The following is a 57,671-nucleotide window of genomic DNA, read 5'->3' on the forward strand; positions in this document are numbered from 1 at the left end:
ATGGAAAATATTTTGGATCTGTGGAATAAAGCACTTCAAAAAATAGAGACAAAATTGAGCAAACCCAGTTTTGAGACATGGATGAAATCGACAAAAGCCCATTCTCTTCAGGGAGATACGCTTACAATTACGGCACCTAATGAATTTGCTAGAGATTGGCTTGAGTCAAGATATCTTCACTTAATTGCTGATACCATCTATGAACTAACAGGTGAAGAGCTCAGCATTAAATTTATTATTCCTCAAAATCAGGACGAAGAGGAAGCCATGCCAAAGTCTCCTATCAAAAAAATGTCTAAAGAAGAGCCCGTTGACATTCCACAAAATATGCTGAATCCAAAATATACATTTGATACTTTTGTTATTGGTTCAGGCAACCGTTTTGCTCATGCCGCTTCACTTGCAGTCGCGGAAGCACCAGCAAAAGCATATAACCCGCTTTTTATTTATGGGGGCGTTGGTTTAGGAAAGACTCACTTGATGCATGCGATTGGTCATTACGTGATCGACCATAATCCATCGGCCAAAGTGGTCTATCTATCATCTGAAAAATTTACTAATGAATTTATCAACTCAATTCGAGATAACAAAGCTGTCGACTTCCGTAACCGCTATCGGAATGTAGATGTGCTTTTGATAGATGATATTCAATTTCTAGCAGGAAAAGAACAAACACAAGAAGAGTTTTTCCATACATTCAACACACTTCACGAAGAAAGTAAGCAAATCGTCATTTCTAGTGACCGGCCTCCGAAGGAAATTCCGACACTTGAAGACAGATTACGCTCTCGATTTGAATGGGGCTTAATTACAGACATTACCCCGCCAGATCTAGAAACGCGCATCGCAATTCTGCGCAAAAAAGCAAAGGCAGAAGGCTTGGACATTCCAAATGAAGTCATGCTGTACATTGCCAATCAAATCGACAGCAACATTCGTGAGCTGGAGGGTGCTTTGATTCGTGTTGTTGCTTATTCATCTTTAATTAATAAAGACATTAATGCAGATCTAGCAGCTGAGGCGCTAAAGGACATCATTCCTTCATCAAAGCCTAAGGTCATTACAATTAAAGATATTCAAAGAATTGTAGGGCAGCAATTTAATATTCGATTAGAGGATTTCAAAGCAAAGAAACGTACGAAGTCAGTTGCTTATCCAAGACAAATTGCCATGTACCTCTCTAGAGAAATGACCGATTCCTCTCTGCCTAAAATCGGAGAAGAATTTGGCGGTCGTGATCATACGACTGTCATTCATGCTCATGAGAAGATTTCGAAATTAATTGTTGAAGATGAACAGCTACAGCAGCATGTCAAAGAGATCAAAGAACAATTAAAATAACCAAGCTGATATAATGAGTACGGGAAAATGTGAATAACTAGAGCATAGTCATACACAGTCTGTCCACATGTGGATAGGCTGTCTTTCCTTTCTTTTTCATGACTTATCCACATATTCACAAGCCCTACTATTACTTCTACGATTTTTATTAATAAAATATATATACATGTCATTAAGAAAATTTAGGAGGACCACTATGAAATTCACGATTCAAAAAGATCGTCTTGTCCAAAGTGTCCAAGATGTATTAAAGGCTGTATCCTCTAGAACAACGATTCCTATTTTGACAGGGATTAAAATTGTTGCGTCTGATGAAGGGGTTTCTCTAACAGGAAGCGATTCTGATATCTCAATTGAATCTTTCATTCCTCAAAGAGATGGAGATTTAGAGGTTATCACCATTGATCGTCCGGGAAGTATTGTGCTTCAAGCCCGCTTCTTTAGTGAAATTGTAAAGAAACTGCCTATGTCTACTGTCGAAATTGAAGTAGAACAAAATCACCTGACGATCATCCGCTCTGGTTCAGCGGAATTTAACCTAAACGGCTTAGATGCTGAAGAATATCCGCATCTTCCACAAATTGAAGAGCATCATGCATTTCAAATTCCGACAGATCTGCTTAAAAACTTAATTCGTCAAACTGTTTTTGCAGTGTCCACCTCAGAAACACGACCTATCTTGACAGGTGTAAACTGGAAGGTGGAAAAAGGTGAATTAATATGCACGGCGACGGATAGCCACCGTCTTGCTTTAAGAAAAGCGAAGCTAGATATTAACGAGGAAAGTTCGTATAATGTCGTGATTCCAGGGAAGAGTTTAACAGAGCTAAGTAAAATTCTTGATGATGGACAAGATCTTGTGAGCATCGTCATTACAGAAACCCAAGTTCTTTTTAAAGCACAAAATGTGCTGTTCTTCTCAAGGTTGCTGGATGGAAATTATCCAGATACAGCTCGTCTGATCCCGCAAGAAAGTAAAACGGATGTCGTGGTCAACACGAAAGAGTTCCTTCAAGCCATTGATCGTGCATCACTTTTGGCAAGAGAAGGACGTAATAATGTCGTGAAACTGTCAGCTGATCCTGAACAAAGCCTTGAAATCTCTTCTAATTCACCTGAGATCGGTAAAGTGGTGGAGACGGTTCAAGCAGATGACATTAAAGGGGAAGATCTTAAAATCTCCTTCAGTCCAAAATATATGCTGGATGCGTTAAAAGTATTAGAGGGAACAGATATTCATGTAAGCTTCACTGGTGCAATGAGACCGTTCCTGCTGCGTACGCCGAATGATGATTCTATCTTGCAATTGATTCTTCCGGTAAGAACGTATTAATTCAAACTAAAATGGCTGCTGTGTGAGTGCATAGCAGCTTTTCTTCTCGTTTTCCATGCTTTCTTTCATCCCAGTTGGCTTTCCCCCTTTCCTTCTTGTCTTGTTTTTTAGTACAATTAGATATTAGTGATATTGAAAGAGGTCGATACAATGCCTAATCTTATAACCATTGAAACAGAAATGATTACATTAGGGCAGTTTTTGAAATTAGCCGAAGTCATCCAATCTGGCGGAATGGCAAAATGGTTTTTAAGTGAACATGAGGTGTTCATTAATCAAGAGCCAGATAATAGACGGGGACGCAAACTATACCCAGGAGATGTTGTCGAGATTGAAGGTTACGGCACATTTCAAGTTGTGAATTAGAAACGGGTGACAATACATGTACATTCAAAGTCTGGCGTTAACTTCATACCGAAACTATGAACACACCGAGCTTCAATTCGACAATAAGGTGAATGTTATGATCGGTGAGAATGCCCAAGGTAAAACGAACTTGATGGAAGCGATCTATGTATTGTCGATGGCAAAGTCTCATCGTACGTCAAATGATAAAGAACTTATCCGATGGGACCAAGACTATGCTAAAATAGAAGGTAGAGTCATTAAAAAAAATGGTCCACTCCCAATGCAGCTCGTGATCTCAAAAAAAGGGAAAAAGGGCAAGGTCAATCACATTGAACAACAGAAGCTCAGTCATTATGTTGGTGCATTAAACACCATCATGTTTGCGCCAGAGGACTTAAGTCTTGTGAAGGGCAGCCCGCAAATCCGCAGAAGATTCCTCGACATGGAGATTGGACAAGTTTCTGCTGTCTACTTGCATGATTTATCGCTCTATCAAAAAATCCTTTCTCAGCGGAATCATTACTTGAAACAATTGCAGACAAGAAAGCAATCGGATCAAGCGATGCTGGAGATTTTAACAGAGCAGTTGATTGATGCGGCAGCGAAAGTGGTCAAAAGACGACTGACTTTTACGAAACAGCTCGAAAAATGGGCGCAGCCGCTGCATTTTGGGATTTCTAGAGAGCTAGAAACACTCACGCTCCAATACCAGACGGCAATAGAGGTATCAGAAGCGTCAGACTTGTCGAAAATAAAGAATAGCTATGAAGAATCGTTTCAGAAACTAAGAGAGAGAGAAATAGACCGAGGGGTGACACTGTGGGGACCTCACAGAGATGACCTGCTTTTCTTTGTGAATGGCCGGGATGTTCAGACATATGGCTCTCAAGGGCAGCAAAGAACAACAGCTCTTTCACTAAAGCTGGCAGAAATTGATCTGATACATGAAGAAATCGGAGAATATCCTATTCTTCTACTTGATGATGTGTTATCTGAACTTGATGATTACAGACAGTCTCATTTGCTCCATACCATTCAGGGGCGAGTACAGACCTTCGTCACCACAACAAGTGTTGAAGGCATCGATCACGCCACCCTGAAAGAAGCGGAAATTTTCAGAGTAGCCAGTGGAAAAGTAATTGACTGATAAATGAGGTGTGAGTCTTGTATATTCATTTAGGTGATGATTGTGTTGTTTCTACACGAGAGATTGTCGCAATTGTTGATTACAAAATGAGGTCGTCTTCTGTTGTAGAAGAATTTCTACAAAAACAGGAGAAACATATCATTTCGTTATCACAAGGGACACCCAAATCCATTGTCGTCACAACTGAGTCTGTTTATTACTCTCCTCTTTCCTCAAGCACGCTCAAAAAACGTGCTTCGTTTGTGATTGAAATTGAAGTCTAAAAGCTCAATTCATATAAATATATCGTTTAAGAAAAGTGTAGGTGAATGTACGTGGCAATGGAACAGCAACATAATAGTTATGATGAAAATCAGATACAGGTGCTTGAAGGACTAGAAGCTGTTAGAAAACGTCCAGGAATGTACATTGGGTCAACCAATGCAAAAGGACTTCACCATCTTGTATGGGAAATTGTCGACAACAGTATTGATGAGGCATTAGCTGGTTATTGTACAGACATTACAGTGCAAATTGAAAAGGATAACAGCATTACAGTAAAAGATAATGGCCGCGGGATTCCTGTTGGAATTCATGAGAAAATGGGGCGTCCTGCCGTAGAGGTCATTATGACTGTTCTTCACGCTGGCGGTAAATTTGACGGCAGCGGTTATAAAGTATCTGGCGGTCTGCATGGTGTAGGGGCATCTGTTGTAAATGCATTATCTACTACCTTAGACGTGACCGTATACCGTGACGGAAAAATTCATTATCAGCAGTTCAAACGCGGTGTTCCAGTGGGAGATTTAGAGGTTATTGGTGAAACAGATGTAACCGGGACAACAACCCACTTTGTGCCAGATCCAGAAATTTTCACGGAAACCATTGAATTTGATTACGATACACTTGCTAACCGTGTTCGTGAGTTAGCTTTCTTAACAAAAGGTGTAAACATCATCATAGAAGACTTGCGTGAAGGCAAAGAGCGGAAAAATGAATACTGCTACGAAGGCGGTATTAAGAGCTATGTAGAACATTTAAACCGCTCAAAAGAAGTCGTTCATGAAGAACCTGTGTACATCGAAGGTGAGAAAGACGGAATTACGGTTGAAGTGGCATTACAATACAACGATTCCTATACAAGCAATATCTATTCCTTCGCCAACAACATCAACACGTATGAAGGCGGAACACACGAAGCTGGTTTTAAAACCGGTCTAACGCGTGTCATCAATGACTATGCTCGTAAAAATGGCGTATTCAAAGATGGGGATGCGAATTTAAGTGGTGAAGATGTGCGAGAAGGCTTAACAGCCATTATCTCCATCAAACATCCAGACCCTCAATTCGAAGGGCAAACGAAGACAAAGCTTGGGAACTCAGAAGCGAGAACCATCACAGACTCCCTTTTCTCAGAAGCACTTGAGAAATTCTTGCTTGAAAATCCTGATTCTGCGAAAAAAATTGTGGAAAAAGGACTGATGGCAGCTCGTGCAAGAATGGCTGCCAAAAAGGCTCGTGAGCTGACAAGACGTAAAAGTGCGCTGGAAGTCTCCAGCTTACCTGGGAAACTGGCGGACTGTTCTTCTAAAGATCCTTCCATCTCTGAGCTCTATATTGTAGAGGGAGATTCTGCGGGCGGATCTGCTAAGCAAGGCCGTGATCGTCACTTCCAAGCGATCTTACCGTTAAGAGGGAAGATCCTAAACGTAGAAAAAGCTCGTTTAGATAAAATTTTATCGAACAACGAGGTTCGTGCAATGATTACAGCGTTAGGAACTGGAATCGGAGAAGACTTCACTTTAGAGAAAGCACGCTATCACAAAGTTGTGATCATGACAGATGCCGATGTAGATGGAGCGCATATCCGAACGCTTCTCTTAACATTCTTCTATCGTTACATGCGTCAAATCATTGAAAACGGTTATGTGTATATTGCACAGCCGCCTTTATATAAAGTGCAGCAAGGAAAACGTGTGGAGTACGTGTATAACGATAAACAGCTGGATGAGCTGTTAAAATCGCTACCTCAAACACCAAAGCCTGGACTTCAGCGTTATAAAGGTCTTGGAGAGATGAATGCTACTCAGCTTTGGGAAACAACAATGGACCCTGATGCGAGAACACTTCTTCAAGTCACACTTGAGGATGCGATCGATGCTGATGAGACATTTGAAATGCTGATGGGAGATAAAGTAGAGCCGAGACGGAACTTTATCGAAGAAAATGCACAATACGTGAAAAACCTTGATATTTAGATGAATCCCTCCTGAGAACAACCTTATTTCTTGTTTGGAATAAGGTTGTTTTTCAAGAAACAGGGGTGTGAAACGAATGTCCTGGTTTTCCGTGTTTTCGTTGATTTTCTAGTAAATTAATGTGTATAAAGCCGAGATTATTGATATAATGAAGAATAGTCTTGTGAAGATAAATACATATTTTACTCCCACATAATTTATTTCATGTGATACGTAAAGGGAGGTTCTTATAGTGAGTGAACAACATACACCAAATGTACGCGAAGTGAATATTAGTCAAGAAATGCGTACGTCCTTTTTAGATTATGCAATGAGTGTTATTGTTTCGCGTGCATTACCAGATGTGCGAGATGGATTGAAGCCCGTGCATCGAAGAATTTTGTATGCGATGAATGACCTAGGTATGACAAGTGATAAACCATTTAAGAAATCTGCACGTATCGTTGGAGAAGTTATCGGTAAGTACCACCCTCACGGTGACAGCGCTGTATACGAAGCGATGGTTCGTATGGCGCAAGACTTCAACTATCGAAATATGCTGGTTGAAGGACACGGAAACTTTGGTTCTGTCGATGGAGACAGTGCAGCAGCAATGCGTTATACTGAGGCGCGTCTATCTAAAATTTCAATGGAAATCCTTCGTGATATCACCAAGGATACGATTGATTATCAAGATAACTACGATGGCAGTGAAAGAGAACCAATCGTCATGCCTGCTCGTTTCCCGAACTTATTAGTCAACGGGGCAACAGGTATCGCTGTAGGGATGGCAACCAACATTCCGCCTCACCAGCTAGGTGAAGTGATTGATGGTGTACTGGCAATTAGTCAAAGCCCAGAAATGACAACACAGGAATTAATGGAGATCATTCCAGGACCAGACTTCCCAACTGCGGGACAAATCATTGGCCGAAGCGGAATCCGTAAGGCATATGAAACAGGCCGGGGCTCTATTACATTACGTGCAAAGTCTATCATCGAAGAAACATCCAGCGGTAAGCAGCGGATTGTCATCAATGAAATTCCATATCAGGTCAACAAAGCCCGTTTGATCGAAAAAATCGCTGATCTTGTGCGCGATAAAAAGATCGATGGCATTACAGATCTGCGTGACGAGTCTGATCGTAATGGAATGCGGATTGTGATTGAACTGCGAAGAGACGCGAACGCCCACGTTCTATTAAACAATCTTTATAAACAAACGACACTTCAAACGTCATTTGGGATCAACTTATTGGCACTAGTTGATGGACAGCCGAAAGTCTTGTCCCTCAAACAATGTCTTGAATATTATTTAGAGCATCAAAAAGTGATTATTCGCAGAAGAACAGCATATGAACTTCGTAAAGCCGAAGCAAGAGCTCATATTCTAGAAGGTTTAAGAATTGCCCTTGACCACTTAGATGAAGTCATTGCATTAATTAGAAGCTCTCAAACTGCTGAAATCGCGAGAAATGGCTTAATGGAGAACTATAGCTTGTCCGAAAAACAAGCACAGGCCATTCTTGATATGCGTCTTCAGCGCTTAACTGGTTTGGAAAGAGAAAAGATAGAAGAAGAATACAAAGGGCTTGTTGATTTGATTGCTGAGTTGAAAGCCATTTTAGCAGACAATGAGAAAGTTCTTGAAATCATTAGAGAAGAATTAACAGAAATCAAAGAACGTTTCAATGATACGCGCCGTACTGAAATTGTGACAGCAGGTATTGAAACAATTGAAGACGAAGATTTGATTCCTGTTGAGAACATCGTGATTACGCTGACTCATAATGGTTATATCAAGCGTCTGCCTGCATCAACATACCGCAGTCAAAAAAGAGGCGGTAAAGGTGTTCAGGGAATGGGAACCAATGAGGATGATTTCGTAGAACAGCTGATTTCAACATCTACCCATGATACGATCCTCTTCTTCTCTAATAAAGGGAAGGTCTATCGTGCGAAGGGATATGAGATTCCTGAATTCGGACGGACAGCGAAAGGGATTCCGATTATTAACCTGCTTGAAGTAGAAAAGGGAGAGTGGATTAATGCCATTATTCCGGTAAGCGAATTTGATGAAGATTCGTATCTCTTCTTTACAACAAGACACGGTGTATCAAAACGAACCTCATTGTCTCAGTTTGCCAACATTCGAAACAATGGACTTATCGCATTAAGTCTTCGTGACGAAGATGAACTGATGGCTGTCCGTTTAACCAATGGAGAAAAACAAATCATCATTGGTACGAAAAAAGGTATGCTGATTCGTTTCGACGAGACAGATGTTCGTGAAATGGGGCGTACGGCAGCTGGCGTGAAAGGAATTACGCTTTCTGAAGATGACATCGTCGTTGGGATGGAAATCCTTGAGCCAGATGCAAACGTATTGATTGTCACCGAAAAAGGATATGGTAAGTTAACACCTGAAAAAGAATACCGTGTTCAAAGTCGGGGCGGTAAAGGTCTTAAAACATGTAAAATCACTGACAACAATGGTCCGCTTGTCGCAGTGAAGGCGACGAATGCTGAAGCTGAAGAGGACTTGATGATTATTACAGGAAGCGGTGTGATCATTCGTATGGCCGTTTCAGACATTTCAACAACAGGTCGAGTCACTCAAGGTGTCCGCCTGATCCGTCTAGGTGATGATGAACATGTCGCTACAGTGGCATTAGTTGAACAATCACAAGAAGATGATGAAGAGAATAGTGAAGAAAACGTAGAAACTATAGAGTCAGATCAAGAGCAATCTGAGTAAAAATAAAGCCGGTTTTTCACCGGCTTTATTTTTTTCTAAAAAAACATGAGTTTTTTTGAAATTTATAATGCTTTTTTCATAGATATGTGTTAATCTTTCAAAGGAGCAAAAAGAGGCTCTATTTTTTATCTCTTTTACAGTGGAAACTTCTTAAAAAAATAAAATGTTTTTCAAGAAAAATGTTGACTGTTGATAGAGATATATGATATATTTAAGTGGTCGCTTTAAGAGAGTGACAAACAAGTTCTTTGAAAACTAAACAAGACAAAACGTACCTGTTAATTCGAGTTTTTATAAAAAAATCCTATGAAATTTCATAGGTAGTCAGTCAAACTGGCGAAAAGCAAAACTTCGGTTTTGTACTTTTTCGGAGAGTTTGATCCTGGCTCAGGACGAACGCTGGCGGCGTGCCTAATACATGCAAGTCGAGCGGACAGAAGGGAGCTTGCTCCCGGATGTTAGCGGCGGACGGGTGAGTAACACGTGGGTAACCTGCCTGTAAGACTGGGATAACTCCGGGAAACCGGAGCTAATACCGGATAGTTCCTTGAACCGCATGGTTCAAGGATGAAAGACGGTTTCGGCTGTCACTTACAGATGGACCCGCGGCGCATTAGCTAGTTGGTGGGGTAATGGCTCACCAAGGCGACGATGCGTAGCCGACCTGAGAGGGTGATCGGCCACACTGGGACTGAGACACGGCCCAGACTCCTACGGGAGGCAGCAGTAGGGAATCTTCCGCAATGGACGAAAGTCTGACGGAGCAACGCCGCGTGAGTGATGAAGGTTTTCGGATCGTAAAGCTCTGTTGTTAGGGAAGAACAAGTGCGAGAGTAACTGCTCGCACCTTGACGGTACCTAACCAGAAAGCCACGGCTAACTACGTGCCAGCAGCCGCGGTAATACGTAGGTGGCAAGCGTTGTCCGGAATTATTGGGCGTAAAGGGCTCGCAGGCGGTTTCTTAAGTCTGATGTGAAAGCCCCCGGCTCAACCGGGGAGGGTCATTGGAAACTGGGAAACTTGAGTGCAGAAGAGGAGAGTGGAATTCCACGTGTAGCGGTGAAATGCGTAGAGATGTGGAGGAACACCAGTGGCGAAGGCGACTCTCTGGTCTGTAACTGACGCTGAGGAGCGAAAGCGTGGGGAGCGAACAGGATTAGATACCCTGGTAGTCCACGCCGTAAACGATGAGTGCTAAGTGTTAGGGGGTTTCCGCCCCTTAGTGCTGCAGCTAACGCATTAAGCACTCCGCCTGGGGAGTACGGTCGCAAGACTGAAACTCAAAGGAATTGACGGGGGCCCGCACAAGCGGTGGAGCATGTGGTTTAATTCGAAGCAACGCGAAGAACCTTACCAGGTCTTGACATCCTCTGACAACCCTAGAGATAGGGCTTTCCCTTCGGGGACAGAGTGACAGGTGGTGCATGGTTGTCGTCAGCTCGTGTCGTGAGATGTTGGGTTAAGTCCCGCAACGAGCGCAACCCTTGATCTTAGTTGCCAGCATTCAGTTGGGCACTCTAAGGTGACTGCCGGTGACAAACCGGAGGAAGGTGGGGATGACGTCAAATCATCATGCCCCTTATGACCTGGGCTACACACGTGCTACAATGGACAGAACAAAGGGCTGCAAGACCGCAAGGTTTAGCCAATCCCATAAATCTGTTCTCAGTTCGGATCGCAGTCTGCAACTCGACTGCGTGAAGCTGGAATCGCTAGTAATCGCGGATCAGCATGCCGCGGTGAATACGTTCCCGGGCCTTGTACACACCGCCCGTCACACCACGAGAGTTTGCAACACCCGAAGTCGGTGAGGTAACCTTTATGGAGCCAGCCGCCGAAGGTGGGGCAGATGATTGGGGTGAAGTCGTAACAAGGTAGCCGTATCGGAAGGTGCGGCTGGATCACCTCCTTTCTAAGGATATATGGAGCAGCGTACGTTTTCGTCTTGTTTAGTTTTGAAGGAACTTGCAAAAGATCCTACAACATCATATCTTCGATATGAAAGATGGGCCTGTAGCTCAGCTGGTTAGAGCGCACGCCTGATAAGCGTGAGGTCGGTGGTTCGAGTCCACTCAGGCCCACCATCTTCTATTAAATCGGGGCCTTAGCTCAGCTGGGAGAGCGCCTGCCTTGCACGCAGGAGGTCAGCGGTTCGATCCCGCTAGGCTCCACCAACGTGTTCTTTGAAAACTAGATAACAATAAGTAATACATTCACATTGAATGCAATGCAAAGTTCATCACACATAGTGATTCTTTCTAAAGTAAGAAATGGTTAAGTTAGAAAGGGCGCACGGTGGATGCCTTGGCACTAGGAGCCGATGAAGGACGGGACGAACACCGATATGCTTCGGGGAGCTGTAAGCAAGCTTTGATCCGGAGATTTCCGAATGGGGAAACCCACTGCTCGTAATGGAGTAGTATCCATACTTGAATACATAGAGTATGAGAAGGCATACCCGGGGAACTGAAACATCTAAGTACCCGGAGGAAGAGAAAGCAAATGCGATTCCCTGAGTAGCGGCGAGCGAAACGGGAACAGCCCAAACCAAGAGGCTTGCCTCTTGGGGTTGTAGGACACTCTATACGGAGTTACAAAGGAACGATATAAGCGAAGAGGTCTGGAAAGGCCCGCCAAAGAAGGTAACAGCCCTGTAACTGAAATGTCGTTCTCTCCAGAGTGGATCCTGAGTACGGCGGAACACGTGAAATTCCGTCGGAATCCGGGAGGACCATCTCCCAAGGCTAAATACTCCCTAGTGACCGATAGTGAACCAGTACCGTGAGGGAAAGGTGAAAAGCACCCCGGAAGGGGAGTGAAATAGATCCTGAAACCGTGTGCCTACAAGTAGTCAGAGCCCGTTAACGGGTGATGGCGTGCCTTTTGTAGAATGAACCGGCGAGTTACGATCCCGTGCAAGGTTAAGCAGAAGATGCGGAGCCGCAGCGAAAGCGAGTCTGAATAGGGCGCATGAGTACGTGGTCGTAGACCCGAAACCAGGTGATCTACCCATGTCCAGGGTGAAGTTCAGGTAACACTGAATGGAGGCCCGAACCCACGCACGTTGAAAAGTGCGGGGATGAGGTGTGGGTAGGGGTGAAATGCCAATCGAACCTGGAGATAGCTGGTTCTCTCCGAAATAGCTTTAGGGCTAGCCTCAAGGTAAGAGTCTCGGAGGTAGAGCACTGATTGGACTAGGGGCCCCTACCGGGTTACCGAATTCAGTCAAACTCCGAATGCCGATGACTTATCCTTGGGAGTCAGACTGCGAGTGATAAGATCCGTAGTCGAAAGGGAAACAGCCCAGACCGCCAGCTAAGGTCCCAAAGTATACGTTAAGTGGAAAAGGATGTGGAGTTGCTTAGACAACCAGGATGTTGGCTTAGAAGCAGCCACCATTTAAAGAGTGCGTAATAGCTCACTGGTCGAGTGACTCTGCGCCGAAAATGTACCGGGGCTAAACGTATCACCGAAGCTGCGGACTGTTCTTACGAACAGTGGTAGGAGAGCGTTCTAAGGGCTGTGAAGCCAGACCGGAAGGACTGGTGGAGCGCTTAGAAGTGAGAATGCCGGTATGAGTAGCGAAAGACGGGTGAGAATCCCGTCCACCGAATGCCTAAGGTTTCCTGAGGAAGGCTCGTCCGCTCAGGGTTAGTCGGGACCTAAGCCGAGGCCGAAAGGCGTAGGCGATGGACAACAGGTTGATATTCCTGTACCACCTCCTCACCATTTGAGCAATGGGGGGACGCAGGAGGATAGGGTAAGCGCGGTATTGGATATCCGCGTCCAAGCAGTTAGGCTGGGAAATAGGCAAATCCGTTTCCCGTAAAGGCTGAGCTGTGATGGCGAGCGAAATTTAGTAGCGAAGTTCCTGATTCCACACTGCCAAGAAAAGCCTCTAGCGAGGTGAGAGGTGCCCGTACCGCAAACCGACACAGGTAGGCGAGGAGAGAATCCTAAGGTGATCGAGAGAACTCTCGTTAAGGAACTCGGCAAAATGACCCCGTAACTTCGGGAGAAGGGGTGCTTCTTAGGGTGTTAAAGCCCCGAGAAGCCGCAGTGAATAGGCCCAGGCGACTGTTTAGCAAAAACACAGGTCTCTGCGAAGCCGTAAGGCGAAGTATAGGGGCTGACGCCTGCCCGGTGCTGGAAGGTTAAGAGGAGCGCTTAGCGTAAGCGAAGGTGCGAATTGAAGCCCCAGTAAACGGCGGCCGTAACTATAACGGTCCTAAGGTAGCGAAATTCCTTGTCGGGTAAGTTCCGACCCGCACGAAAGGCGCAACGATCTGGGCACTGTCTCAACGAGAGACTCGGTGAAATTATAGTACCTGTGAAGATGCAGGTTACCCGCGACAGGACGGAAAGACCCCGTGGAGCTTTACTGCAGCCTGATATTGAATGTTGGTACAGCTTGTACAGGATAGGTAGGAGCCTTGGAAACCGGAGCGCTAGCTTCGGTGGAGGCATCGGTGGGATACTACCCTGGCTGTATTGACCTTCTAACCCGCTGCCCTTATCGGGCAGGGAGACAGTGTCAGGTGGGCAGTTTGACTGGGGCGGTCGCCTCCTAAAATGTAACGGAGGCGCCCAAAGGTTCCCTCAGAATGGTTGGAAATCATTCGCAGAGTGTAAAGGCACAAGGGAGCTTGACTGCGAGACCTACAAGTCGAGCAGGGACGAAAGTCGGGCTTAGTGATCCGGTGGTTCCGCATGGAAGGGCCATCGCTCAACGGATAAAAGCTACCCCGGGGATAACAGGCTTATCTCCCCCAAGAGTCCACATCGACGGGGAGGTTTGGCACCTCGATGTCGGCTCATCGCATCCTGGGGCTGTAGTCGGTCCCAAGGGTTGGGCTGTTCGCCCATTAAAGCGGTACGCGAGCTGGGTTCAGAACGTCGTGAGACAGTTCGGTCCCTATCCGTCGCGGGCGCAGGAAATTTGAGAGGAGCTGTCCTTAGTACGAGAGGACCGGGATGGACGCACCGCTGGTGTACCAGTTGTTCTGCCAAGGGCATCGCTGGGTAGCTATGTGCGGACGGGATAAGTGCTGAAAGCATCTAAGCATGAAGCCCCCCTCAAGATGAGATTTCCCATTCCGCAAGGAAGTAAGATCCCTGAAAGATGATCAGGTTGATAGGTCTGAGGTGGAAGCGTGGTGACACGTGGAGCTGACAGATACTAATAGATCGAGGACTTAACCTATATTCTAATGTGAAGCATGAACATTGTTATCTAGTTTTGAGAGAACATTCTCTCCATCAGGTTTGGTGGCGATAGCGAAGAGGTCACACCCGTTCCCATACCGAACACGGAAGTTAAGCTCTTCAGCGCCGATGGTAGTTGGGGGTTTCCCCCTGTGAGAGTAGGACGCCGCCAAGCTTCTATTAGGATCAGTTCCAGTCGGAACTGGTCTTTTTTGTGTTTTCTTCTAACAGCATCATGATGTATGCTGGGAACTTCTCTTCTGCAATCTCCATGTAGCGTTCAATCATGACGTAATCATCGCTAATGTATTGAGACAGCAGCTCGTACCACCATTCTGTTTCGTAGCGGGCAATCATACTAAGGTTATACATCAATAAGTAATGGCTGATGATTTCAGGAATCCCTAGAAAAGCATCTCGTGTTGAGGGTATAAACCATTGATCCATTTCTAAATCATAATGAAGATGAGTAGCAAGTGCTGGGTTTTCTTCAAGAAATACATCAAACGTCAGTTTTTTAGCCTCTCTCTGTTTGAGTTTCCAGCTTGTATGAAACTCAAAGTATTCAATAAAGCGTTCAGCAGACATGTTATAAAGTAATGGAATATGATCTTGAATCATCATTCCATTAGCCTTTTCTACTTTAACTAAAGTCGAGGGCTGCTTTTGAAACTCAAGAATATGACTCATTTCAGGTATTTTAGACAGGAGATGGATCATCGTAAATCGTTCATCTTCAAGACCATTTAATTGAAATAGATGCTTTAACACATGCATACATAGCCCATTTCTTTGGATTTTCACCTCATCTTCACTAAAACGGTAATGCTGTTTCTTTCTCTTTCTCGATGTTACGCCATGAGCTAAAACAGAGGTTTGAGAAGGATAATGGGGATCCACTGTCAGCAAACATGCTTTAAGCAGCTGTGCCATTCCATAAAACAATAAAATGGGTTTAAGTTCTAGAGGCGCGATCGCTGCCTGTTCATAGAACGTATGGCCATGTTTTAGAAAGTAAATAAATCGTTCACAGTTTTTATAGGCTTGCTGGTTTGCATCTTGAATGTTGCGTTTCTCATATTGTTGAAATAGAAACTTTTGGGAGGTTTCGAGCGAGTAAAAACGTTTTAAATCCTTCCATCCTGAACTTTTCATCTTCTTCCTCAACTCTCTTTATATTTTCTAAAAATTGCAACTGTTTGTTGCTTCCTTGACATGCTGTTTGCTAGTTGATAATCTACATATAATATTTTGCCGAAAAGAGGGGGATTTACTAATGTGGGAAAGTAAATTTTCAAAAGAAGGTTTGACGTTTGACGATGTTTTGCTTGTTCCAGCAAAGTCTGAAGTACTTCCGCGTGATGTCGATTTATCAGTGGAGCTAACAAGCACATTAAAGCTAAACATTCCAATTATCAGTGCGGGAATGGACACAGTGACGGAATCACAAATGGCGATTGCAATGGCACGTCAAGGTGGTCTTGGTATTATTCATAAGAACATGTCCATTGAACAGCAAGCAGAACAGGTGGATAAAGTAAAACGTTCAGAGCGCGGCGTTATTACAAATCCATTCTTCTTAACACCAGAGCATCAAGTATTTGATGCAGAGCATTTGATGGGTAAATACCGTATTTCAGGTGTGCCGATTGTCAACAACGAACAAGACCAAAAGCTTGTTGGTATTATTACGAACCGTGACCTTCGTTTTATTTCGGATTATTCAATGAAGATTAGCGACGTGATGACAAAAGAGGAACTTGTGACAGCTTCTGTTGGTACAACATTAGAAGAAGCTGAAAAAATCCTACAGCAGTACAAGATTGAAAAATTACCTCTTTTAGATGACGAAGGAACGTTAAAAGGTCTTATCACAATCAAAGATATTGAAAAAGTGATTGAATTCCCTAACTCCTCTAAAGATGCACATGGCCGTTTAATTGTTGGTGCCGCTGTTGGTGTCACTGGCGATACAATGACACGTGTGAAAAAATTAGTCGAAGCCAATGTAGATGTCATTGTCATTGATACAGCACACGGTCATTCTCAAGGTGTTCTAAACACTGTATCGAAAATCCGTGAAACGTATCCTTCTCTTAACATCATTGCTGGTAATGTTGCAACAGCTGAAGCAACAAAAGCATTGTTTGAAGCAGGAGCAGATATTGTGAAAGTCGGTATCGGACCAGGATCTATTTGTACAACACGTGTTGTTGCAGGTGTCGGTGTACCACAAATCACAGCGATCTATGACTGTGCAACAGAAGCAAGAAAACATGGTAAAGCTATTATTGCAGATGGTGGAATTAAATATTCAGGTGATATCGTGAAAGCATTAGCATCTGGCGGACATGCTGTTATGCTGGGAAGCCTTCTAGCTGGTACATCTGAAAGCCCAGGAGAAACAGAAATTTTCCAAGGTAGACGTTTCAAAGTTTATCGTGGTATGGGTTCTGTCGCTGCAATGGAAAAAGGAAGTAAAGATCGTTACTTCCAAGAAGATAATAAAAAATTCGTTCCTGAAGGTATCGAAGGCCGTACACCATACAAAGGGCCAGTCGTTGATACAGTGTATCAACTAGTTGGCGGTATTCGTTCTGGTATGGGCTATTGTGGAACGCAAGATTTACGCACTCTTAGAGAAGAAGCACAATTCATTCGTATGACGGGTGCAGGACTTCGTGAGAGTCATCCACATGATGTACAAATTACAAAAGAATCACCAAACTACACAATTTCTTGATAAATTGTGACAATCAAATTACATTTGACAGGGTCTATGACTCTGTCTATTTTTTTTGTCTTTATTGTGATAAAATTTATACTGTTGTGTTGAGATAAGCCCTTGTGGATTACATATATATGAAAAACGTCGAAAAAAGATGAATACGGAGGTATGACGATTGAACAGCAAGATGATGAAACAGCTTATGGTCTCTATCCTTGCATTGGCATTGATTGTTACAGCATTTACACCAATGTCCAAAGCAAAAGCTGCTGAAGATCCATTCAGTGTGAATGCGGAAGCAGCGATCCTTATTGAAGCTTCTACAGGTAAAATTCTTTATAGTAAAAACGCAGATCAAAGACTGCCTATTGCAAGTATGGCAAAAATGATGACAGAGTATCTATTACTAGAGGCAATTGCTGAAGGAAAAGTGAAATGGGATCAAAAGTATACGCCAGATGATTATGTATACGAAATTTCTCAGGACCGCAGCTTATCCAACGTTCCTTTGAGAAAAGATGGTTCGTATACAGTAAAAGAACTTTATCAAGCAACGGCTATTTATTCGGCAAATGCAGCAGCGATTGGTTTAGCAGAAGTGATCGCTGGATCAGAATCGAAGTTTGTTGAAAAAATGAACGCAAAAGCAAAAGAACTTGGTTTAACAAACTACAAATTTGTGAATGCAACTGGTCTGGAAAATAAAGACTTACATGGCCAACAGCCAAAAGGTACAGGTCCTGATGAAGAAAGTGAAGTATCTGCAAAAGATATGGCTTTGCTTGCACAGCATCTCATCAAAGACCATCCAGAAATTCTTGAAACAGCAAGTATTGCGAAAACAAAGTTCAGAGAAGGCACTGACGATGAAATGGACATGCCTAACTGGAACTTCATGCTTAAAGGACTTGTGAAGGAATATAAAGGTGTTGACGGTCTGAAAACGGGATCTACAGATTCAGCCGGTTCTAGCTTCACAGGTACAGCAAAACAAGGTGACATGCGTGTCATCGCAGTTATTTTGAATGCAAAAGGTAATCTTCATACAGCACGTTTCGACGTGGCAAAAAAACTGTTCGACTATGCGTTTAAAAACTTCACGATGAAAGAAATGTACAAAAAAGGTCAACAAATTAAAGGACATGAAAACATCGAAGTGGATAAAGGCAAAGATAAAGAAGTACCTGTTGTGACGAAAGAAGCATTTTCTGTGCCAGTAAAAAATGGTGACGAAAAGAGCTATAAAGCAAAAGTAAATATCGAGAAAAAGAAACTAGAAGCTCCTATTAAAAAAGGAACGAAGGTTGGCATGCTGACGACTTCTTATTCTGGTGATGAGAAGGACTACGGCTATTTAAATAAAGACCAATCAGGTGTTGAGCTTGTGACGAAAACAAGCGATGAAAAAGCAAACTGGTTCATCCTTGCAATGCGTGGTGTAGGTGGATTCTTCGCTGGCATTTGGGGTGGAATCGTTGACACAGTAAAAGGCTGGTTCTAATAAAAAAACTGCTCTCTATACATGAGAGCAGTTTTTTTATCGTTAAAAGAAGAGCGATTGCTTCTGATTTTGAGGAGTGGACAAGGCTTGCTGAAAAATACCACATAACTTTTCCACGCCCTCGGCCAGTGCTTTTTCATTCACATAAGAAAAGCTGAGGCGGATATAATTCTGTTTCGGCTCTCCAGGATAGCAGACAGAGCCAGGCAAAAAGGTAATTTGCTGCTTACGTGCTTCATGCAACAGTGCTCGTGTATCGACCCAGGAAGGAAAGCTGAGCCATAAATTGAGACCGCCCTGTGGAATTTGCCACGTTACATCTTTCGGTGCATGCTTCGTTAACACATCCATCATCAAATCGCGTCTCACTTTCAAGGCGGTTCTTAGCTTCTTCGTATGATCAATCATTTTCTTCGATGTCAGAAACGGTAATATGGCCTTTTGTGTGAGGAGAGGGCTGCCTAAGTCATTATTGGCCTTTGCAGCTAATAAACGGTTAAATATCGAGCCTGACGCTGTGATAATCCCTATTCTGCATCCTGGAGCCAGTGTTTTACTTAATCCTCGTAAATAAATGACATGTCCATCATGGTCCAAGCTTTTAATAGGTGCTGGCGGCTTCTTTTCAAAATAAAGCTCACGGTAAGGGTCATCTTCTACAATGAGACAATCAATGCTTTGAGCCAGTAGGAGAAGCTGTTTTCTACGCTTCATCGACATACTGGCCCCTGTTGGACTGTGGAAAGTAGGAATCGTATAGATGAACTTCGGTTTATATTTATCACAAATGCTTTGAAGCTGCTTCATGTTCATTCCTTCATGATCGACAGGGACGGTAATGATTCTTGCTCCTCTGCCCATAAAGACATCAATGGCCCCGGGATAGGTCGGTGCTTCCATGACAACTACATCATCCGGCCCAATAAACGTACGTGCCACCAAATCAAGCCCTTGCTGAGAACCACTTGTTACAAGGATATTTTCAGGTGTAGAGGGCACATCCAACTTTTCTAAAAAGGACTGAATGACTTGTCGCAGCTGAAGATCACCTTGTATTTCTCCATACTTCGACATGATTTGAGGATGTCTGGCTAGTACATGCTGCATTTCTTTTTCTAAATACCGGTTTGGCAAAAGCCCTGGATCGATCATAGAGGAAGAAAGGTTAATGGCTTCTTCGACATAGTGATACTGAGCGAATTGAGACCGTGGTAAATAATCTGGAATCGACAACTGCCAATCGAAAGAGGTAGATGATGGAACCGGGGTCTCTGTCTGCTCTTGCTGCTCATTCACAAAAGTTCCTTTACCTTGCACCGTCGTTAAGTATCCGTCGTCTTTTAATCGGGTGTATGCCTTAGCTGCCGTGACAAGACTCACATTGAGCTGTTTAGCTAAATCACGGACAGTTGGCAGCTTTTCTCCTTGCTGAAGCAAACCCGATTGAATGTGATCGATGATTGAAAAGTAAATTTGATTTGAAAGAGATGTATCAGAATGTCGATGGATATCAATATGCATGAAACCCCTCCATTGAATGCAAAATTGTTATACATAATTTTTAATTGTTATAGTTGCATTATAGCATGTAAATCTCACTTGATAGAGAAAATGACATGTATTTAGCTGAAAACCCTTTATATACAAGGATTTATTCTTTTTTATCGGCTGATTGAATTGTTATACTATTCTCTTTATTGTTATACTTCCTCGCTTGTATGATAAAGATGTTGAATGAATCGAATAGACAAATGGGAGGAAACTATTGTGAGCAATAAGGGAACTGAACGAGTGAAACGTGGAATGGCAGAAATGCAAAAGGGCGGCGTCATTATGGATGTCGTCAATGCGGAGCAGGCAAAAATTGCAGAAGAAGCAGGTGCAGTGGCAGTCATGGCACTAGAACGAGTACCAGCTGATATCCGTGCTGCAGGCGGTGTTGCCCGTATGGCAGACCCAAGAATCGTAGAGGAAGTACAAAATGCAGTAACGATTCCAGTCATGGCAAAAGCACGTATCGGCCACATCGTCGAGGCTCGTGTTCTTGAAGCACTTGGTGTTGATTATATCGATGAGAGTGAAGTGCTGACGCCCGCAGATGAGGAATTCCATTTAAATAAAAATGAATACACAGTACCTTTTGTCTGTGGATGCCGCGATTTAGGTGAGGCAACCCGCCGTATCGCAGAAGGCGCTTCTATGCTTCGCACAAAAGGAGAACCTGGGACAGGCAACATCGTAGAAGCTGTTCGTCATATGAGAAAGGTCAATGCTCAGATTCGTAAAGTATCGGCTATGAGTGAAGATGAACTGATGACAGAAGCCAAGAATCTTGGCGCGCCTTATGAATTATTGCTGCAAATCAAAAGAGACGGCAAGCTGCCAGTTGTGAACTTTGCAGCAGGAGGCGTTGCGACACCAGCAGATGCTGCATTAATGATGCAGCTTGGAGCAGACGGTGTATTTGTCGGATCTGGTATTTTCAAATCAGACAATCCAGCTAAATTTGCAAAAGCAATTGTTGAAGCAACGACTCATTACACTGATTACCGTCTCATTGCAGAACTTTCAAAAGAGCTTGGAACAGCTATGAAAGGAATTGAAATTTCAAATCTACTGCCAGAAGAACGTATGCAAGAGCGTGGCTGGTAATTAAGGGAGCGCAAACGAACATGCTGACAATTGGTGTACTAGGGCTTCAAGGAGCGGTGAGAGAGCATATTCAATCGATTGAAGCCTGCGGCGCAGAAGGAAAGATCATCAAACGCGTAGAAGAGCTAGAATCCGTTGACGGTTTGATTATTCCTGGTGGAGAAAGTACGACGATGAGGAGACTTATGGATACGTACCAATTCATTGAACCGATCAAGGCGTTCGCTGCTCAAGGGAAACCGATCTTCGGGACATGTGCCGGTTTGATTATGCTGGCAAAGCATATCGAAGATCGAGAAGATGCTCATCTTGGCTTGTTAAATGTATCTGTTGCACGGAACTCTTTTGGCAGACAGGTAGACAGTTTTGAAGCAGATTTAAAAGTAAAAGGACTGGATGCGCCGTTTACAGGGGTATTCATCCGTGCGCCTCATATCATCAGCGCAGATAATGACGTAGAAATCATGGCTGAATATGATGGCAGGATTGTGATGGCGAAAGAAAACAATATCTTAGGCTGCTCTTTTCATCCAGAGCTGACAGACGATCACCGGTTAACACAGCTGTTTGTAGACATGGTGAAGTCCTACAAAACGAAGCTTGCTGTATAAAACGGTTGAAAAGAGATAAAACTTATAGTACATTAAAATCACAATCAAAGATCGAAAAAGCGTTGACGGGAAATAGTAAGAAGCCCCTCTTTCTCAGAGAGCCGATGGTTGGTGAGAATCGGTGAAAGATGCATTCTGAATCCATCCTTGAGCGAAATGCTGAAACTAGAGAAGTAAGCATTTACGGTGATACCGTTACAGAGGAAAGAGGAAAGCATGCTTCTGCATGTTTTCAATCAGGGTGGCAACGCGAGAGCTCTCGTCCCTTTCATGGGATGAGGGCTCTTTTTATTTTTCGATAAAAAAAGGAGTGTTACACATGCTTGATATTAAACAACTGCGCACGGACTTTGATCAAATCAAAGAAAAATTAGCACACCGAGGCGAAGATTTAGCGGATTTTGATAAGTTTGGTGAGCTAGATCAAAAAAGAAGAGAATTAATCGGGAAAACAGAAGAATTAAAGAGCCGAAGAAATGAAGTATCACAGCAAGTGGCCGTTCTAAAAAGAGAAAAGAAAGACGCCGATCACATTATTCAAGAAATGCGTGAAGTAGGAGATGAGATCAAGAAGCTGGATGATGAGCTAAGAACAGTAGAAGAGAGCCTGCAGCACATCCTGTTCTCAATTCCAAATATCCCTCATGACTCTGTACCAGTTGGTGAAACAGAAGACGACAACGTGGAAGTGAGAAAATGGGGCGAACAGCCAGCCTTCTCATTTGAACCAAAACCACATTGGGACGTAGCTGATGAGCTAAAAATCCTTGATTTTGAACGTGCAGGAAAAGTGACAGGAAGCCGTTTCGTTTTTTATAAAGGGCTTGGCGCCCGCTTAGAGCGCGCATTGTATAACTTTATGCTTGATTTACATGTGGATGAGTTTGGTTTTACTGAAGTGCTTCCACCTTATATGGTCAACAGAGCGAGCATGACAGGAACTGGTCAGCTTCCAAAGTTCGAAGAGGATGCCTTTAAAATACGTGAAGAAGATTACTTCCTCATTCCAACAGCTGAAGTGCCAATTACGAACATGCATCGTGACGAAATTCTCGAAGGCGAACAGCTGCCAATCAACTATGCAGCATTCAGTGCTTGCTTTAGATCAGAAGCTGGATCTGCTGGAAGAGATACACGTGGACTCATCCGTCAGCATCAATTTAACAAGGTAGAGCTTGTGAAATTTGTCAGACCAGAAGATTCTTATGAAGAATTAGAGAAATTAACAAATCAAGCAGAAAAAGTTCTTCAGCTATTGAACCTGCCATACCGTGTCATGAGCATGTGTACGGGAGATTTAGGCTTCACAGCTGCGAAGAAATACGATATCGAAGTGTGGATTCCGAGCCAGAATACGTACCGTGAAATTTCTTCTTGCAGTAACTTCGAAGCATTCCAGGCAAGACGTGCAAACATTCGTTTCCGTCCAGAACCTAAAGCGAAGCCAGAACATGTCCACACATTAAATGGATCTGGATTAGCGGTAGGAAGAACCGTAGCGGCTATTTTAGAAAACTATCAACAAGAGGACGGCACAGTAATCATTCCTGAAGTACTGCGTCCTTATATGGGAAATAAAGAAGTGATGAAATAAGATGCCGTCAAGGCATCTTTTTCTTTTTACCAAAAGTCCTACAGTTTTCCTGAATTTAGCCGATAAAAAAATTAAAAGCTTCTAGGAAAGAAGGAATAACCGTGAATAGGCTTGACTATTATGTTGAAATGGCTCATTTACTTAGAAAGGTACTAGATGAAAGTATTCTTTTCGGCATCACAGATACAGAGAAGATACTTTGTTATTACCCGTCTAACACAATAGATTTTGGTATGAAAGTTGGAGACCCATTGAACCCAGAAGACCAAAATGTGGCGACGACATTAAGAGGACAAGAATATGACGGTCATTTACCAGAGCATTTATATGGTTATGAAATTGCTGTAAAAGGTTACCCGATTTTTGATGAAGATAGAAAAGTAATCGGCTCTTTTTTAGTGGCATTTTCACATCATCGCGAAAAGAAATTAAGCGGTTATATGGAGCAAATCAATAAAGTAGCGAAAGAACTCCAAGGTGGAATTGAGCAAATTGCTGCACATTCACAAGAACTGGCTGCCACAAGTTTAGAAATAAGCGAACAGGCAGGAAGAGCGGAAGAGAAATCTGCGAATATTGAAGAAGTCGTCAAAACCATTGGCGGAATTGCTAGACAAACAAATCTGCTTGGTTTAAATGCTGCAATTGAAGCCGCAAGAGCAGGTGAGAACGGAAAAGGGTTTGCTGTCGTTGCTGATGAAGTTCGCAAATTATCAGATGGCTCGAAGGAAGCGGCTGAAACCATTAATACATTTTTAAAAGAAATCCAAGACAGCATTGGCACTTTGTCTGAAAACATCTCACAAATCAGCAGCTCAACAAATGAACAAGCCAAACAAGTGACAGACTTTACGAAGATTATCGAGTCATTAAATGAGTTTAAAGTAGAGATGAATCAGTTTATTGAAGAAATTAGACAGGATACGAAATAGATCAAGAGCAGCCGTCAATGGCTGCTTTTTTATAGGCAAACATCATGCAAAAATCACATATTGAAATTTTTTTACGAAAAGGTGTTGACTTCAAATAAAATGATATGGTATATTAATTCTTGTCGATACGGAGGAATACCCAAGTCCGGCTGAAGGGATCGGTCTTGAAAACCGACAGGGGTGTCAAAGCCCGCGGGGGTTCGAATCCCTCTTCCTCCGCCATATTGATTTTTCACCTTAGTTGAATTGAACGCAAGCATAAAAATTGGAAATTGTCAAACCGCTGCATTTCGCGAATGCAGCGGTTTTTTTTATTTTGTTTTATTGCGATTTTTTTGAATAACAGAAGCTATTTCATGAAGAATGGGATCAAGTGAGCTTTCATCATGAAGTAAGTCGTAATCTTCAATATTAATTTTAATCACTGGGCATAAATCAAATTGTTCGATCCATTCCGTGTATCGAGTGTACATTTCTTCCCAATAAGCCCGGTCAGTTTGAGTTTCCATCTCTCTGCCGCGTTCCTCAATACGATGTAAAATATGATCTAAATCCCCGTGTAGATAGATGAGGACATCAGGGTGAGGGAAGTAAGGTGTCATCACCATCGCCTCAAATAGGCTTGTATACGTTTCATAATCGACCTCAGACATCGTACCTTTGTCCGCATGCATTTTTGCAAAAATGCCAGTGTCCTCATAAATGGAACGATCTTGTACATATCCTCCGCCAGATTCAAAAATCCGCTTTTGCTCCTTAAAACGCTCAGCTAGGAAATAGACCTGTAAGTGGAAGCTCCATCTTTGGAAATCTGAATAAAAAGGCTCTAAATATGGGTTATCATCTACTTTTTCGAGAGAGGTTTGAAACCCTAGCTTGTCCGCTATTGTTTTGGTCATAGTTGATTTGCCGACACCAACAGTCCCGGCAATTGTGATGACTGCGTCCTTTGGTATTTTGATATTGTTCATAGCACTTGCTCCTTTATGTTCTGTACAATTTGCTGGTAATCTTGCTGTGAGGAAACGAAGTCTGTATGATCTCCTTCAATTGTAATGATGGGAAGCCCTGGCTCAGTCTGTTTTAAATGTTCAATGGCCAGCTCGTAATCTTCAATGAGTGTTTTTAAATAAGCTGGGTCAATGTCTTCTTCAAAAGAGCGTCCTCTCATCTGTATTCTTTCAAGTAAGGTGGGAAGGCTGGCTTTTATATAGATCATGGCATTTGGTTTAGGAAGATCATCTGTTAGCAGGTGATAGATTTTTCTGTATTTATCCATGTGCTTTTTTGATAATGTTCTTTCTGCAAATATCATATTTTTATAGACGTGATAATCAGTGACAACCGGCTGCTGTTTATTTACATAGTTTTCTTCAATTGATTCTAACTGTTTGAACCGATTGCATAAAAAGAACATCTCAAGCTGAAAGCTCCATTGTTCCATATCTTCATAAAATTTATCTAAGAATGGATTTTCTTCTACAATCTCTTTTACTAAAGGAAATTGAAATTCCTTCGCAAGCATTGTAGCCAAAGTTGTTTTTCCGGCTCCAATTGGGCCTTCCACTGCAATAAAAGGGGCAGGATACATAGGCGTTCTCCTCTATCTATAAAGTTAAAGTTGTCAAACCAATGTATATTGTACCATACCCCTTCTAATTGATAGAGTGAATGGATTACGATGTCGTTCTTTTTTCAATATTAAATTGATCTGATAATAAGAGCCAATTTTGTGGGAAAGATAGACCTAATTTCCAATAAGCAATGCCGTTCAATTTTAGCTCTTTGATGAGATTGAATTTTGCTTGAATCGATCTAGCGTCTTCGAACCAGACCTCATGCTCTTTGTTGTTGGCATCTGTATAACGAAAATGGGGTGCTTGTGCTGTTTCGTCGTATAAGATAGAGACATTGTGCTCTCTAGCAAGTGCAATTGCTTGTTGAGGACTGACGGCTTTGGCGATGGGACCGCCCTGGACGAAAGGAAGTGTCCAATCATAGCCGTATAAATTCTGCCCCATTACAATTTTATTGGCCGGTATGACAGTTAGTGCATATTCAATGACTTGGCGGACAGGTCCAATTGGAGAGACAGCTTGTGGAGGGCCGCCGCTGTACCCCCATTCATAGGTCATCAGCACAACATGATCGACGATCTTACCGATCGCTTCATAGTCATGGGCTTCATACCATTTGCCCTTTTGCTGACTACTTGTTTTTGGTGCAAGTGCAACAGATATTGTCCATCTTTCTTGATGGAAACGGGCTGTTGCTTCTCTTAAAAATTGAATATAAGCATCTTTATCAGCAGGGCGTAAATATTCAAAATCAAAATGGATTTCCTTGAATTGATACTTTTTGGCAACACGAACAATTTCATCTAAAAATGCCGTTTTGACAGATTGGTTAGTTAAAAGAATACGCCCAAGTTCATCACTGAATTTTTCATTCTCTAGATTTGTCACCACCATGGTTAATACAGTTCTGTTCTGAGCGGCAATCTGGGGTAGTTGGTCTAACGGTGGTTCTCGCAGTGTCCCATCTCTTTGTGCTTGAAAACTAAAGACGTCTAAATGGGTTAAGTATGGGGAGGCCTCTCTAGCTGCCTGCTTTAAGTTTTCACTGACTTGATTTCCCCGTGGTTCAATATAAGCATTGGAATTAATGTTCCTTTTCGGTCTTTGTGGAATATAGAGCAAGAAACGAATAGGCAGTATCGCTTCAGGCCGAATTCTGTTCACGCGTGCCAATTCTTCCACTGAGATTTGAAACCGTCTACCAATTTGATATAGTGTGTCATTTTGTTTGACCTCATAAAATTGACCTCTAATTGGAATGACAATTGTTTGTCCAATGACGAGTTGATTTGGTGTTTCGATTTCGTTAGTACGGATGATTTCATTGACTGTCGTTTTAAAACGCATAGCAATGTCGTTTAAAGTATCTCCTCTTTTGACAACATAAATTTGAATAGTCAACGCCCCCTTTGTTATTGCTAACAATTTATGAGGGTTATAGCTAAATCATGTTTGATTTTCATTCGTGATTTCCTTAGCGGTAGTGATTTTGGCTAGAAGAACGTTCTCCATCATCGTTAAAGCGTAGTCGTTATCTCTGTCGTCGTTTGAAGCGATACAATCTTTAGGTACAATTAGATTGTATTCTCGCATGTATGCGTCATTTGCAGTGAACAAAACGCAAATGTTTCCGGCAATCCCAGTTAGAATAATGTCCTCAACACCTAATTCATTTAAGAGTGTCTCTAGTGCAGTACCGTAGAAGGCAGAATGCTTAGGTTTGATTAAGAAGTAATTATCTTTAGATGGTGTCATTTTCTCTAAAATAGGAGCGCTTCTTTCGTTTTTGCATGTTTCCATAACAGCTTGGATATCAGCCTTCCAAAGTCCGTAGTGATCGTTGATATAAATGATTGGCCAATTTTCCTTGAAAGCATGTTGTTTAAGAGCTAAAATTTTATTGGTCATTTGCTCTGTTTTTTCTGCAAGCACATGTCCCATTTCAAAATCAAAATCATTAATCATGTCGATAATAAGCAGCGCCTTTTTTTGCTTTGACAAAATAAGACCCCCTTTAAAAGATTGTGATAATATGTTAACCTCAATTTCCTTTTAAAAAACATGAAAAGAGAGCCGTGCCATGACGAAAGATGAAAAGTTTATGCAAGAAGCCATTTCTGAAGCCTTAAAAGCAGAACAAATAGGGGAAGTGCCGATTGGTGCGATCATTGTTGTTGATGATCAAATCGTGAGCCGGGCTCATAATTTAAGGGAAAGTGAGCAGCGTTCGATTGCACATGCAGAATTACTTGCTATTGATGAAGCATGTAAAGCGACAGGGAGCTGGCGTTTAGAAGATGCTGTGCTTTACGTTACGCTTGAGCCATGCCCAATGTGTGCGGGTGCTATTGTTCTCTCTAGAGTGAAAAAGGTCGTTTTTGGTGCATACGATCCAAAAGGTGGATGCGCAGGTACTTTAATGAATTTACTGGATGATGAACGGTTCAATCATCAGTCTGAGGTCATCGGTGGTGTACTTGAAAATCAGTGTGGTGAGCTGTTAAGTCAGTTCTTCCGAAATCTCCGTCAGCGAAAGAAACAAGCCAAAAGTAAATGAATGGATGTCGTTTGCAATTTGAGCTATAAGAAGGTATACTTATGTCTGCGTCACTAACAATTTAATATTCATTTTGCCGTGCTAAGCGGGGAGGTAGCGGTGCCCTGTACTCGCAATCCGCTCTAGCGAGGCCGAATCCCTTCTCGAGGTTCGTTTACTTCAAGGTCTGCCTTAAATAAGTGGTGTTGACGTCTGGGTCCTGCGCAATGGGAATTCATGAACCATGTCAGGTCCGGAAGGAAGCAGCATTAAGTGAAACCTCTCATGTGCCGCAGGGTTGCCTGGGCCGAGCTAACTGTTTAAGTAACGCTTGGGGTAGCGAATCGACAGAAGGTGCACGGTAAATCAATATTAAATGTAACTCATCTAGTTTAACTAGGTGAGTTTTTTGTTGCTGTTCAAAGAATAGCTGAATTGCTTTGGTTATACAAATAGATAAAAAGTCTTTTTGGTTCCATTTGTTTGTTTCACTAATCGCAATAAGAATTGGTGTTCTTTTTGGGGTTTCGGGTCTTTTTACAAAGCTAGAAAATACGTTTTTAATGCATGGAAAGTAGAAAATCTATAGTTGAAATCATCTTTTTGGCATATTAGAAAATAAAGGTGTGCTTTTGAATTGATCGGTGCATCATGTATAATGAAAAAGATGATAAATGGAGGAGGGCGTATTTGTGAGTTATCAAGCTTTATATCGAGTGTTCAGACCTCAAGTTTTTGAGGATGTTGTTGGACAAGAACACATCACAAAAACGTTGCAAAATGCCCTTTTGCAGAAAAAGTTTTCTCATGCTTACTTATTTTCAGGTCCTAGAGGAACAGGTAAAACAAGTGCTGCCAAAATCTTTGCTAAGGCAGTGAACTGTGAAAAGTCACCTGTTAGTGAGCCGTGTAATGCATGTGATGCCTGTAAAGGGATTACAAACGGTTCAATTTCAGATGTGATTGAAATAGATGCTGCCTCGAATAACGGGGTAGATGAAATCCGTGATATACGTGATAAAGTGAAATTTGCTCCTTCGGCGGTTACGTATAAGGTTTATATTATAGATGAAGTACATATGCTCTCTATCGGTGCATTTAATGCCCTCCTTAAAACGCTGGAAGAACCGCCTGCTCATTGTATCTTTATTTTGGCTACCACAGAGCCCCATAAGATTCCTCTTACCATCATATCTCGTTGTCAGCGATTTGATTTCAAACGAATCACGACTAAAGATATTGTTGGAAGAATGGAGAAAATTGTAGATGCAGAAGGCCTTAACGTACAGGAGGATTCGCTCGAGATTATTGCTAGTGCAGCTGATGGCGGTATGCGTGATGCACTAAGTCTCTTGGATCAAGCGATTTCATTTAGTGGTGAACAATTGACAATTGATGATGCGCTGCTCATTACAGGTGCTGTATCTCAGCATTTCATTAGTCAGCTTGCTGAAGCAATTTTTGATCAAAATATTGCGACAGCGTTAGATACATTAAATGAGTTGCTCCAGCAGGGGAAAGATGCTGCTAAATTAATAGAGGATATGATTTTTTACTTTAGAGATATGCTGCTTTATAAAACGGCACCAGATCTCGAGGGGGTCCTTGAAAAGGTAAAGGTCGACGAAAGTTTCGTGGCGCTGTCAGATCGTGTGACACCTCAATTTCTGTATGAAACCATTGAAGTCCTGAATAAAAGCCACCAAGAAATGAAATGGACAAATCATCCAAGGATTTTCTTTGAGGTAGCTGTTGTAAAGCTGTGTCAGTCAACAGCAGGATTGACACAAGGTCATGCTGACGCTGATTTAACGGCGCTAACAGATAAAATAAACAGGCTGGAACAGGAACTATCAAGGCTAAGAGCCGAAGGTGTACCAATGTCTCCATCTCATAGTCCTCAAGAAAAAAAGGAAGCGCCTCGACCACAAACAAGTAACAAAACTGGCTATCGTGCTCCTGTCGGCCGAATTCATGAGATTCTAAAAGAAGCGAAACGGCCTGAGTTAGAAAAAATTAAAGGCAAATGGGGAGAGCTCCTTGCCCAGTTGAAACAGCAGAATAAGGTGTCTCACGCTGCGTTATTAACGGACAGTGAGCCAGTTGCGGCTGCTTCGCATGCCTTTGTTTTAAAATTCAAATTTGAAATACATTGTAAAATGGTTGCTGAAGATAAAAGTGGTGTTCGGACCAATCTTGAACAACTGCTAGAGTCTATGTTAGGAAAAAGAGTGGAATTAGTTGGCGTTCCTGACGCTCAATGGGGTAAAATAAGAGAAGAATTTTTAAGAGATCATCAGCCGGATGAACAAGCAGATGGTCAGGAAACTTCTTCTGAAGAGGATCCATTGATTGCGGAAGCAAAGAAATTAGTAGGAACCGATTTAATTGAAATTAAAGATTAATAAAAATGAAAGAGAGTGGTGTTCATATGCGCGGTGGAATGGGAAATATGCAAAAAATGATGAAACAAATGCAAAAAATGCAAAAGGATATGGCGAAGGCTCAAGAAGAGCTTGCAGAAAAAGTCCTTGAAGGTACAGCTGGTGGCGGTATGGTCACTGTAAAAGTAAATGGACAAAAAGAAGTCGTTGATGTAGCAATTAATGAAGAAGTTGTTGATCCAGAAGATATCGATATGCTTCAAGATCTTGTACTTGCTGCCACAAACGATGCATTGAAAAAAGTCGATGAGCTAACGAATGAAACGATGGGTCAATTCACAAAAGGAATGAACATGCCAGGTTTATTCTAGGAGGAATAACTGAAGATGCAATATCCTGAACCAATATCAAAGCTGATTGACAGCTTTATGAAATTGCCAGGAATCGGACCGAAAACTGCGGTCCGTCTGGCTTTTTTTGTTCTTAGTATGCAAGAAGATGTCGTACTAGATTTTGCGAAGGCGCTTGTAAATGCAAAGCGTAATTTAACTTATTGTTCGGTATGCGGTCATATCACAGACCAAGATCCTTGCTATATTTGTGAAGATACAAGAAGAGATCAATCTGTTGTCTGTGTAGTGCAGGATCCAAAAGATGTAATCGCAATGGAAAAAATGAAAGAATACAACGGCTTATATCATGTGCTTCATGGTGCCATTTCGCCAATGGACGGAATTGGCCCAGAGGATATTAAAATTCCTGACCTATTAAAAAGATTGCAAGACGATCAAGTGACAGAGGTGATCCTTGCAACCAATCCAAATATTGAAGGAGAAGCAACAGCCATGTATATCTCCAGATTGTTAAAACCATCAGGAATTAAACTCTCTCGCATTGCTCACGGACTTCCAGTAGGCGGGGATTTAGAGTATGCGGATGAAGTTACACTGTCTAAGGCTCTAGAAGGCAGACGTGAGATGTAGGAAGGAGAAGTACGGTACATGGGTTTTCTTCGCAGAAAATCAATTCGAAAAGAATTCGATGAGAAATTAATTCAACAGCTTTTTAAGCAAAAGGAAGAATGGAACAGACAAAAAAAGCTTGTCGCAAATAGCGTTGAGCCTTCACCGGACATTCTATTCGAATTAAAGCTTGCTCAAGCGAAGTACTTTTTCTATCTGAGAGAAGCGAAAAAGAGGAATTTACGTTTAAACAACTGGAAATAGCAGGTCTATTGTACATAGTCCTCTCATATGCTTGTACTATTCATATAAAGAGGAGATGAGAGGATTATGGAACCTGTTATTGTGATCGGGTCAATTTTGCTAGCTGTGCTATTGTTGTTTATGTCAGGTGTGCAGGCGAATCCATTCAAATGGTTAGGGCTTATCGGAGTGAAGTTTGTAGCAGGCGCTCTTTTTTTATTTTGCCTCAACCTATTTGGCGAGAGTCTAGGATTACATGTCTCTATTAACCCTGTAACGAGTGGAATTAGTGGTTTATTGGGTATTCCGGGCGTAGCAGCTTTAATCGTCATTGAAAAGTTTATTATTTAATGAAAAATATTGTTGACTTTGATTGGATAGGGTGGTAAATTAATATACGTCGCTGATGACGAAGAAACGAAAAAACATAATAACAAAAAAGTTGTTGACACTAACAACTTGGATGTGATAAGATGTTCTAGTCGCTTCTGAAGCGGTAAACAAGTTCTTTGAAAACTAAACAAGACAAAACGTACCTGTTAATTCGAGTTTTTATAAAAAAATCCTATGAAACTTCATAGGTAGTCAGTCAAACTGGCGAAAAGCAAAACTTCGGTTTTGTACTTTTTCGGAGAGTTTGATCCTGGCTCAGGACGAACGCTGGCGGCGTGCCTAATACATGCAAGTCGAGCGGACAGAAGGGAGCTTGCTCCCGGATGTTAGCGGCGGACGGGTGAGTAACACGTGGGTAACCTGCCTGTAAGACTGGGATAACTCCGGGAAACCGGAGCTAATACCGGATAGTTCCTTGAACCGCATGGTTCAAGGATGAAAGACGGTTTCGGCTGTCACTTACAGATGGACCCGCGGCGCATTAGCTAGTTGGTGGGGTAATGGCTCACCAAGGCGACGATGCGTAGCCGACCTGAGAGGGTGATCGGCCACACTGGGACTGAGACACGGCCCAGACTCCTACGGGAGGCAGCAGTAGGGAATCTTCCGCAATGGACGAAAGTCTGACGGAGCAACGCCGCGTGAGTGATGAAGGTTTTCGGATCGTAAAGCTCTGTTGTTAGGGAAGAACAAGTGCGAGAGTAACTGCTCGCACCTTGACGGTACCTAACCAGAAAGCCACGGCTAACTACGTGCCAGCAGCCGCGGTAATACGTAGGTGGCAAGCGTTGTCCGGAATTATTGGGCGTAAAGGGCTCGCAGGCGGTTTCTTAAGTCTGATGTGAAAGCCCCCGGCTCAACCGGGGAGGGTCATTGGAAACTGGGAAACTTGAGTGCAGAAGAGGAGAGTGGAATTCCACGTGTAGCGGTGAAATGCGTAGAGATGTGGAGGAACACCAGTGGCGAAGGCGACTCTCTGGTCTGTAACTGACGCTGAGGAGCGAAAGCGTGGGGAGCGAACAGGATTAGATACCCTGGTAGTCCACGCCGTAAACGATGAGTGCTAAGTGTTAGGGGGTTTCCGCCCCTTAGTGCTGCAGCTAACGCATTAAGCACTCCGCCTGGGGAGTACGGTCGCAAGACTGAAACTCAAAGGAATTGACGGGGGCCCGCACAAGCGGTGGAGCATGTGGTTTAATTCGAAGCAACGCGAAGAACCTTACCAGGTCTTGACATCCTCTGACAACCCTAGAGATAGGGCTTTCCCTTCGGGGACAGAGTGACAGGTGGTGCATGGTTGTCGTCAGCTCGTGTCGTGAGATGTTGGGTTAAGTCCCGCAACGAGCGCAACCCTTGATCTTAGTTGCCAGCATTCAGTTGGGCACTCTAAGGTGACTGCCGGTGACAAACCGGAGGAAGGTGGGGATGACGTCAAATCATCATGCCCCTTATGACCTGGGCTACACACGTGCTACAATGGACAGAACAAAGGGCTGCAAGACCGCAAGGTTTAGCCAATCCCATAAATCTGTTCTCAGTTCGGATCGCAGTCTGCAACTCGACTGCGTGAAGCTGGAATCGCTAGTAATCGCGGATCAGCATGCCGCGGTGAATACGTTCCCGGGCCTTGTACACACCGCCCGTCACACCACGAGAGTTTGCAACACCCGAAGTCGGTGAGGTAACCTTTATGGAGCCAGCCGCCGAAGGTGGGGCAGATGATTGGGGTGAAGTCGTAACAAGGTAGCCGTATCGGAAGGTGCGGCTGGATCACCTCCTTTCTAAGGATATATGGAGCAGCGTACGTTTTCGTCTTGTTTAGTTTTGAAGGAACTTGCAAAAGATCCTACAACATCATATCTTCGATATGAAAGATGGGCCTGTAGCTCAGCTGGTTAGAGCGCACGCCTGATAAGCGTGAGGTCGGTGGTTCGAGTCCACTCAGGCCCACCATCTTCTATTAAATCGGGGCCTTAGCTCAGCTGGGAGAGCGCCTGCCTTGCACGCAGGAGGTCAGCGGTTCGATCCCGCTAGGCTCCACCAACGTGTTCTTTGAAAACTAGATAACAATAAGTAATACATTCACATTGAATGCAATGCAAAGTTCATCACACATAGTGATTCTTTCTAAAGTAAGAAATGGTTAAGTTAGAAAGGGCGCACGGTGGATGCCTTGGCACTAGGAGCCGATGAAGGACGGGACGAACACCGATATGCTTCGGGGAGCTGTAAGCAAGCTTTGATCCGGAGATTTCCGAATGGGGAAACCCACTGCTCGTAATGGAGTAGTATCCATACTTGAATACATAGAGTATGAGAAGGCATACCCGGGGAACTGAAACATCTAAGTACCCGGAGGAAGAGAAAGCAAATGCGATTCCCTGAGTAGCGGCGAGCGAAACGGGAACAGCCCAAACCAAGAGGCTTGCCTCTTGGGGTTGTAGGACACTCTATACGGAGTTACAAAGGAACGATATAAGCGAAGAGGTCTGGAAAGGCCCGCCAAAGAAGGTAACAGCCCTGTAACTGAAATGTTGTTCTCTCCAGAGTGGATCCTGAGTACGGCGGAACACGTGAAATTCCGTCGGAATCCGGGAGGACCATCTCCCAAGGCTAAATACTCCCTAGTGACCGATAGTGAACCAGTACCGTGAGGGAAAGGTGAAAAGCACCCCGGAAGGGGAGTGAAATAGATCCTGAAACCGTGTGCCTACAAGTAGTCAGAGCCCGTTAACGGGTGATGGCGTGCCTTTTGTAGAATGAACCGGCGAGTTACGATCCCGTGCAAGGTTAAGCAGAAGATGCGGAGCCGCAGCGAAAGCGAGTCTGAATAGGGCGCATGAGTACGTGGTCGTAGACCCGAAACCAGGTGATCTACCCATGTCCAGGGTGAAGTTCAGGTAACACTGAATGGAGGCCCGAACCCACGCACGTTGAAAAGTGCGGGGATGAGGTGTGGGTAGGGGTGAAATGCCAATCGAACCTGGAGATAGCTGGTTCTCTCCGAAATAGCTTTAGGGCTAGCCTCAAGGTAAGAGTCTCGGAGGTAGAGCACTGATTGGACTAGGGGCCCCTACCGGGTTACCGAATTCAGTCAAACTCCGAATGCCGATGACTTATCCTTGGGAGTCAGACTGCGAGTGATAAGATCCGTAGTCGAAAGGGAAACAGCCCAGACCGCCAGCTAAGGTCCCAAAGTATACGTTAAGTGGAAAAGGATGTGGAGTTGCTTAGACAACCAGGATGTTGGCTTAGAAGCAGCCACCATTTAAAGAGTGCGTAATAGCTCACTGGTCGAGTGACTCTGCGCCGAAAATGTACCGGGGCTAAACGTATCACCGAAGCTGCGGACTGTTCTTACGAACAGTGGTAGGAGAGCGTTCTAAGGGCTGTGAAGCCAGACCGGAAGGACTGGTGGAGCGCTTAGAAGTGAGAATGCCGGTATGAGTAGCGAAAGACGGGTGAGAATCCCGTCCACCGAATGCCTAAGGTTTCCTGAGGAAGGCTCGTCCGCTCAGGGTTAGTCGGGACCTAAGCCGAGGCCGAAAGGCGTAGGCGATGGACAACAGGTTGATATTCCTGTACCACCTCCTCACCATTTGAGCAATGGGGGGACGCAGGAGGATAGGGTAAGCGCGGTATTGGATATCCGCGTCCAAGCAGTTAGGCTGGGAAATAGGCAAATCCGTTTCCCGTAAAGGCTGAGCTGTGATGGCGAGCGAAATTTAGTAGCGAAGTTCCTGATTCCACACTGCCAAGAAAAGCCTCTAGCGAGGTGAGAGGTGCCCGTACCGCAAACCGACACAGGTAGGCGAGGAGAGAATCCTAAGGTGATCGAGAGAACTCTCGTTAAGGAACTCGGCAAAATGACCCCGTAACTTCGGGAGAAGGGGTGCTTCTTAGGGTGTTAAAGCCCCGAGAAGCCGCAGTGAATAGGCCCAGGCGACTGTTTAGCAAAAACACAGGTCTCTGCGAAGCCGTAAGGCGAAGTATAGGGGCTGACGCCTGCCCGGTGCTGGAAGGTTAAGAGGAGCGCTTAGCGTAAGCGAAGGTGCGAATTGAAGCCCCAGTAAACGGCGGCCGTAACTATAACGGTCCTAAGGTAGCGAAATTCCTTGTCGGGTAAGTTCCGACCCGCACGAAAGGCGCAACGATCTGGGCACTGTCTCAACGAGAGACTCGGTGAAATTATAGTACCTGTGAAGATGCAGGTTACCCGCGACAGGACGGAAAGACCCCGTGGAGCTTTACTGCAGCCTGATATTGAATGTTGGTACAGCTTGTACAGGATAGGTAGGAGCCTTGGAAACCGGAGCGCTAGCTTCGGTGGAGGCATCGGTGGGATACTACCCTGGCTGTATTGACCTTCTAACCCGCTGCCCTTATCGGGCAGGGAGACAGTGTCAGGTGGGCAGTTTGACTGGGGCGGTCGCCTCCTAAAATGTAACGGAGGCGCCCAAAGGTTCCCTCAGAATGGTTGGAAATCATTCGCAGAGTGTAAAGGCACAAGGGAGCTTGACTGCGAGACCTACAAGTCGAGCAGGGACGAAAGTCGGGCTTAGTGATCCGGTGGTTCCGCATGGAAGGGCCATCGCTCAACGGATAAAAGCTACCCCGGGGATAACAGGCTTATCTCCCCCAAGAGTCCACATCGACGGGGAGGTTTGGCACCTCGATGTCGGCTCATCGCATCCTGGGGCTGTAGTCGGTCCCAAGGGTTGGGCTGTTCGCCCATTAAAGCGGTACGCGAGCTGGGTTCAGAACGTCGTGAGACAGTTCGGTCCCTATCCGTCGCGGGCGCAGGAAATTTGAGAGGAGCTGTCCTTAGTACGAGAGGACCGGGATGGACGCACCGCTGGTGTACCAGTTGTTCTGCCAAGGGCATCGCTGGGTAGCTATGTGCGGACGGGATAAGTGCTGAAAGCATCTAAGCATGAAGCCCCCCTCAAGATGAGATTTCCCATTCCGCAAGGAAGTAAGATCCCTGAAAGATGATCAGGTTGATAGGTCTGAGGTGGAAGCGTGGTGACACGTGGAGCTGACAGATACTAATAGATCGAGGACTTAACCTATATTCTAATGTGAAGCATGAACATTGTTATCTAGTTTTGAGAGAACATTCTCTCCATCAGGTTTGGTGGCGATAGCGAAGAGGTCACACCCGTTCCCATACCGAACACGGAAGTTAAGCTCTTCAGCGCCGATGGTAGTTGGGGGTTTCCCCCTGTGAGAGTAGGACGCCGCCAAGCTTCTATTAGGATCAGTTCCAGTCGGAACTGGTCTTTTTTGTTTTTTAAGAAAAGGAACAAACACTCGATCTAACATGGATACATATACTAAACTACCATCTAAAACATTCTTAATTTTGTATACAATTGAAGGCGCTAGGGCATACTGAAGCTATAAGTGGAGGTGTCACAATGAGCAAAAAAGAGCGAGAAGCGATTTGTTTGATTTGTGAAGAGAAAAAAACAAAGGGAATTTATTTATATCATCAGTTTTTGTGCCGAGAATGTGAGAGAAAGTTAATTTCTACATCGACCTCGGATCCTAGCTATGCCGATTATGTTAGAAAGCTTAAAAATCTTCATACGCCGCCTTTGTATTCATAGACCATTAGATGGTCTTTTTTTATGAGCTATGGAGGATTGGGCCTGTTTTTTGGAACTTAGTTTGGACATCATCCGTAATTAATAATAAGATAAACAGAGAGCCTGATTATTCATAGGAGTCGATGAACATGAAATCAATCTTTTATACATTTATATGGGCCATCCTCTCTACTTTTTTTTCGCTTGTGATTTTAACCGTCAGTATTAGGGTTTTCCATCATCATGTTGGACTATCGATACTGTATGCGATGATGGGGTGGGGCGTAATGTTTGCAGGGAGCAGATGGGTTGCTTTCCAGTTGTTTTTAAAGAAACACGGACTGTCTCGTAGTGATTATGTATATATCAAACAGCATTTAAAAGAAGCAGGACAAAAGCTCGTACGTTTAAAGAAGGCTTTATTTGCTGTGAAGAACGTACAGACGATCAAACATAATTATGAAATTCTCCGACTTGCACGACGAATCTATACGATTACAAAAAAAGAGCCGACCCGATTTTATGATGTACAGCGTTTTTATTTTGAAAGCTTGGATTCTGTCGTTGAACTAACTGAAAAATATGCACTATTGTATAACCAGCCTGATCGCAGTCATGAGTTGGAAATGACACTAAGCCAAACTCGAGTGACGCTGACAGAGCTGCAAAAGCAATTGACGAATGATTTGCAGCAAGTATTAGGAAGAGACATAGAAGCCCTTCATATTGAGCTTGAAGTGGCAGATAAAATGATAAAGAAATAATGAAAGGAGTCAAACGCAATGAAACCAGAAGATCACATCCCAACATCATCTGCTGCCACTACAGATCTTCAGTTTCAAGTGTTTGATACCTTATCTGATGAGGAGAAACAAGAAGCCTTGCAGCGTGCTGAGCAAATCCCTGACAATCCGCAAAAGCTGCTTTTCTATGGTACACGTGTTCAGGAACGATTATTGGAACAATCACAACAAATGATGAAATATGTTGAGAAAAAAGATATCGATCAAATAGGAGACGTGCTTGAGGCCTTTTTGCACCAGCTCCAAGTAGTAGAACCGGAGGACTTACTGCCAAAGAAGCAGGGCTTTTTTTCGAAGTTATTTCGGCGGGAGAAGCGTTCTACTCAGGAAATCATATCGCGTTTTCAACATGCAAAATCACAGATCGAGAGATTATCAGCAAGGCTTCGTTACGCAAAAGGCGGATTAATTTCCGATCACATGTTATTAGAGCGTTTATTTGAAGAAAATCAAACCTTTTTCCAAGAGATGACGCTGCAGGTTGCAGCAGTTGAAGCGAAAATGACAGATTTAGAGAAGCAGATCATATCAGAAACGGAGCAGACTGGTAATCGGACTATAGAGGAGCAATTGATGAGTCAGGAAGTCAATGCAGAAGAATATATGGAGAGGTTGAAAGAACGGAAATATGATTTGCTGCTAAGCCGGCAAATTGCGTTGCAATGTAATGCCCAAATTCGAATGATCCAGCATACGAATCATACATTGGCCAATCACATTCAATCAACTGTTTCTGCATCTATTCCTCTATGGATCAACCAAATGTCGATTGCGTTAACCCATATTCAGCAGCGTGCCAATTCAGCTCTTGAGAATCGAATCAAAAAAACATATGAAAAGGTATCAAAGCAGCAGGGGGAGCTTCTTGAAGATGCAGCTTTTGCACCTATAGATACGTTGAAAAAGGTTCAACGCCAATTAGCTGAAACCTTACAGGAAACGTTACAGGTGAAAGAGCATGGAAGCCAAGAGCGAGCCCAATTGAAAAACAGAATGTATGAGGCAGAACAGCAGCTGACGAATCACCAGCCAATTAAGGAATGAGAATCCATCTTTCGGTTCCCTTGTATGAACGTTATAATAGACATAAGATATCGTTAAAGTGAAAAGGGTCGATTTGTTTGAAAACACCTTTATATACAGCATTAGCACAACATGCGGAAAAGAAACCTTATTCTTTCCACGTTCCAGGACATCACAATGGAGATGTCTTTTTTGATGAGGCACGGACTTATTATGACTCAATTCTTCAGCTGGATGTAACAGAGCTTGAAGGGTTAGATGATCTCCATCATCCAACTGGTGTGATACAAGAGGCTGAACATTTATTGGCAAAGCTATATGGATCAGATCAAAGCTTTTTCCTTGTGAATGGGACAACTGTCGGAAATTTAGCGATGGTGATGGCAGCCTGTCGTGCGGGAGATGAGATTTTCGTCCAGCGAAATTGTCATAAGTCTGTTTACCATGCGATTGAACTTGCAGGAGCCACGCCTATTATGGTAGAAGCTGAGGTAGATCCACACCTGCATGTACCAACACATGTGACGGATGAAACAGTCAAAAAAGCCATATCCAAACACCCTAATTGCCGGGCGATCGTTTTGACTTATCCGAACTACTACGGACATGCGGCTGATTTATCAAAGCTGATTGACATGTGCCACGAAGCAGGCATGATCGTTTTGGTTGATGAGGCACATGGTGCACATTTTGTATTAGGCGGCGCTTTTCCCCCATCTGCTCTTTCCTATGGAGCTGACGTGGTGGTACAATCAGCACATAAAACCCTTCCGGCCATGACGATGGGATCCTACCTTCATCTTCAGGGGGGGCGAATGGATGCAAAACGTTTGAAAACATTCCTCACGATGCTTCAAAGCAGTTCTCCATCCTATCCAATTATGGCCTCATTAGATGTGGCAAGAGCTTATGTCGAGGAGATCAAGAAAAAAGGGATCTCGGATGGAATGATGAAAGGACTGGCAGAGCTGAAAAATGAGTTCAACCGTATACCCCAGCTTGAAGTGGTAGAGTCTGAATTGCTTTCTAACGATCCATTAAAATGTGTGATTCGATCAACAAAAGGGCTGACTGGTTATGAACTAAAACGAGTACTTGAATCAGTGGAGGTTCACCCAGAGCTTGCCGACGAACATCAGGTTTTACTTATCTTTGGTTTAGAACAGAAGAAGGATATTCCTTTTAAACAGATAGAGCAGGCCCTTAATCAAAGCGATTCATTGCTCAAAGGAAAAGATCATTTCCAAAGAGAGGCGCCGGCTGATGACAACGATGAGCATAGACAGGATATAGAAGCCGTCCCATTTGAACATGCAGCAGGACGGGTTAGTGCAGAATCGGTTATTCCATATCCACCGGGTATTCCTTTGATCGTTAAGGGAGAGCGTATTGAAATCGATCAGATTGCGGCTTTAAGCCGTTTGCTTGGACATCAGGTTCATGTTCAAGCCAGTCAGGTGATTCATCAGAGAAAATTATATGTTTATATAGAAGAGGAGACACTATGAGCGGTATGTTTATTACGTTTGAAGGGCCAGAGGGTGCTGGAAAAACGACAGTGATTCGAAAAGTGTATGAAGAAATGGAACGCCAAGGATATGCAGTGATGGCGACACGTGAGCCTGGCGGCATTGACATTGCAGAGCAGATTCGTGAAGTCATTTTAAATGAAAAAAACACAAAAATGGATGCGAAAACAGAAGCTTTGCTGTATGCAGCCGCAAGAAGGCAGCATTTGGCTGAGAAGGTAGAACCGGCATTACAGCGCGGGCAGACGGTTTTATGTGATCGTTTTGTTGATAGCTCCCTTGCTTATCAAGGCTATGCGAGAGGGCTTGGGATTGAAGAAGTAAAGTCAATTAACGACTTTGCTATCAATGGCACGATGCCGCAAATGACCATTTATTTTTCAATTACACCTGAGGAAGGGCTAAAGCGAATTGATGCCAACCAGGGAAGAGAAAAGAATCGATTAGACATGGAGACGCTGAATTTCCACCAGCTTGTCAGAGAAGGCTATGAACTGCTTATTGCACAATCGCCAGAACGATTCCGTGTAGTGGATGCGTCTCAGCCGATGCAGGCTGTCTATAAAGAAGTCCTTCAATTGATTCAGGACACATTAAAGCAAAATCAAATATGACCTAATTCCCAATCGTTGTTATAATATAGAGGAAGACATCGGCATGTCATCTGTGCCTAAAATAAAGGAGGCCAATCAAATGAAATTAATTGTTGCCGTTGTACAGGACCAAGATAGCAGCAAGTTGTTGAAAATATTGACTGAACATCATTTCGGCGTGACAAAATTAGCTTCAACTGGTGGGTTTTTAAAGTCTGGGAATACGACTTTTATTATTGGTTGTGATGATGTCCGGGTGGATAAAGCATTACAGCTTATAAAAGAAAATTGCCGTAAACGTGATCAAATGATCGCGCCTGTCTCCCCAATGGGCGGAAATGCAGATTCATACGTACCATACCCTGTTGAGGTTGAAGTTGGCGGAGCTACAGTTTTTATTCTGCCAGTTGAACAATTTCATCAATTTTAAGGATGGGTTGCTGTGAAAATTAATCAAGATATGCGGCTGCGTTTAGAAAAGCGTGAACTCCAAGCGATGAAAGGAAGCCAGACATCTGCCTCCTTTAAAGCTTCGATGGAGACGCAAAGCGGCAAACTGCGCTTAGAACAGCTGACAGTCATGCTGAGTGATATCGAAGTGTTCGGAAAAAAGCTCGCAAAGTCACGAAACTTAAAGGATTTGGCTAGGTTTAAAGGACTGGTGAAGCGCTTTGTGAAAGAGACAGTCGATAATGGACTAAATATAGAAACATCAAGGAGCTTTGACATTTATGGCAACACACGTACACTTGCTTTGGTCAAAGCCTTAGATGAAAAGCTGATTGAATTAACCGAGGAAATGATGGATCAAGAAAAACCATCTATTGATTTGCTTGAACGTATTGGAGAAATAAAAGGTTTATTGATTAACCTTTACACATAGAGAGTGATAACATGGCAATTAGCTGGGATGACATGAATGATTTGCAGCCGCGCGTCATGCGGCTGATTTTTAATAGTATTGATAAAGACCGACTTGCGCACGCCTACTTATTTGAAGGAAAAAAAGGAACCGGAAAACTGGATGCAGCGATGCTTTTGGCTAAAAGCTTTTTTTGCTTGGAATCAGGAGTGAAACCATGTGAATCCTGTCAAAACTGCAAAAGGATTGCATCAGGAAACCATCCCGATTTACATCTTGTGCAGCCTGATGGCCAATCAATTAAGAAGGCGCAAGTGCAGGCACTGCAAGAGGAATTTACAAAAGCCGGTGTAGAATCTCACCGGAAAATGTATATTATTCTTCATGCGGACAAAATGACGGTCAATGCCGCGAACAGTTTATTGAAGTTCCTAGAGGAGCCTAATCGGGAAACGATGGCGGTTTTAATCACTGAGCAATCGCATAAAATGCTGGATACGATTATTTCAAGATGTCAGATGCTCAGCTTTCAGCCGCTGCAGCCACAATCCTTGGAGCAGCAGCTTTTACAAGAAGGCGTATCTCAGCATCTCGCAAGGCTTTTGTCGAATTTAACCAATAATTTAGCAGAAGCACTCGAATTAAGTCGAAATGATCAGTTTGCAGAGTCTAGAGCGAAAGTGATAAAATTGTATGAAGTCTTACACCAGCGAAAAGAACATGCATTTTTTTATATACAGGATCAATGGATGCCTTTTTTCAAAGAGAAAGACCTTCAAGAAACAGGTCTGGATATGCTTTTATTTATATATCGTGATGTATTGTCGATTCAAATAGGAAATGAAGATAAAGTCATTTATCAAGACTTATTCCAGACAATGAAGCAGCATGCGCTGCATTCCACACAGCAGATGGTGACCAGCCAGATCCTTGCTGTATTAGAAGCGAAAAAGAGACTTCAATCCAACGTGAATGCCCAAGGGCTGATGGAGCAATTGGTGTTGATGTTGCAGGAGGGATAAGCTTGTACAACGTAATTGGTGTTCGCTTTAAAAAAGCGGGCAAAATCTATTATTTCGATCCTAATGGATTTCATATAGAAAATGATAGTTGTGTCATTGTAGAAACGGTCAGAGGGGTTGAGTACGGACAAGTGGTCATCGCTAACAAAAAAGTAGATGAACACGATGTGGTTCTCCCTCTGCGTAAAGTCATTCGTGTAGCAGACGAACGAGACCGGCTCATCGTTGAGGAAAACAAAGAAGCAGCGATGACAGCCTTTGATACATGTCTTCAGAAGGTAAGTGAACATGGGCTGGAAATGAAATTGGTTGATGTTGAATTTACATTTGACCGAAACAAGGTCATCTTCTACTTCACAGCAGATGGTAGAGTTGATTTCCGTGAGCTAGTGAAGGATCTTGCATCAATTTTCAAAACGAGAATTGAACTTCGCCAGATTGGCGTAAGAGACGAGGCAAAAATGCTTGGCGGCATTGGTCCTTGCGGGCGAATGCTTTGCTGTTCGACATTCTTAGGAGACTTTGAACCAGTGTCGATTAAGATGGCAAAGGATCAAAACCTGTCGTTAAATCCGACAAAAATTTCCGGACTATGCGGCCGTTTGATGTGCTGCTTGAAATATGAGAATGATGAGTATGAAACAGCGAAGGAACAATTACCGGATATCGGCGAAACGATTCAAACGTCTAATGGCTCTGCAAAGGTAGTAGGGCTCAATATTTTAGAACGAATTTTGCAAGTTGAATTAACCGGGCAAGAAAAAGTGATAGAATATACATGGGAAGAATTATTACAAGAAGGCGTTGTATCTGCACAAACAACTGAGTAACGAGGTGTGCCACCTTGGATAAAAAGGAACTATTTGATACGGTGATTAATTTAGAAGAACAAATCGGTTCTCTTTATCGCCAGTTAGGTGATTTGAAAAATCATATCGGTGAAGTGATTGAAGAAAATCATCAGCTGCAGATGGAGAATCAGCACTTGCGTGAACGTCTGGATCATTCCGATCGAGACAAATCGTCTGAGGCAGAGAATGATTCTGCCCAGAAGCCAAGTCATTCTGATATAGGAGAAGGTCATGATAACCTGGCCCGGTTATATCAGGAGGGCTTCCATATTTGTAATGTACATTATGGAAGCATTCGTAAAGAGGGAGACTGTTTGTTCTGTCTGTCATTTTTAAATAAAAAATGAGAAAAGGCTTCCGCTGAATCGGGAGCCTTTTTCACAGGAAAAGAAAGGATACATCATGGTTTCGTTAAGAGAAGATGAACGTTTAGATTACCTGCTCGCCGAAGATATGAAGATTATACAAAGTAAAACTGTGTTTGCCTTTTCATTGGACGCAGTGTTATTAGCTAAATTTGCGTATGTACCGATCCAAAAAGGGGAGATCATTGATCTTTGTACCGGAAACGGTATCGTGCCATTGCTGCTTTCGACTCGTTCTAAGGCCTCGATTACGGGTGTTGAAATTCAAGAACGGCTGTTTGATATGGCAAAAAGAAGTGTGGAGTATAATCAACTTGCGCACCAGATTGAATTGATTCATGGTGATTTGAATGATATGCCGGAACGCTACGGCAACCATAAAGTTGACGTGATTACATGTAACCCTCCATATTTTAAAACACCTTCTAAGGATGAAATCAATGAAAATGAATATTTGGCGATTGCACGGCACGAAATTCATTGTACATTAGAAGATGTTGTTCGTGTTTCTTCCACGCTGCTAAAGCAAGGGGGAAAACTGGCGATGGTTCATCGACCAGGACGGCTGCTTGAGATTGTGGAATTAATGAAGGAATACCGAATTGAGCCAAAACGAATTCAATTTGTTTATCCCAAACAAGGGAAAGAAGCCAATACCATCTTGGTAGAGGGCATAAAAGATGGAAAACCAGATCTGAAAATTCTCCCGCCTCTTTTTGTTTATGGGGAAGATCAGGAGTATACAGATGAAATCAGGACGATACTGTATGGAGAAGCATAATCATTACTTCTATGTATTAAAATGTGCAGATGGCAGCCTGTATGCGGGTTATACAAATGATTTACAAAAGAGATTGATGACCCACAATAGTGGAAAGGGAGCAAAGTATACAAGAGCGAGACGGCCGGTTGAGCTTTTTTATCATGAATGTTTTGCAACCAAAAGAGAAGCCATGCAGCAAGAATATCGTTTCAAAACGTGGACGCGGAAAAAGAAAGACATTTATATAGAAGAAATGCGAATAGAAAAGGAGGCGGCACATGAAAAAGACACAGAAAAGCTTTGATGGTCAATCTGGTATGGGGATTCTTTATCTTGTCCCAACCCCGATCGGAAATCTAGAAGATATGACGTTCCGAGCGATACAAACATTAAAAGATGTAGACTATATTGCCGCAGAAGATACAAGGCAAACGAAAAAGCTTTGTCATGTATACGAAATTGATACACCCTTAACCAGTTATCATGAGCATAACAAAGACAGCAGCGGCCAAAAGTTAATCGAATGGCTAAAAGAAGGGAAAAGTATCGCACTCGTGAGTGATGCCGGTTTACCGACGATTTCAGATCCAGGGGCCGAAGTGGTTCGAGATTTTACTAGCATTGGGGGCTATGTCATTCCGTTACCTGGCGCTAATGCTGCACTAACGGCACTCATTGCATCAGGAATCGCGCCTCAGCCATTTTTCTTTTACGGTTTTCTCGACCGTCAAAAAAAAGAAAAGAAAAAGCAGCTTGAAGCCTTGAAGAAACGCCAAGAAACGATCATTTTCTATGAAGCACCCCATCGATTAAAAGAAACGCTGACTTTGATGAAGGAAGTGTGGGGGAATCGGAACATCGCAATTACGAGAGAACTGACGAAAAAATTCGAAGAGTTTATTCGTGGAGATTTAGAGTCTGTGCTGACATGGGCTGCGGAGAATCAAATCCGAGGTGAATTCTGTCTTGTGGTACAAGGAAATGATCAAGCTGAAGAAGAGCTGAATGAAGATGCTTGGTGGACGTCCTTATCTGAAAAAGAACATGTGATCCATTACATAGAGGAAGGATTAACGTCGAAGGAAGCCATTAAACGTACAGCTGTCGAACGTGGTGTACCAAAGCGCACGATATACGATGCCTATCATATTGAACAATAAAGAAAGGTTCTTGCAAACGGTGCAAGAACCTTTTTTATATGAACCTTATTTTTGTGATTGAAGTTGGTTTTGAATTTCGTTAATGATTTGCTCTGCACCTTCACGGCTAAGAACTAATTTACCATTAGCAAGCTTAAGGTTATCGTCTGATACTTCACCTGTTACTTGGCAAGTCATGTTTGGTTTATATTTTTTTAGGATAATTTTTTCATCATCAACATAAATTTCCAAAGCGTCTTTTTCAGCGATTCCTAACGTACGGCGAAGTTCGATTGGAATCACCACGCGTCCTAATTCGTCAACTTTACGTACAATACCTGTAGATTTCATCTTCATTCTCCTCCCAAAAAGAACTTATTCTTAATATAATATTATCTTCGTCATTATTCGACAAATTCCTTACATTCCTAGCATAACAAGGTTTCCATAAATCGTCAATCATTTTGTTTACTATTGTTTGTAAAATATGACTCTTAAAGTCAAAAGACCTTGAAACTACTGGTGTATAAGGATTTTGTAGGCTTTTTCTATGAAAATATAAGAAATGACGAGATCAGATTAACAAGACTTTTGCCCTAATTTAGCCAATTGTAAATCTGGAAATAGATTTCATACGACAATATTCGACAAAATGTCGACGGGTTTGTCGTTTTTTTCGAAAAACTCATCTTTTTCGATCATTTCATCTTGTTCTATGTATATATGCTTGATCTTAAAGGCTAAGATGGTATCATAGAGAAAGCACAAGTGCAAAATTGAATGAATTGATCTGACACATTTTCATGTAATGATGATAACCGCTCTCGTCCATTGGGCGGGAGTTTTTGACATTTACACATACGCAGGAGGTTCCGACATGCCAGAAAAGAAAAAAACGTTTTATCTGACAACACCTATTTACTATCCGAGCGGAAAATTACATATTGGACATGCTTATACGACAGTAGCAGGAGATGCTATGGCTCGTTATAAACGTCTTCAAGGCTATGATGTGATGTATTTAACGGGTACAGATGAGCACGGACAAAAAATTCAGCAAAAAGCTGAAGAACAAAATATCACACCGATCGAGTATTTAGATCCAGTCGTTAAAGACATTCAATCATTATGGAAGAAACTCGACATTTCTAATGATGACTTCATCCGTACAACGGAAAAAAGACATACGAAAATCATTGAGCAAGTCTTTCAAAAATTGCTTGATCAAGGTGATATTTATTTAGATCAATATGAGGGCTGGTACAGTATTCCTGATGAGACATTCTATACAGAAACACAGCTTGTTGATGTTGAGCGTAATGAGAAAGGGGAAGTCATTGGCGGGAAAAGCCCTGACAGCGGCCACCCTGTTGAATTAATTAAAGAAGAATCATATTTCTTCCGCATGAGTAAGTATGCGGATCGTTTGCTCGATTATTACGAAAAAAATCCATCGTTTATTCAGCCTGAATCAAGAAAGAATGAAATGATTAATAACTTCATTAAACCAGGTTTAGAGGATCTAGCAGTATCAAGAACAACCTTTGATTGGGGAATTAAAGTTCCTAACAATCCAAAACACGTCATTTATGTATGGATTGATGCGTTATTCAACTATTTAACTGCGATTGGCTATGGAACAGATCAAGATGAAAAATATAAAAAATATTGGCCTGCCAACGTTCATCTCGTAGGAAAAGAAATTGTACGCTTCCATACGATTTATTGGCCGATTATGCTGATGGCATTAGATCTGCCTCTGCCGAAACAAATTTTCGCACACGGCTGGCTACTCATGAAAGATGGCAAAATGTCTAAATCAAAAGGGAATGTGGTAGATCCGGTCACATTAATTGATCGCTATGGCCTCGATGCCCTTCGTTATTATCTGCTTCGCGAAGTACCATTTGGTGCGGATGGTGTGTTTACACCAGAAGGATTCGTGGAACGTGTAAACTATGACCTTGCCAATGATTTAGGTAACTTGCTTAATCGTACAGTTGCGATGGTGCAAAAATATTTTGACGGCACTTTAAGCAGCTATAAGGGTCCTGTTAATGAGTTTGATGAGGAGCTGAAAGCAGTAGCTGAGCAAACAGTCAAAGCCTATGAAGAAGCGATGGAAAATCTTGAATTCTCTGTGGCTCTTTCAAATGTTTGGACATTAATCAGCAGAACCAATAAATATATTGATCAAACAGCTCCATGGGTGCTGGCAAAGGATGAAACAAAACGAAAAGAACTGCATTCTGTTATGTATCATTTAGCAGAATCACTTCGAATCACTGCAGTACTCTTAACGCCGTTCCTAACGAAAACACCTGAGAAAATCTTCTTCCAGCTTGGGATTGAAGAAGAGAAGCTCAAAAGCTGGGATAGTATCCTATCATTTGGTGCGATTCAACAAGCGACGGTACAAAAAGGAGAGCCTTTGTTCCCGCGTTTAGAGGTTGAAGAAGAAGTAGCCTACATTAAAGAAAAAATGCAGGGAAGTGCACCTAAGGTAGAAGAAGAAAAAGTGGAAATCGAAGAAACGGAATTACCTGAGCTGGGAGCAGAAATTGCATTTGATGATTTCTCAAAAGTTGATCTTCGAGTTGCACAGGTATTGGAAGCAGCCCCAGTGAAAAAAGCGGATCGTCTCTTAAAGCTTCAGCTTGATTTTGGATTTGAAAAAAGACAAATAGTCTCTGGGATTGCCAAGCACTATCAACCAGAGGAATTAGTAGGGAAGAAGCTTGTTTGCGTAGCGAATCTTACACCAGTTAAACTCCGAGGGGAAATTTCCCAGGGAATGATTTTAACTGGAGAAACTGGCGGGAAATTGCAGGTTCTTGAAGTAGATCAATCTCTAGCAAATGGAACAAAAATTTTATAAATTAACAAAGGTGTTCCACGTGTAACATTTCGTCGAACACCTTTTGTTTTTAGGAGAATTGTCGAAAGGAGCAATCAACCATGTTATTTGATACACATGCCCACTTAAATGCAGAACAATACAATGAAGACTTAGAGCAGGTGATTGAAAGAGCGAAAAGCGAAAAAGTTGAGAAAATCGTGGTGGTAGGGTTTGACCGCCCAACCATTACGAGGGCGATGGAGTTAATTGAAGAGTATGATTTCATATATGCAGCTATCGGCTGGCATCCAGTCGATGCTATAGATATGACAGATGAGGATTTGGCTTGGATCAAAGATTTATCTCAACACGAAAAAGTGGTTGCGATTGGAGAAATGGGTCTGGATTACTATTGGGACAAGTCGCCAAAAGATGTGCAAAAGGAAGTATTTAGACGCCAAATTGCTCTTGCGAAGGAAGTGAATCTTCCAATCGTTATTCATAATCGTGACGCAACGGAAGATGTCGTGACGATTTTAAAGGAAGAGGGAGCAGCTGAGGTTGGAGGTATTATGCACTGCTTTACTGGCAGTCTGGAAACTGCAAAAGCGTGTATGGAAATGAACTTTTATATTTCATTCGGTGGACCCGTGACATTTAAAAATGCCAAAAAGCCAAAGGAAGTTGTAAAGGAGATACCAAGTGACAAGCTTTTGATTGAAACAGACTGCCCATACTTAACGCCAGTGCCATTTAGAGGGAAACGTAATGAGCCAAGTTATGTCAAATATATCGCAGAACAGATTGCGGAGCTGAGAGAAATCAGCTTTGAAGAGCTTGCTGAATTGACAACAAAAAATGCAAAAAAAGTTTTCCGTATAAACTGACAGTATATGATGTCAATCCTTGTTTAAGCTTGTCCAATTGTGAAACATAACGAAAAAGTTCTACACGTTTGCGCCTCCTCATAGGATAAGTTGTCGATAAGTCTTTCTTCCCTTCCTTCCATAAATCTCCCATAATAGGTTTACAATCGAGCATTTTTGTACAGTGGGTGGAAGGGTTGACAGGTTTTGAGATACTCTATATAATCTCTCCGAGGAGAAGGAGGCGTTTTTCATCGTACAAAAAATGAAAAATCTGTTTTCTGTGAAGCTAGGAAAAGGCAAGGTTTTATTACTAGTTGTTTGCTTGCTTTTAGCTGGAACTGGAACGGCTTACGGTGCGCATGAGCTCACTAAGCAGTCTATTACCATTTCAATCAATGGTAAAGAGAAGACAATTCGTACACATGAAGAGACAGTAGCTCAGCTGCTTTCAGACCTTGGCATAAGGACCAAGGCGGAGGATCATATCTCTCCAAGTCTAAATACAAAGATTCAAGACAATATGAACATTGTGTATGATGCGGCTATACCGGTTCATCTGACCCTAGATGGGAAAGAGAAAACGATATGGACTACAGATCAGACGGTTGGAGCATTATTGAAGAATGAGAAGATAGATATAGGGAAGCACGATCAAGTAACTCCAGGAAAGAATGACAAGGTAAAAAAGGATATGAATCTTGTGGTTCAGCAGGCCTTCCAGGTCAGCTTAAATGATGGAGGAAAAGATAAAAAAGTGTGGACCACTTCGACTACGGTCGCTGACTTTTTAAAGCAACAAGAGCTGAAGCTCAAGAAGCACGATAAGATCAAGCCTGCGTTACATAGTAACCTTTCTAAAAAGAGCGCAGATATAAAGATCACTCGGGTGGAAAAAGTCACCGATGTAGTGGAAGAGAAAATTGCTTTTGATACCAAACATAAAAAGGATCATTCTCTTGAAAAAGGGAAAGAGAAGGTACTTAAAAAAGGTGAAGAAGGTAAATTGAAGAAGCACTATGCCATTGTGAAAGAAAACGGCAAAGTGGTGTCTAAAGAATTGATTAAAGAAGTGACCGAAAAAGATAGTAAGGACCGATTAGTGGCTATTGGTACACAAGTGGCCAAAAAGGAACCTACAGCGTCCCCTGCGGTTTCACGAAGCAATGAATCGTCAGGAAAAGAATTTTATGTGGCATCAACAGCCTATACAGCGAGCTGTGCTGGATGTACGGGCAGAACGTCTACAGGCTTTAATTTAAAAGCAAATCCAGGTGCAAAGGTTATAGCAGTTGATCCGAGTGTCATTCCGCTGGGCTCAAAAGTGTATGTGGAAGGCTATGGATATGCCGTTGCATCAGACACTGGATCTGCTATAAAAGGGAATAAAATTGATGTGTTCGTCCCAAGTAAGTCGGCAGCTTATCAATGGGGAAATAAACGAGTAAAAATTAGAGTACTCAAATAAACACATCAAATCATTTATATGAACAGAGGGCTTTGCGCACCCTCTGTTTTTTTGGTTATAATAGAAGCACTGTTTTCTAATTAATTAGACGCAAAAGCAGCATGAAAGGTTTCGTTTTTTTAACCAAAAAATGTAGATTGTTTTTGCAAGCGGAGGAATACATGAAAATCAAAGAAATCATTGTGGTGGAGGGTCGTGATGACACTGCCAGAGTGAAGATGGCAGTGGATGCAGATACGATTGAAACAAACGGATCTGCCATTGGCGATACAGTCATTCAACAAGTGCGTCTTGCTCAGGAGACGAGAGGGGTCATTATTTTAACAGATCCTGATTTTCCTGGTGAGAAGATCCGTAAAACCATCGCAGAGGCAGTTCCTGGCTGTAAGCACGCTTTTTTGCCAAAACATCTTGCGAAGGCGAAGCGGGATAAAGGAATTGGTGTCGAGCATGCTTCCTTGGACAGTATTCGGGAATGTCTTGCCCATGTCCATGAAGAAATGGAAGTAACGGAAAGTGACATTACTTTAGATGACTTATTTGACGCAGGCCTTATCGGAGGCGAAGCATCGAAACGCCGCCGCGAACGACTAGGAGTGCTTTTAAATATAGGATATACCAATGCGAAGCAGCTGCAAAAGCGCCTTCACATGTTCCAAATAACCAAACATGATTTTATTGCGGCCTTAAAGACCGTCATGCAGGAGGAAGCCGATGAATAAAGATATTGCGACACCCGTCAGAACGAAGGAAATACTGAAGAAGTACGGTTTCTCTTTTAAAAAGAGCTTGGGGCAGAACTTCTTAATTGATACAAATATTTTAGATCGCATTGTCGATCACGCGGAGGTTACAGATGAGACCGGCGTCATTGAAATTGGACCTGGTATCGGCGCATTGACAGAGCAGCTCGCTAAACGTGCAAAGAAAGTCACCGCTTTTGAAATCGATCAGCGTTTATTGCCTATTTTAAACGATACGCTTTCTTCATATGATAATGTCACGATCATTCATCAAGATGTATTAAAAGCCGATGTGAGAAAGGTCATCGAGGAAAATTTTGCTGACTGTAAAGAAGTGATGGTCGTAGCCAACCTTCCATATTACGTGACAACACCGATTATTATGAAATTGCTTGAAGAAAACCTTCCATTGAAAGGGATTGTGGTCATGCTGCAAAAAGAAGTAGCAGATCGTATGGCAGCTGCCCCTTCATCAAAGGAATATAATTCACTGTCTATCGCAGTTCAATTTTATACCGAAGCAAAAACGGTGATGGTTGTGCCTAAAACGGTTTTTGTTCCTCAGCCCAATGTTGATTCGGCTGTGATTAAGCTGACTGTTCGTGAAACGCCTGCTGTCTCAGTAGAAAATGATGCGTTTTTCTTTCAATTAATCCGAGCAAGCTTTGGCCAGCGCCGGAAAACATTGATGAATAATTTGATGAACAATCTCCCTGATGGAAAAAAACATAAAGCCATCATCGAAGAAGCACTTCAAACAGCAGATATTGATGGAAAGCGACGCGGAGAATCATTATCCATTGAGGAATTTGCCCGTTTGTCGAATGTTTTACAAAAAGCCCTATCGTAAGGGCTTTTTTCTTTTGTTTTTCACCACTTCAACTGTTCGGGCATAGGCTAGAAAGAACAGCATATATGAAAGACGATACCAACAGGATATGAGCCTGATTGTGGAGTGAACAGCATGCAATTTCAAATAGGAGATATGGTGACGAGGGCATCCTATCAAATGGATATTATGTTTCGAATCATTCGAATTGATGAGACAGATCAGCACGAAGCCACTGCCATATTGCATGGGAATGAAGTGAGGCTGATTGCTGATGCTAAGATGTCGGATCTCGTCTTGATTCAAAAAGAGGAGCAGCTGACAAGGGAAAAGGACGACGAACGGAAAATTAACGAATCGCTCGACTTACTAAGACAGGATTATCAGCTGCTGCGTGAAAAACAAGAGTATTATACTTCTGGACAATATCAGCATCAGGAGCAGTATTTTCACATGCCTGGAAAGGTCCTTCATTTAGATGGAGATGCTTCATACTTAAAGAAATGCTTAGATGTATATGAACGAATTGGTGTACCTGTGTACGGAGTGCATTGTCATGAGAAGAAAATGCCAAGCGTGATCGATTCGTTACTTGATCAATATCGGCCTGATATTTTGGTCATTACAGGGCATGATGCGTATTCCAAGCAAAAGGGCGGCGTAAATGATATCGGTGCCTATCGCCATTCTCGTCATTTCGTTGAGACGGTTCAAAAAGCAAGAAAGAAAATTCCTCATTTAGATCAGCTTGTGATCTTTGCAGGCGCCTGTCAATCTCATTTCGAATCATTGATCCAAGCAGGTGCCAATTTTGCAAGCTCACCTTCACGTGTGAACATCCATGCGCTCGATCCCGTCTATATCGTTGCGAAGATCAGCTTCACTCCATTTGTAGATCGAATCAATGTGTGGGATGTGCTTCGTAATACATTAACAAGAGAAAAAGGTCTCGGAGGCATCGAGACGAAGGGTGTTTTAAGGGTAGGTATGCCATATAAAAAAGACCATGAATCGACATAACCCGACTGATTTCAGTCTGGTTTTTTTTATGTGTAAAAAGAAATTTCAAACGGATACATAATTCACCGGAATTTGAGAAAAATAGGGAGGAGAAAAGGTAGAAGTTTGTCAAAATTATTTTGTTGACAATGGCTCGTGTTGGTTGATATAATTTAATTTTTATTTGACAAAAATGGGCCGTTGTTGTATAATTATCTCAGTGAGGTGGATGCAATGGCGAAGACTTTGTCCGACATCAAAAGATCGCTTGATGGTAACTTAGGTAAACGTTTGACGTTAAAGGCTAACGGAGGCCGCCGTAAAACAATTGAGCGTTCGGGCATTTTAGCTGAAACGTACCCTTCTGTATTTGTGATTCAATTAGATCAAGATGAGAATTCGTTTGAAAGAGTTTCTTACAGTTATGCAGATATACTGACTGAGACGGTCGAATTAACGTTCGATGATACCGCTAGCTCAGTCGCCTATTAATGGGCAGTGAACTTCTTGTTTACTGCTTTTTGTTTTGCCTTTTTTTCTGAATGGGAGTCTGTCCATTTTTTGAAAGGGGTAAAAGAAAGGATTCGATACAAAATAAGAAAGCCACAAAAGCAGTGGCACTGATTCGAATTCTCGACTAAAGGGGCTGTTTCGTTTGGGTAGACGCCGAGGCATTATGTCAGATGAGTTCAAATACGAGCTGGCGAAGGATCTTGGATTTTATGATACCGTCAAAAATGGAGGCTGGGGAGAAATTCGTGCGCGTGACGCAGGTAATATGGTCAAACGTGCCATCGAATTAGCTCAGCAGCACATGGCTCAGGATGAGAATCAACGATAGAAAAATGGTCAGGGATACCTCAGGTGTCTCTGGCTTTTTTTGCTGAAAAAGTCAGTGTGCTGGGCGTAAAAGCCAATATTCATCAGATCCATCAAATGTGATACAATATTGATACTTATGTTTAGATGGAGAAGTAGGTGAAATGTTTGCGTATTTTAGAAAAAGCACCGGCAAAAATTAATCTCTCACTTGATGTTCATGGAAAAAGACCGGATGGATATCACGAAGTAGAGATGGTGATGACAACAATAGACCTTGCAGATCGACTTGAGCTGACGGAGCTGGACAAAGACGAAATCCGTGTATCATCTCATAATCGATTTGTGCCAGATGATCAGCGTAACTTGGCTTATCAGGCGGCTAAATTACTCAAAACAAGGTTCGGTATTCAAAAAGGAGTATCGATTGTCATCACAAAAACAATACCTGTTGCAGCAGGTTTAGCTGGAGGCAGCAGTGATGCTGCAGCAGCGCTTCGCGGTTTAAACCGTTTGTGGAAGTTGAATCTCACGTTAGATGAACTAGCTGAGCTTGGAGCGGAGATCGGCTCAGATGTGTCTTTTTGTGTACACGGAGGCACAGCACTAGCGACAGGACGTGGAGAAAAACTGAAGCATATCGCGACACCGCCGCATTGCTGGGTGATTTTAGCGAAGCCGGTGATTGGGGTATCTACAGCTGAAGTTTATAGACAATATGACGCAAGCAAAGTAGAACACCCAAATGTACAGCGTATGATTGAAGCCATTGAAGCGAAAGATTATAAAGAGATGTGCGGCTCACTCGGTAACGTTCTGGAGTCTGTGACATTAAAGATGTATCCGGAAGTAGATATGATCAAAAGACAGATGAAGCGTTTCGGTGCTGATGCTGTATTAATGAGTGGGAGCGGCCCAACTGTATTTGGCTTGATTCAATATGAATCGAAGGTACAAAGAATATATAACGGACTGAGAGGATTTTGTGATCAAGTATACGCTGTCCGCATGATCGGCGAACAAAATGCCCTTGATTAAATCCGTATATTAAGTTATATTATTCATAAATTATTCGGGTTCTGGGGGTAAGTTCATGAAGTTTCGTCGAAGCGGCAGATTGGTGGACTTAACAAATTATTTGTTAGCCCACCCGCACGTACTAGTACCTTTAACTTTTTTTGCAGAACGTTATCAATCTGCAAAGTCCTCCATTAGTGAAGACTTAACGATTATCAAACAGACCTTCGAACAGCAGGGAATAGGCACATTGCTTACTGTACCTGGCGCTGCTGGCGGAGTGAAATATATTCCTAAAATTCACCTAAAAGAAGCAGATGACGTAGTAAACGATATCGGAGAGGCATTATCAACTCCTGAACGTGTACTTCCTGGCGGTTATTTATATTTAACCGATGTTTTAGGTAATCCATCGATTCTTGCGAAAATCGGTAAGCTGTTTGCGACCATCTTTGCGGACCGTGCGATTGATGTCGTCATGACCGTTGCGACAAAGGGTATTCCAATTGCCTATTCTGTTGCGGGTTATTTAAATGTGCCTGTTGTGATCGTTAGAAAAGATAATAAGGTAACCGAAGGATCAACAGTCAGTATTAATTATGCGTCAGGTTCGTCTAACCGAATTCAAACCATGTCCCTTGCAAAGCGCAGCTTAGATAAAGGCTCCAATGTGCTGATCATTGATGACTTTATGAAAGCGGGCGGAACCATTAACGGCATGATGAATTTGCTTGAGGAATTTAATGCAAATGTTGCAGGGATCGGTGTTCTTTTAGAAGATGAAGGCGTAGATGAACGTCTTGTCGATGAATATGTCTCATTGTTAAAGCTTTCAACCATTGATATGAAGCAAAAAATCATTGAGATCAATGAAGGCAATTTCCACGAGTTTTTTCATCCGAAAGCGTAAGCTTTGATTAAACATGTATTTGAATGGGAGAGATTGATATGACAAAAGTTGTTCAAACCAAACATGCACCAGCAGCCATTGGACCTTACTCTCAAGGAATTATTGTCAATAACATGTTTTACAGCTCAGGGCAAATTCCATTAACCCCAGCTGGAGATTTTGTCAATGGAGATATTAA

At 42.7% G+C, this 57,671-nt stretch carries 50 protein-coding genes, 5 tRNA genes, 6 rRNA genes, 1 other RNA gene and 1 other annotated feature (1 of these 63 running past the window's edge); of the genes, 55 read left to right on the plus strand and 7 right to left on the minus strand.

The window, feature by feature from the left end; all coding sequences use genetic code 11:
• The 12 genes from dnaA (at position 1) to rrf (NSU13_RS00060) (ending at position 14,524) form a co-directional block, all read left to right on the plus strand.
• Positions 1-1,341 carry a chromosomal replication initiator protein DnaA gene (dnaA, locus tag NSU13_RS00005; RefSeq protein WP_024424073.1) on the plus strand — a complete coding sequence of 447 codons (1,341 nt, stop codon included), beginning with the start codon at positions 1-3 and terminating at the stop codon, positions 1,339-1,341.
• Positions 1,342-1,537: 196 nt separating this feature from the next.
• Positions 1,538-2,674 carry a DNA polymerase III subunit beta gene (dnaN, locus tag NSU13_RS00010; protein ID WP_024424074.1) on the plus strand — a complete coding sequence of 379 codons (1,137 nt, stop codon included), beginning with the start codon at positions 1,538-1,540 and terminating at the stop codon, positions 2,672-2,674.
• 150 nt (positions 2,675-2,824) lie between these two features.
• The gene (gene yaaA / locus NSU13_RS00015; RefSeq protein WP_008360916.1) at positions 2,825-3,040 is read left to right on the plus strand and encodes a S4 domain-containing protein YaaA; all 216 of its coding nucleotides are present in this window, start codon (positions 2,825-2,827) and stop codon (positions 3,038-3,040) included.
• A 16-nt stretch (positions 3,041-3,056) separates the two neighbouring features.
• On the plus strand, positions 3,057-4,169 hold the full coding sequence (recF, locus tag NSU13_RS00020) for a DNA replication/repair protein RecF (protein WP_041105878.1): 1,113 nt from the start codon (positions 3,057-3,059) through the stop codon (positions 4,167-4,169).
• Positions 4,170-4,186: 17 nt separating this feature from the next.
• Positions 4,187-4,432 (plus strand): extracellular matrix/biofilm biosynthesis regulator RemA family protein, encoded by a 246-nt coding sequence (locus tag NSU13_RS00025; RefSeq protein WP_034283648.1) that lies wholly within the window; start codon positions 4,187-4,189, stop codon positions 4,430-4,432.
• 57 nt (positions 4,433-4,489) lie between these two features.
• Positions 4,490-6,406: a DNA topoisomerase (ATP-hydrolyzing) subunit B gene (gene gyrB, locus NSU13_RS00030; protein WP_034283656.1), complete on the plus strand. Its 1,917-nt coding sequence runs from the start codon at positions 4,490-4,492 to the stop codon at positions 6,404-6,406.
• 232 nt (positions 6,407-6,638) lie between these two features.
• On the plus strand, positions 6,639-9,143 hold the full coding sequence (gyrA, locus tag NSU13_RS00035; protein ID WP_034283649.1) for a DNA gyrase subunit A: 2,505 nt from the start codon (positions 6,639-6,641) through the stop codon (positions 9,141-9,143).
• 364 nt (positions 9,144-9,507) lie between these two features.
• A 16S ribosomal RNA gene (locus tag NSU13_RS00040) occupies positions 9,508-11,056 on the plus strand.
• Between the two features lie 95 nt (positions 11,057-11,151).
• Positions 11,152-11,228 (plus strand) — tRNA-Ile (locus NSU13_RS00045).
• Between the two features lie 14 nt (positions 11,229-11,242).
• Positions 11,243-11,318: transfer RNA gene (locus NSU13_RS00050), tRNA-Ala, on the plus strand.
• A 98-nt stretch (positions 11,319-11,416) separates the two neighbouring features.
• Positions 11,417-14,347: ribosomal RNA gene (locus NSU13_RS00055) — 23S ribosomal RNA — on the plus strand.
• Between the two features lie 61 nt (positions 14,348-14,408).
• Positions 14,409-14,524 (plus strand): 5S ribosomal RNA (gene rrf, locus NSU13_RS00060).
• Together the 16S, 23S and 5S rRNA genes with 2 tRNA genes alongside form the textbook arrangement of a ribosomal RNA operon.
• Positions 14,525-14,535: 11 nt before the next feature.
• On the opposite strand, the gene NSU13_RS00065 is transcribed toward rrf (NSU13_RS00060), so the two are convergent.
• Positions 14,536-15,504, minus strand: a complete 969-nt coding sequence (locus NSU13_RS00065; RefSeq protein ID WP_025092696.1) for a YaaC family protein — start codon at positions 15,502-15,504, stop codon at positions 14,536-14,538.
• 121 nt (positions 15,505-15,625) lie between these two features.
• Between NSU13_RS00065 and guaB the strand changes: the two genes are divergently transcribed.
• Both guaB and NSU13_RS00075 read left to right on the plus strand, forming a co-directional pair.
• Positions 15,626-17,092, plus strand: a complete 1,467-nt coding sequence (guaB, locus tag NSU13_RS00070; protein WP_024426749.1) for an IMP dehydrogenase — start codon at positions 15,626-15,628, stop codon at positions 17,090-17,092.
• A gap of 160 nt (positions 17,093-17,252) precedes the next feature.
• Positions 17,253-18,578, plus strand: coding sequence for a D-alanyl-D-alanine carboxypeptidase family protein (locus NSU13_RS00075; RefSeq protein ID WP_342489733.1), 1,326 nt, complete (start codon positions 17,253-17,255; stop codon positions 18,576-18,578).
• 42 nt (positions 18,579-18,620) lie between these two features.
• Here NSU13_RS00075 and NSU13_RS00080 read toward each other — a convergent pair whose 3' ends face one another.
• Entirely contained in the window at positions 18,621-20,099 is a 1,479-nt protein-coding gene (locus NSU13_RS00080) for a PLP-dependent aminotransferase family protein (RefSeq protein WP_342489734.1), read from the minus strand.
• Positions 20,100-20,345: 246 nt separating this feature from the next.
• Between NSU13_RS00080 and pdxS the strand changes: the two genes are divergently transcribed.
• From pdxS to NSU13_RS00105, 5 genes are all read left to right on the plus strand, one after another.
• Positions 20,346-21,230, plus strand: a complete 885-nt coding sequence (pdxS, locus tag NSU13_RS00085; RefSeq protein ID WP_039175840.1) for a pyridoxal 5'-phosphate synthase lyase subunit PdxS — start codon at positions 20,346-20,348, stop codon at positions 21,228-21,230.
• A gap of 20 nt (positions 21,231-21,250) precedes the next feature.
• Positions 21,251-21,841: a pyridoxal 5'-phosphate synthase glutaminase subunit PdxT gene (gene pdxT / locus NSU13_RS00090; protein ID WP_024426747.1), complete on the plus strand. Its 591-nt coding sequence runs from the start codon at positions 21,251-21,253 to the stop codon at positions 21,839-21,841.
• Between the two features lie 53 nt (positions 21,842-21,894).
• Positions 21,895-22,111 (plus strand) — a binding site (T-box leader).
• A gap of 49 nt (positions 22,112-22,160) precedes the next feature.
• Positions 22,161-23,435, plus strand: coding sequence for a serine--tRNA ligase (gene serS / locus NSU13_RS00095; RefSeq protein WP_024426746.1), 1,275 nt, complete (start codon positions 22,161-22,163; stop codon positions 23,433-23,435).
• Positions 23,436-23,536: 101 nt separating this feature from the next.
• Positions 23,537-24,367 carry a methyl-accepting chemotaxis protein gene (locus tag NSU13_RS00100; protein WP_024425758.1) on the plus strand — a complete coding sequence of 277 codons (831 nt, stop codon included), beginning with the start codon at positions 23,537-23,539 and terminating at the stop codon, positions 24,365-24,367.
• A gap of 129 nt (positions 24,368-24,496) precedes the next feature.
• Positions 24,497-24,589 (plus strand) — tRNA-Ser (locus NSU13_RS00105).
• 89 nt (positions 24,590-24,678) lie between these two features.
• Here NSU13_RS00105 and NSU13_RS00110 read toward each other — a convergent pair.
• The 4 genes from NSU13_RS00110 to NSU13_RS00125 all read right to left on the minus strand — a co-directional run bounded on the left by NSU13_RS00110 (position 24,679) and on the right by NSU13_RS00125 (position 27,945).
• A complete protein-coding gene (locus NSU13_RS00110; protein WP_034284267.1) occupies positions 24,679-25,338 on the minus strand; it encodes a deoxynucleoside kinase in 660 nt (219 codons plus the stop codon).
• Positions 25,335-25,958 carry a deoxynucleoside kinase gene (locus NSU13_RS00115; protein ID WP_024425759.1) on the minus strand — a complete coding sequence of 208 codons (624 nt, stop codon included), beginning with the start codon at positions 25,956-25,958 and terminating at the stop codon, positions 25,335-25,337. The genes NSU13_RS00110 and NSU13_RS00115 overlap by 4 nt, the downstream gene beginning before the upstream one ends.
• Before the next feature lie 85 nt (positions 25,959-26,043).
• Positions 26,044-27,345: a glycoside hydrolase family 18 protein gene (locus NSU13_RS00120; RefSeq protein ID WP_342489735.1), complete on the minus strand. Its 1,302-nt coding sequence runs from the start codon at positions 27,343-27,345 to the stop codon at positions 26,044-26,046.
• Between the two features lie 45 nt (positions 27,346-27,390).
• Positions 27,391-27,945, minus strand: coding sequence for an isochorismatase family cysteine hydrolase (locus NSU13_RS00125; protein ID WP_024426742.1), 555 nt, complete (start codon positions 27,943-27,945; stop codon positions 27,391-27,393).
• Between the two features lie 79 nt (positions 27,946-28,024).
• Here NSU13_RS00125 and tadA point away from each other — a divergent pair, with 79 nt between their 5' ends.
• From tadA to rsmI, 25 genes are all read left to right on the plus strand, one after another.
• Complete coding sequence (tadA, locus tag NSU13_RS00130; protein WP_024426741.1) at positions 28,025-28,501, plus strand: tRNA adenosine(34) deaminase TadA; 477 nt, start codon at positions 28,025-28,027, stop codon at positions 28,499-28,501.
• A 76-nt stretch (positions 28,502-28,577) separates the two neighbouring features.
• An RNA gene (gene ffs / locus NSU13_RS00135) (signal recognition particle sRNA large type) lies at positions 28,578-28,842 on the plus strand.
• A 330-nt stretch (positions 28,843-29,172) separates the two neighbouring features.
• Complete coding sequence (gene dnaX / locus NSU13_RS00140; protein WP_342489736.1) at positions 29,173-30,885, plus strand: DNA polymerase III subunit gamma/tau; 1,713 nt, start codon at positions 29,173-29,175, stop codon at positions 30,883-30,885.
• A gap of 26 nt (positions 30,886-30,911) precedes the next feature.
• Positions 30,912-31,235, plus strand: a complete 324-nt coding sequence (locus tag NSU13_RS00145; protein ID WP_008342011.1) for a YbaB/EbfC family nucleoid-associated protein — start codon at positions 30,912-30,914, stop codon at positions 31,233-31,235.
• Positions 31,236-31,250: 15 nt separating this feature from the next.
• Positions 31,251-31,847, plus strand: coding sequence for a recombination protein RecR (gene recR / locus NSU13_RS00150; protein ID WP_070326896.1), 597 nt, complete (start codon positions 31,251-31,253; stop codon positions 31,845-31,847).
• An 18-nt stretch (positions 31,848-31,865) separates the two neighbouring features.
• Positions 31,866-32,090 (plus strand): YaaL family protein, encoded by a 225-nt coding sequence (locus tag NSU13_RS00155; RefSeq protein ID WP_024425764.1) that lies wholly within the window; start codon positions 31,866-31,868, stop codon positions 32,088-32,090.
• 66 nt (positions 32,091-32,156) lie between these two features.
• Positions 32,157-32,420 (plus strand): pro-sigmaK processing inhibitor BofA family protein, encoded by a 264-nt coding sequence (locus NSU13_RS00160; protein WP_034284261.1) that lies wholly within the window; start codon positions 32,157-32,159, stop codon positions 32,418-32,420.
• Positions 32,421-32,694: 274 nt separating this feature from the next.
• Positions 32,695-34,243, plus strand: a 16S ribosomal RNA gene (locus NSU13_RS00165).
• Between the two features lie 95 nt (positions 34,244-34,338).
• A tRNA-Ile gene (locus NSU13_RS00170) sits at positions 34,339-34,415 on the plus strand.
• 14 nt (positions 34,416-34,429) lie between these two features.
• Positions 34,430-34,505, plus strand: a tRNA-Ala gene (locus NSU13_RS00175).
• A gap of 98 nt (positions 34,506-34,603) precedes the next feature.
• Positions 34,604-37,534, plus strand: a 23S ribosomal RNA gene (locus NSU13_RS00180).
• Between the two features lie 61 nt (positions 37,535-37,595).
• Positions 37,596-37,711: ribosomal RNA gene (gene rrf / locus NSU13_RS00185) — 5S ribosomal RNA — on the plus strand.
• Between the two features lie 171 nt (positions 37,712-37,882).
• Positions 37,883-38,074 (plus strand): sigma factor G inhibitor Gin, encoded by a 192-nt coding sequence (locus NSU13_RS00190; RefSeq protein WP_024425620.1) that lies wholly within the window; start codon positions 37,883-37,885, stop codon positions 38,072-38,074.
• Between the two features lie 128 nt (positions 38,075-38,202).
• A complete protein-coding gene (locus tag NSU13_RS00195) occupies positions 38,203-38,817 on the plus strand; it encodes a 5-bromo-4-chloroindolyl phosphate hydrolysis family protein (RefSeq protein WP_342489737.1) in 615 nt (204 codons plus the stop codon).
• Between the two features lie 18 nt (positions 38,818-38,835).
• Positions 38,836-39,900 (plus strand): toxic anion resistance protein, encoded by a 1,065-nt coding sequence (locus NSU13_RS00200; protein WP_342489738.1) that lies wholly within the window; start codon positions 38,836-38,838, stop codon positions 39,898-39,900.
• A 77-nt stretch (positions 39,901-39,977) separates the two neighbouring features.
• Entirely contained in the window at positions 39,978-41,387 is a 1,410-nt protein-coding gene (locus NSU13_RS00205; protein ID WP_111926605.1) for an aminotransferase class I/II-fold pyridoxal phosphate-dependent enzyme, read from the plus strand.
• A complete protein-coding gene (tmk, locus tag NSU13_RS00210; protein ID WP_034284135.1) occupies positions 41,384-42,022 on the plus strand; it encodes a dTMP kinase in 639 nt (212 codons plus the stop codon). The genes NSU13_RS00205 and tmk overlap by 4 nt, the downstream gene beginning before the upstream one ends.
• 79 nt (positions 42,023-42,101) lie before the next feature.
• Positions 42,102-42,431 carry a cyclic-di-AMP receptor gene (locus tag NSU13_RS00215; RefSeq protein WP_024425625.1) on the plus strand — a complete coding sequence of 110 codons (330 nt, stop codon included), beginning with the start codon at positions 42,102-42,104 and terminating at the stop codon, positions 42,429-42,431.
• Between the two features lie 12 nt (positions 42,432-42,443).
• Positions 42,444-42,884, plus strand: a complete 441-nt coding sequence (locus NSU13_RS00220; protein ID WP_024425626.1) for a YaaR family protein — start codon at positions 42,444-42,446, stop codon at positions 42,882-42,884.
• An 11-nt stretch (positions 42,885-42,895) separates the two neighbouring features.
• Positions 42,896-43,885 carry a DNA polymerase III subunit delta' gene (gene holB, locus NSU13_RS00225; protein ID WP_024425627.1) on the plus strand — a complete coding sequence of 330 codons (990 nt, stop codon included), beginning with the start codon at positions 42,896-42,898 and terminating at the stop codon, positions 43,883-43,885.
• Between the two features lie 2 nt (positions 43,886-43,887).
• Positions 43,888-44,715: a stage 0 sporulation family protein gene (locus tag NSU13_RS00230; RefSeq protein ID WP_024425628.1), complete on the plus strand. Its 828-nt coding sequence runs from the start codon at positions 43,888-43,890 to the stop codon at positions 44,713-44,715.
• A 14-nt stretch (positions 44,716-44,729) separates the two neighbouring features.
• Entirely contained in the window at positions 44,730-45,083 is a 354-nt protein-coding gene (yabA, locus tag NSU13_RS00235; RefSeq protein WP_217008956.1) for a DNA replication initiation control protein YabA, read from the plus strand.
• A gap of 55 nt (positions 45,084-45,138) precedes the next feature.
• Positions 45,139-45,882 (plus strand): tRNA1(Val) (adenine(37)-N6)-methyltransferase, encoded by a 744-nt coding sequence (locus NSU13_RS00240; RefSeq protein WP_070326877.1) that lies wholly within the window; start codon positions 45,139-45,141, stop codon positions 45,880-45,882.
• Positions 45,869-46,168 carry a GIY-YIG nuclease family protein gene (locus NSU13_RS00245; RefSeq protein WP_034284140.1) on the plus strand — a complete coding sequence of 100 codons (300 nt, stop codon included), beginning with the start codon at positions 45,869-45,871 and terminating at the stop codon, positions 46,166-46,168. Before NSU13_RS00240 ends, NSU13_RS00245 begins: the two co-directional genes overlap by 14 nt.
• Positions 46,143-47,024, plus strand: coding sequence for a 16S rRNA (cytidine(1402)-2'-O)-methyltransferase (gene rsmI, locus NSU13_RS00250; protein WP_211044125.1), 882 nt, complete (start codon positions 46,143-46,145; stop codon positions 47,022-47,024). Before NSU13_RS00245 ends, rsmI begins: the two co-directional genes overlap by 26 nt.
• A gap of 45 nt (positions 47,025-47,069) precedes the next feature.
• Here rsmI and NSU13_RS00255 read toward each other — a convergent pair whose 3' ends face one another.
• A complete protein-coding gene (locus NSU13_RS00255) occupies positions 47,070-47,360 on the minus strand; it encodes an AbrB/MazE/SpoVT family DNA-binding domain-containing protein (protein WP_087975202.1) in 291 nt (96 codons plus the stop codon).
• A 520-nt stretch (positions 47,361-47,880) separates the two neighbouring features.
• On the opposite strand from NSU13_RS00255, the gene metG reads away from it, so the two are divergent.
• The 11 genes from metG to ridA form a co-directional block, all read left to right on the plus strand.
• Positions 47,881-49,881: a methionine--tRNA ligase gene (metG, locus tag NSU13_RS00260; protein ID WP_342489739.1), complete on the plus strand. Its 2,001-nt coding sequence runs from the start codon at positions 47,881-47,883 to the stop codon at positions 49,879-49,881.
• An 80-nt stretch (positions 49,882-49,961) separates the two neighbouring features.
• Complete coding sequence (locus NSU13_RS00265; RefSeq protein WP_034624441.1) at positions 49,962-50,729, plus strand: TatD family hydrolase; 768 nt, start codon at positions 49,962-49,964, stop codon at positions 50,727-50,729.
• 244 nt (positions 50,730-50,973) lie between these two features.
• The gene (locus tag NSU13_RS00270) at positions 50,974-52,176 is read left to right on the plus strand and encodes a ubiquitin-like domain-containing protein (protein ID WP_342489740.1); all 1,203 of its coding nucleotides are present in this window, start codon (positions 50,974-50,976) and stop codon (positions 52,174-52,176) included.
• A 161-nt stretch (positions 52,177-52,337) separates the two neighbouring features.
• Positions 52,338-52,898 (plus strand): ribonuclease M5, encoded by a 561-nt coding sequence (gene rnmV, locus NSU13_RS00275; protein WP_024427200.1) that lies wholly within the window; start codon positions 52,338-52,340, stop codon positions 52,896-52,898.
• Entirely contained in the window at positions 52,891-53,769 is an 879-nt protein-coding gene (gene rsmA, locus NSU13_RS00280) for a 16S rRNA (adenine(1518)-N(6)/adenine(1519)-N(6))-dimethyltransferase RsmA (protein WP_342489741.1), read from the plus strand. The genes rnmV and rsmA overlap by 8 nt, the downstream gene beginning before the upstream one ends.
• Positions 53,770-53,883: 114 nt before the next feature.
• Positions 53,884-54,768 (plus strand): sporulation peptidase YabG, encoded by an 885-nt coding sequence (yabG, locus tag NSU13_RS00285; RefSeq protein WP_024427198.1) that lies wholly within the window; start codon positions 53,884-53,886, stop codon positions 54,766-54,768.
• 213 nt (positions 54,769-54,981) lie between these two features.
• A complete protein-coding gene (locus NSU13_RS00290) occupies positions 54,982-55,239 on the plus strand; it encodes a Veg family protein (protein ID WP_003217979.1) in 258 nt (85 codons plus the stop codon).
• 163 nt (positions 55,240-55,402) lie between these two features.
• The gene (locus NSU13_RS00295) at positions 55,403-55,588 is read left to right on the plus strand and encodes a small, acid-soluble spore protein, alpha/beta type (RefSeq protein WP_012008653.1); all 186 of its coding nucleotides are present in this window, start codon (positions 55,403-55,405) and stop codon (positions 55,586-55,588) included.
• Between the two features lie 146 nt (positions 55,589-55,734).
• Positions 55,735-56,604, plus strand: a complete 870-nt coding sequence (gene ispE / locus NSU13_RS00300; RefSeq protein ID WP_061109541.1) for a 4-(cytidine 5'-diphospho)-2-C-methyl-D-erythritol kinase — start codon at positions 55,735-55,737, stop codon at positions 56,602-56,604.
• A 55-nt stretch (positions 56,605-56,659) separates the two neighbouring features.
• Positions 56,660-57,493 (plus strand): pur operon repressor, encoded by an 834-nt coding sequence (purR, locus tag NSU13_RS00305; protein ID WP_024427197.1) that lies wholly within the window; start codon positions 56,660-56,662, stop codon positions 57,491-57,493.
• A gap of 38 nt (positions 57,494-57,531) precedes the next feature.
• On the plus strand, positions 57,532-57,671 hold the start of the coding sequence (gene ridA / locus NSU13_RS00310) for a 2-iminobutanoate/2-iminopropanoate deaminase (protein ID WP_024425639.1). The gene runs 238 nt beyond the window's last position; only the first 140 of its 378 coding nucleotides appear in the window; its start codon is at positions 57,532-57,534; the stop codon falls past the right edge of the window.

Origin of the sequence: Bacillus sp. FSL M8-0049 (genome assembly GCF_038593355.1) — a bacterium.
GTDB classification, from domain to species: Bacteria; Bacillota; Bacilli; order Bacillales; family Bacillaceae; genus Bacillus; species Bacillus safensis.

What these genes read in the sequence shown, in the direction of transcription:
- NSU13_RS00255 (WP_087975202.1), bottom strand. Translation starts at nt 47,360, where the DNA reads ATGAAGATGAAATCTACAGGTATTGTACGTAAAGTTGACGAATTAGGA.
- NSU13_RS00215 (WP_024425625.1), top strand. Translation starts at nt 42,102, where the DNA reads ATGAAATTAATTGTTGCCGTTGTACAGGACCAAGATAGCAGCAAGTTG.
- rnmV (WP_024427200.1), top strand. Translation starts at nt 52,338, where the DNA reads ATGAAAATCAAAGAAATCATTGTGGTGGAGGGTCGTGATGACACTGCC.
- NSU13_RS00155 (WP_024425764.1), top strand. Translation starts at nt 31,866, where the DNA reads ATGGGTTTTCTTCGCAGAAAATCAATTCGAAAAGAATTCGATGAGAAA.
- NSU13_RS00270 (WP_342489740.1), top strand. Translation starts at nt 50,974, where the DNA reads ATGAAAAATCTGTTTTCTGTGAAGCTAGGAAAAGGCAAGGTTTTATTA.
- tmk (WP_034284135.1), top strand. Translation starts at nt 41,384, where the DNA reads ATGAGCGGTATGTTTATTACGTTTGAAGGGCCAGAGGGTGCTGGAAAA.
- purR (WP_024427197.1), top strand. Translation starts at nt 56,660, where the DNA reads ATGAAGTTTCGTCGAAGCGGCAGATTGGTGGACTTAACAAATTATTTG.
- tadA (WP_024426741.1), top strand. Translation starts at nt 28,025, where the DNA reads ATGACGAAAGATGAAAAGTTTATGCAAGAAGCCATTTCTGAAGCCTTA.
- pdxT (WP_024426747.1), top strand. Translation starts at nt 21,251, where the DNA reads ATGCTGACAATTGGTGTACTAGGGCTTCAAGGAGCGGTGAGAGAGCAT.
- NSU13_RS00065 (WP_025092696.1), bottom strand. Translation starts at nt 15,504, where the DNA reads ATGAAAAGTTCAGGATGGAAGGATTTAAAACGTTTTTACTCGCTCGAA.
- serS (WP_024426746.1), top strand. Translation starts at nt 22,161, where the DNA reads ATGCTTGATATTAAACAACTGCGCACGGACTTTGATCAAATCAAAGAA.
- rsmI (WP_211044125.1), top strand. Translation starts at nt 46,143, where the DNA reads ATGAAAAAGACACAGAAAAGCTTTGATGGTCAATCTGGTATGGGGATT.
- dnaN (WP_024424074.1), top strand. Translation starts at nt 1,538, where the DNA reads ATGAAATTCACGATTCAAAAAGATCGTCTTGTCCAAAGTGTCCAAGAT.
- recR (WP_070326896.1), top strand. Translation starts at nt 31,251, where the DNA reads ATGCAATATCCTGAACCAATATCAAAGCTGATTGACAGCTTTATGAAA.
- dnaA (WP_024424073.1), top strand. Translation starts at nt 1, where the DNA reads ATGGAAAATATTTTGGATCTGTGGAATAAAGCACTTCAAAAAATAGAG.
- holB (WP_024425627.1), top strand. Translation starts at nt 42,896, where the DNA reads ATGGCAATTAGCTGGGATGACATGAATGATTTGCAGCCGCGCGTCATG.
- NSU13_RS00200 (WP_342489738.1), top strand. Translation starts at nt 38,836, where the DNA reads ATGAAACCAGAAGATCACATCCCAACATCATCTGCTGCCACTACAGAT.
- gyrB (WP_034283656.1), top strand. Translation starts at nt 4,490, where the DNA reads ATGGAACAGCAACATAATAGTTATGATGAAAATCAGATACAGGTGCTT.
- NSU13_RS00110 (WP_034284267.1), bottom strand. Translation starts at nt 25,338, where the DNA reads ATGAACAATATCAAAATACCAAAGGACGCAGTCATCACAATTGCCGGG.
- yabG (WP_024427198.1), top strand. Translation starts at nt 53,884, where the DNA reads ATGCAATTTCAAATAGGAGATATGGTGACGAGGGCATCCTATCAAATG.
- NSU13_RS00145 (WP_008342011.1), top strand. Translation starts at nt 30,912, where the DNA reads ATGCGCGGTGGAATGGGAAATATGCAAAAAATGATGAAACAAATGCAA.
- NSU13_RS00080 (WP_342489734.1), bottom strand. Translation starts at nt 20,099, where the DNA reads ATGCATATTGATATCCATCGACATTCTGATACATCTCTTTCAAATCAA.
- metG (WP_342489739.1), top strand. Translation starts at nt 47,881, where the DNA reads ATGCCAGAAAAGAAAAAAACGTTTTATCTGACAACACCTATTTACTAT.
- rsmA (WP_342489741.1), top strand. Translation starts at nt 52,891, where the DNA reads ATGAATAAAGATATTGCGACACCCGTCAGAACGAAGGAAATACTGAAG.
- NSU13_RS00195 (WP_342489737.1), top strand. Translation starts at nt 38,203, where the DNA reads ATGAAATCAATCTTTTATACATTTATATGGGCCATCCTCTCTACTTTT.
- NSU13_RS00115 (WP_024425759.1), bottom strand. Translation starts at nt 25,958, where the DNA reads ATGTATCCTGCCCCTTTTATTGCAGTGGAAGGCCCAATTGGAGCCGGA.
- NSU13_RS00265 (WP_034624441.1), top strand. Translation starts at nt 49,962, where the DNA reads ATGTTATTTGATACACATGCCCACTTAAATGCAGAACAATACAATGAA.
- recF (WP_041105878.1), top strand. Translation starts at nt 3,057, where the DNA reads ATGTACATTCAAAGTCTGGCGTTAACTTCATACCGAAACTATGAACAC.
- yaaA (WP_008360916.1), top strand. Translation starts at nt 2,825, where the DNA reads ATGCCTAATCTTATAACCATTGAAACAGAAATGATTACATTAGGGCAG.
- NSU13_RS00190 (WP_024425620.1), top strand. Translation starts at nt 37,883, where the DNA reads ATGAGCAAAAAAGAGCGAGAAGCGATTTGTTTGATTTGTGAAGAGAAA.
- NSU13_RS00240 (WP_070326877.1), top strand. Translation starts at nt 45,139, where the DNA reads ATGGTTTCGTTAAGAGAAGATGAACGTTTAGATTACCTGCTCGCCGAA.
- guaB (WP_024426749.1), top strand. Translation starts at nt 15,626, where the DNA reads ATGTGGGAAAGTAAATTTTCAAAAGAAGGTTTGACGTTTGACGATGTT.
- NSU13_RS00160 (WP_034284261.1), top strand. Translation starts at nt 32,157, where the DNA reads ATGGAACCTGTTATTGTGATCGGGTCAATTTTGCTAGCTGTGCTATTG.
- NSU13_RS00245 (WP_034284140.1), top strand. Translation starts at nt 45,869, where the DNA reads ATGGAGAAGCATAATCATTACTTCTATGTATTAAAATGTGCAGATGGC.
- NSU13_RS00290 (WP_003217979.1), top strand. Translation starts at nt 54,982, where the DNA reads ATGGCGAAGACTTTGTCCGACATCAAAAGATCGCTTGATGGTAACTTA.